The organism is Enterobacter sp. PTB (assembly GCF_051130085.1).
Classification (GTDB): domain Bacteria; phylum Pseudomonadota; class Gammaproteobacteria; order Enterobacterales; family Enterobacteriaceae; genus Enterobacter; species Enterobacter ludwigii.
Map to the genome: position 1 here is coordinate 1 of NZ_JBDKEE010000020.1, position 54,802 is coordinate 54,802.

Genomic DNA, 54,802 nt, shown 5'->3' on the forward strand with positions numbered 1-54,802 from the left:
CCTGCGCCGGCGACAGGACGCTGCCGTCACGACGGGCCAGCGCCAGCGCCACCAGGGCGCACCAGGCCATGTGCCCGGAGAGCATTCCCAGCTTCTGTTTTGCGGCTGCGGCATTTTCCATTGACGTCAGTGTCCTCTTTCTCTGCGGAAACAACAGATTATACAAACGCCGCGCGGAAAAGACATCGCCCCGCCTACGGCGTACCGGTCAGCGACTGCGAGTAATACCCGGTCTGCCCTTTTGCCGCGCACATCGTCCGGTTAAAGGGGACCGTCAGCGTGCCGCCGTCCAGCGCCAGCGACACGAACGCCGGCCGGATACAGTGACCGCCGTCAAACGCATCGCTGGCCACCCAGCGCAGCAGGATCTGCAGCTCCGCGCCGGCGGTCACAATCACTGGCGGCAGCACCGGTCCCGGATGCATGCCCCGGGCGGTACGCCGTTCCGCCGTCACCGGGTGGTGCTCCGCATCGCTGAATACCAGCGTCGGTAACGGCGGCAGCATGCAGGATGTCCTGCCGGCGTTGTGCAGCACCAGTGACGTGCCGCCCTGCGACATGCCGTCGAACAGGCCGTTCCGGTCATCGGAATGCAGGCGGATATCGGCACTCAGGCAGGGGGGGATCTGGGCGCTGTCGGCCAGGGCTGAAGCCACCGGCAGCAGGCTGAGGGAGGTTATCAGCAGCAGGGGAAAATATCGCATGGGTAGCGCTCCGGCAGTGAATGGCGCCGTCCACTGCGAACGGCGACGAAAATAAAAAGCATAACACCCGATGCCCGGGTGTTGCGTGCGAGGCTCGCAACGGGCACGCCGGGAAATCAACGAATAACCTCACAGAATCAGCCGGCATGGCCGGGGGGGCCTGCGCGGGAGCACGTAGCCGCCTGCATACTTATTCAGTGAATGTGATCGCGGTTAATTATTCTCGCTGGATATGTTAAGAATTTTCCTACATTCTGAGCAACGAAATATATTCTTCAGGGGATCGGGAATGAAGAACAGGCTGTATCTGACGATGCACGAAACCGAAAGGATCCTGCGGGCCACGGAGGGCGAACGCCAGGGGCTGCGCGACCGCAGCATGATCCTGACGGGATTTTATCACGGGCTGCGGGTCAGCGAACTGACCGGGCTTAAGGTGCAGGATGTGGATTTTACCGGGTCGCGCATTTATATCCGGCGGCTGAAAAACGGCCTCAGCACCGTGCACCCGCTCCAGCCGGAGGAAAAGCGCCTGCTGGAACGGTGGATGGCGTGCCGCCCGCCGTCAGAGGGAGGCTGGCTGTTTCCGGGAACAAAGGGGCAGCGCCTCAGTCGCCAGCACGTGTACCGGCAGCTGAGGCGCTACGGAGAACTCGCGGGGCTGTCGCTCCGGGTGCATCCGCACATGCTGCGCCACGCCTGTGGCTATGAGCTGGCGGAGCAGGGGATGGACACCCGTCTGATTCAGGACTACCTGGGGCACCGGAATATCCGCCATACCGTGCACTACACGGCGGGCAATGCGGCCCGCTTTTCCCGGGCCTGGGCGACCTGACGGTCAGGTCTGTTTGCCGTCCGGAAGCCGGTACGGAAAGATATGCAGGGCATTGGCCGCAATCGGATACACCCCGAAGCTTTCCGTTCCGGCCCTGCGCTCCTCCGGGGCCAGCGCGGAGGGCTCACGGCCTCCCCAGAGATTAATCCCCTCGGGAATGCCGTTGACCGGGATGTCGTCAGCAATTTCCAGGGTTTTTCCGTTGTTCAGCTCAATCACGACGCCTTTGCCGTCAACGGGCACCAGGTTGCCCGCGGGGTCCAGAATAAATATTTTCATGTCTCACCTCTCATGTCGCCGCTGACGGCGACGCCGGCCAGTCGGTGATCGTCATTGCTGGCTCATTGCCGTTGACCGTTCCGGCGCTGATAACACTGTCGGCCCGGGCCCGGACCAGCATCCCGATACAGTTTAGCACCTTCATCTCCGCCGGCTGACCGGTCAGAAATGGCAGCAGAGTCAGGTGCCCTTCAGGGCACGAAGGCGCCAGCCGTTGCTGATGAGAGCACCAGAGGTCAGTGGCGCCGTGACCCGGCGCAGCCGGTTACGGATTTAACAGGTTCTGCCAATCAATACCTTCGCCCTGCTTAGCCATTACCCGCTAACAGCGCCGCAGGATGTGTTTTGCGCCGTCGGAGTGGGCCCGGCAAGGCGAAGCCGCAGCCCGGGGCGTATCTCCGCGTTAGCGGGCCGCAGGGCCGCTTACGGGCGTGTTATATCAGACTTACAGCCACACTTCCCACAGCAGCATTGTTCTGACCTTCTGAGCAGGAGTGGGGCCCGCCGCTGGCCGGCGGGAGGTACTTTACTGGGTTTCCGAACCGGCGCGGACGTAGTCCGCTGCAAGGGCGGTCATTATCCCCGTTTTCCACAGGAAAGCGGGACTGAATAAGGTTCATTTTTATTGAATTTTAAAAGGATCAAAGGCGCGTCAGCGCTCGTTGGTGAGAAAAACTCCCGGACTGCTAAAAGATTAAGAAAAACTTGCGGGTAGTACTTACAGTCATTGCGGGTAAAATTCTCTCTATATTTGCGGGTAGTTGTGTATAACCGAAGGAACATGGCCAGCTGGCATCATCAGCGGATGTGGCGCAGATCATCGGAGGCGTCGAAGCCGGTTTTTTTGATGGTTTTTCAGCCTGATTTAACGCGCCAGGAAGCACGAAAACCGCCAGCGGCGGTAGAGGTAAAACGTGGAGGGCGTATTGATTTAGTCTGGTGGCTCAGCGTCAAAGTTGAGCTTGATCTGACGCAGGTAATGGTAGACCAGCAGCTCGAAATCATCCGGCGTCATGCCTGAGACTTCCGGCCGCGTGTTGATCAGCCATGCCGCGATCTGAAACTGGCTGTCGTCAAGCTGGGTAGAGCGCGCGATTCTGGACAGCCGTTTCTGTTCTATCGCTTTCTCACGTCGAACCTTCAGGGCCTGTGCCACCTTCTCGTCGGAGAAGCGCTGACGGGCCGCTTTTACAGACATCACTTCGCCAGGGGACAGGATCCCCTCGGACAGCGCCCGCAGGCGTTCATCACGCTCTTTATACAGCAGATCGAGATTGACCTGGAGGAGCTTAAAGAACTGCTCCGTTAACGTGACATGGCGCGGTAAGTAGGATTTTGTGTACGGGTCCAGACGGCGCATGTACGGCTCGATAAGACCGTAATTTTCTAACAGATCGAGTGCGCGGCAAATGCGGGAAGGGGTAACCTCTTCACCGGGTATGACTTCGCCCCGGGAGTCTTTTGGGCTTAACGCCCTGCATATCTGTGAACTGTTGAGGGCGACATTAAACGTGGCAAGATCACAGCCGCTCACCAGCAGAACGGCCAGCGCATCGAGGAGATGCTGGCGTTCCTGACGGAAATCGCGCTCACGGCCGGCATTCGTGCGCATATGCACGAAGTACGGATGCCGCGAGAAACGGCGTTTCTGGGCGCGATGATACCCGTCCCGAAGGACTTTCGGGAGCTGATTAAAGGTCGCAGGTCGAAGATATTTAGGATCCGCACACTTACACGCCGTCGAGTGTGTTCCGCGACGACGGCGAGTACGCCTGGGAGCAACAACAGCAGAATCGCGTGCCTCACGCAGATCCTCGAACGCTGACCAGTCGAAACCGGTAGGATCGGAAAATGTGCCGCTAGTCAAACCCGCCCGCACTTATGGCGGTTAGGTCTTGTGTTATGAGTTGCATGAGTTATAATCTCTCACAGGCCAGCGCCTGCTTTCGACCCCCTGATATCTGTCCTGCCGCCAAGTAGAGCCAGATTTCGGGGGGTTTTTGCATTCAGGGGACAGCCAACAGCTTTCCCCACTCCCTGGACATTTCAGGATATGCCCTATCCACTACATGAAGCAGCACTACAGGCATGCTCACACGTCAAATTCACATAACTCCTCGGGATTCTACCTCATTTTTCATAACAAGCAACTAAAGGATCCAGAAAGGATCTGATTCGTTTACTGATCGCCTAGGGATATAATTTATAATTATGTGAAAAACATCACATTTAAAAGCCCTTATTCCTATGTCAGAATAAGGGCTGAATTCATTTAGCTACTGATATCCACATGCCCCTGTTCAAATTCCCACTGGATTCCGTATGGATCAATGAAGTAGAAAAAACGGATCTCACCGATAACATCACAGACATTATTTTTTTCAGTGTCATTATTCTTGCTTTCGTCAAAAAGATGAAACTCATCTGATGTTATAGGGTCAATTTTAAATGGTTTATATTCATCACTAACATTGACCAATTTAACATCTGATTGTTTTTTGATGAAAGCAAAAACATTATCAATATCATTTACCCTCAAACATATATGACCTACCCCCCCAATATCATTAACCCTTTTATCTCTTACATAATTTTCACTGATAGGGCTATGATACTGCATTAACTCCAGAAAAACTGGAGCGCCCGGTATTTCAAGGAAGCGAATAGAAACATTAACATTTTCTGGCTCATCTAAAAAACCAGCAGACTTAGAAAAGCCCGTATTTTTAAAACAAGGAAAATCCTGCTGTGGTATAGCACTAAAAACTCTAGTGTAGAACTCCGTCGCCACATCAATATCATCAACAACAACATTAATATGTCCTAAACCGCAAAAATTCATACTATGATCCTCTGTCAATATAATTTAAGATAGCTTTAACAATCATCACAGAGGGTATTGAAAAAAAAGCAACAAAAAACAAATTAGAAATAATATTAACAATCACCAACTCACTTATGTGAGATTTATATAAAAAATCAAACGCAAAATAATCCGTTACCGCGGTATAAATCACAACAACAATGAAAGAAGAAGTTATTGATGAGAAAAAGAACAATACCCCCCTTCCTTTATACAAGTAATTAAAAATTAATACATTAATGACAAAACCGACAAGATTACCAAACACATTGGCCCAGTAGAGCCTACCAATCGGTGCAAAAACATTGACATAGCTCAACTCATTAGAAAAATAAGTCGGATGCGGAAGATGTATGACTGTGTGTGTTGTAAATATCATGATAAAATTTGCAACAGACTCCATGATAACCACAAGCCAAATAAATGTATTGGGGTTATATGCAGACATCATATTAAGGATAACAAAACACAGCATGTATGTTAGTGATGATGGAAACACCGAGATCCCAAAAAAGCTAACAAGCCTGTATGCTATAAGGTGCGATGTAATAGAAAGAGAGATAAACAAACACATTAAGACATAGTTAACCCTCGAAGTACGCCTGATAACATCAAAACACTTTCTCATAATCGCATTCCTTTTTAAGATAACTCAAGAAATCCTTTTTGTTATAAACATCATTTTCCTTGAAAAATTTATCATAGACGTCACTGAGAGCCACTACTTTAATAAGCCATTGTTTGTCATATGACGATAAAGCGTCATAAAACTCCATTTCAAAATTTTTTAACGCCTTTTTGTTAACTAATGAAGGTCGCCCAAAAGAGTATAAAACAACGACACCGTCATCCGTAACCTTAAATTCTTTTATTTTTACGGAAGGATTTAACAATCTCTTCTCTTCAAAAAAGTAGTGTACTCGCTCAGATATTCTACTCAACATCGACATTCAGTATTCTCCACTCACATATTTGATAACCATTATCAGGCTTATCGCTTACAACACTAAATGAATCAGGTTTCACAACCAAGTACTCATGTATATATGTATTCTCAATACTAACATCGGGAGAGCTGCATATCGCAATTTTATTTTTTTCTACAAAGAATGCAAATGGATATTTTCCGTAATTTTTATCTATAAAAACATTCTCTGTATCCTCGGAGATCTTAACGCCATGTACATACCCCTCTAAAACAAAATAATTATCAATCACAGGGATCTCTATTAGCTCTACATTTTCTAACTTTCCTTTACCTGAGATCAACCAGTCAGGGTTCAAGTTCAATCCATTAGCAATCTGCACAGCCAGTTTAGAACTATCGAGATTATTCTTGATAATGTAGTTCATCGCCTGTTGTGAGATCCCACAACGCCTAGCCGCCTCACTTTGTGACATATCTCGTTTGTATAAGACATAGCGAAGTCGCTCAGAAAAACTTTGCATGAAAAATCAGCACCTTATAAGTTAATTTTGTTATCTACAAAAAATTTAGTTGATAACATATTTAAAGTTAGATAAATTCTTTTTAGTTTAAGCAAAAACATATGCTTAATCTATTCAACTGTTTGTAGCAGTTGTATTTCACACACAGAAAAAAAACATAACCACCTAAAAAACATAGGTATACGAGTAAACCGCCAAGTTACTCCGTAACCCAACAATGCGTTAGCCCGGACTGACACCTGAGTCCCTCGGGTACAACCCAGGCTAACGAGATAAATTTAACGCCAGAATTTAATGGGTTAAATTCTGGCGGAGCTTTACCAAAATTTTGCAAACACCAGGGATCTTTCTATGGAACAGTGGTATCTCGCCTGCTACAAGCCCGGAAAGGACAACATCTACAAGGCTCAGCTGGCCCTTTCCCGCATCAGCACAACGGATTTTTTTTGCCCACAGCTTCGCACAAAGCGCCCCCGCACCGATCGCCCGGGCCAATTCCGTCAAGTCATCGAGCCGTTGTTTCCGGGCTATCTGTTCGTTGCATTCGACCCCGAGGTGATCCACACCTCACGCATCGAAGCGTGCCCAGGCGTGAACTATCTGGTCCGCTCTGCCGGACAGATAACGCCGATACGCCCCCTCATCATCGATCAGCTTATGTGCCTGCCACTGTGCCGCGATGCCGCATCACGCAAGCCACTGCCGCACGTCAGACGCCGACAGCAGCGGATCGCCCGACAGCTCGATGACTTTATCCGGGATACCGTTCCCGAAGAACGCGGCGCATTGTGTCTGGCGCTGCTGCAGTCTCTGGAGGCCGAATGCGACCAATGACCATACCTGCTGCTGCCGTGGCCCACCGGCTCCCGTTTATTCCCGGTGAGTTGTTTGAAGACGATCTCTACGGCACACCCTGCTACCGCCACGATAACGGTCAGGATTTTCTTCCCTTATACCTCACGCACCTGAAAGAAACCAAAGCCCTTCGCTGCCATAAACGGCGATAAGTTAATCTCCCCCCCTTTGGCTGCCTCCGGGCAGCCTTTTTTTATGTAGGTGAATCATGTCCCGAGCCCCTCAGGGCAGGGCTTATGCCCTGTCCGCCGAACAACATCGCTATCTGACCCAGAAAGCCGTCGCATTAACCCGGACGCTGGAGCAGCCCATATCCTGCCGGTATGTGCTGGATGCACTCCTGACGCTCAGCCTTAATTTTGACGACAAGGTACTGGCTCAGCAGCTCCGTCAGCGTTTCAGCGAACCCCCGCGTTCCCGTAAAACAAGGAGGCGAGAATGAAACGAACCCTGACCGTCTCGCTGACACCCGTACTCCTGACCGCCTGCGCCCATTCAGGCCAGCCCGCCACCGCACCGCCGGCGCAGACACTGGTCACCACGCTGATTAGCGAGCAGGTTCCGCTGATACAGCTGGCGCAGAATGAGCTCGCCGGGGTCAGTCAGGTTCCCTTAACCTCCCGTTCCGCGCCATCATCCGGTCATGCCCCCTCCACCGCCGCCGTACCCGGTGTCCCTTCCCCGGGAAGCCTGACCGCCGGGACACACAGGCTGTCAGCGTCTGCCCAACCGGCATCCATGCGGACCCTCGCGCCGGCCGGTCAGGCGCAGTCGCTGCGTCAGGCGGTCACCCGTATCGCGCCGCCGGACTGGAAGCAGCGTTACGGCACCGGGCTGATGCCCGACAAACGGGAGCCGCTGCGCTGGGAGGGCAACGCGCCGTGGCCACAGACGCTGGAGAAGGTGCTGCAGCCCCTGGGCTACACCGTGGCCACCGACCCGGCTACCCGGCAGGTCTCGGTGTCGCCGGGGGCCGTCGCCGGGAAATCCCAGGCAGGAAGCAGCACGGCACCCCGCTCGCCGTTCGGGGCGGCGTCCGGAAGGACCGCACCGGTGGCCGTCACGCCGCCGCTCAGCTGGAACATCACCGCCGGCACCACCCTGCGCGATGCGCTGTTCAGCTGGGCGGCCACCGCGCACTGTGAGGCCCCGGGCATTCAGAACTGGACCATCGCCTGGAGCACCCCGGTCAACTACCGCGTGGACGCGCCGCTGCACTTCACCGGCAGCTTCCGTGACGCGCTGAACGGCCTGTTCACGCTCTACGGCACGGCGAAGGTGCCGCTCTATGCCGGCGTGCGTCCGGCCCAGTGCGTGGTGGTGGTCGATGACAGGGAGCCACGATGATTTACTGGATATTCGCCGCCTTTCTGGGGTTTCTGGTTTACACCCAGGTCCCGGTCCGTCACCAGGCGGACGTTCAGGAGCACGCTTCCGTCAGTGACACCCGCCTGCAGGCCATCCAGACCGTGCGCTACATGAACGTACTGAACGACTGGCGCTATGACCACCCGGGCCAGCCGGACGGCGTTATCCCCGACGCCACCCTCGGCTGGTCCCCCGTGCCCGGCCTGAACAACCTGATAGCCGGCGGACGCACCTGGGTGTGGCAGCCGGACGCGCCGGGGCTGATGGCCGCCCTGCTGCAGCAGACCCGCCAGTCGGCCCTCACCGGCCGGGTCAGCAACCGCCGCCTGCACGATGCGCAGGGCAACGACATGCAGGTCAGCGTCCCATCAGGGGTGCCCGACGGCAGCCTGGTCTGGCTCAACTGAGCCCGACCTCCCCTTACTTTTCACTTTCCGGAACTCACATGAATAAACACCTTTCCCTGACCGGAACGGCGGCGGCCCTGTGCCTGCTGCTCGCCGGGTGCAGCACCCTGACGAAGGTCGACCAGACCGACCGGCAGATACAGCAGAACGAAGGGCAGGCCAACCGGCACATGGCCACCCTGCAGCAGGGCGGCGTCGTGCGCGACCTCTCCTCCCAGTGGATAAACCCCGTCCCGCTCGGCGGACAGGGCACCACCGCCGAGCCGCTACCGCCCTGCGCGGTGGCCATCAACCGCCCGGGCAGCGTCTCGCTCGCCGACATCGGCGCCTTTATCAGCCAGCGCTGCCACCTGCCGGTGGTGGTCACCCCGGACGCACAGGCCGTGCTGCAGCCCGCCGCCGGGGGCGGCAAAACCGAATCCATGAGCGGCAGCATTCCGCCGCCGGACGCCGGGGGTATGGTGCCGCTGGCCTCGCTCGGTGCCGCCGGGATGGCAGGCGGAGGCGGTCGTGCCGTCAGCGGCGGCGCCAGCCTGCAGGGCGTGCTGTGGCAGGGAGCCCTCAGCGGCCTGCTGGACAACGTCACCACCCGCCTCGGTCTCTCCTGGCGCTATGAGCAGGGGCATATCGCGATATTTTATCTCGATACCCGCACCTTCCCGGTGATGTTCATGGACAGCACCGCCAGCTTCAGCTCAAAAACCCTCAGCGGTACCACCACCTCGGCAGGCAGCAGCGGGGGCGACGCCGGCGGCGGCATCAGCGGAGACAACAACACCTCGCAGACCACCGAGATGTCCATCAAGTCCGGGCTCTATGCCGACGTCTCCGCATCGGTGAAATCGATGCTGACGCCCGGCACCGGGCGCATGAACCTCTCCGCCGGGGTCCTGACCGTCACCGACACGCCGCGCGTGCTCGATGCCATCGGCCGCTATCTCGATGACCGTAATAAGGAGCTCAACCGCCAGGTGGTGCTCAACGTGCAGGTCTACAGCGTCGAAACACGCAGGCAGGACCAGCTCGGTATCGACTGGAACGCGGTGTTCAACAGCGGCAGCATCGGACTGTCTCTGGGTAACAGCTTTACCGCCGCCAGCGGCGATGCGCTGAACGGTGGCCTGACCATACTCGACGGCAAGGGCAAGGGCTCCAGCGCCTTTATTAAGGCACTGGCCGAACAGGCGAACGTCAGCGTGATGACCTCCGCATCCAGCATGACCACCAACCTCTCGGCGGTGCCGATTCAGGTGGCGCTGCAGCAGGACTACGCCGACAACGTCAGCACCGACAACACCGCCAACGTCGGGTCGACGACCAGCATCACCAAGTCGACCATCACCACGGGCTTCAACATGACCGTGCTGCCCTATCTGCTGCCGAAGTCCTCGCAGATGGAGCTCCAGTTCGCCATCAACATGTCGGACGACCCGACGATGCGCGAGTTCAAAAGCGGCGACTCCGCCATCGAGCTCATGAAGACCCGCCTCAAGACCTTCACCCAGCGCGTCATCATGAAGTCCGGCCAGACCCTGGTGCTGAGCGGCTACCAGCAGCTCAGCGACACCGCCGACCATCAGGGGGTGGGCAGCTACACCTTCTTCGGCCTCGGCGGCGGGGCGAACAGCGAGCGCAACAAGACGCAGCTCGTCATCCTCATCACACCGGTCATTCTGGGGTAACGCATGGAGTCACAGGAACAGTACCTTTACCCGGGCCCTCATGCCCGACTGGTTGCCGGCCTGCACTGGCAGTTTCTGCCGGTGGGCGGCAGACGCGGCATGCGCCTGCGCGCCCGGGAAGAGAACGCCAGCCACTGGGTCGCCCTCCCGCTCACCGGCGGCACGCTGCTCGGCACCGTGTCGCTTCCGGGTGTCACGCGCGGTAAGCCGCTGGTCTCGCTCGCCCTGCAGCTACAACCGCTGCTGCCGCCGGACGGCTACGCGGTGTTTGCCCTGCCCGACGGCCGCTACTGGTTTACGGCCGCCCGTGAGGGCAGGCTGTCGATGTTTGCCGACGTGGCCGGCGATGAGGCCGTCGTGCGCGCCGCCGTCGACCGCTTTCTGCAGGCCACGCCGGAGCCGGAGGCCGGCTGGTCCGTTAACGGACCAGCCGGCTTCTTCCCGGGGACGGACGCACAGACGCTCACCCTGGCTGCCCTGGTGGCGGGAAAATCCCTGCGGCACGCCCGCCTGCAGGCGACGGCCAATACCCGGGCCCGTCTGCTGCAGCTCGTGGCGCTCGGGGTGCTCGCCGGGGGCTACGGCCTCTGGCACCTGCATCTGGCTCAGCAGGAGCAGGCCCGCATCGCAGCCGCCCGGGCGGCGCTGCAGGCCGAACAGCAGCAGGAAGCCGTCGGCGCGCAGCAAAAGCCCTGGGCGGGTTCGCGCGCCCTGCCGGTCACCCTCACGCAGTGCGAGACGGCCCTGCGCCAGGTGCCGCTCTCCGTCGCCGGCTGGACCTTCAGCACCGCCGACTGCCAGGAGGACGGCACCCTGAGCCTGCACTATGCCCTGCCGCCGGGCGGGACCGTCAGCGACTTTGCCGCCCGTCTGCCGGAGTATTACGCGAATGCCTCGCCGGTGTTCAACATCCCGGGCAACGCCGACGACGCCTCGTTCACCCTGGAGGTCCCGATGCCGGTGCCGGCCGCCCCGGAAGACATTCCTGACGGTGACACCCAAATCCGACGCCTGACCAGCTACGCCCAGCGGCTGGGGGCGCAGCTGCGGCTCACCGAAGACGGACCGCTGACGCAGGTGGTCGGCGACCAGACCCTCACGCTGCCGTGGCGGCTGTACAGCTTCACCTTTATTACCCCCATACCGCCGGACCGGCTCTTTGCCGGTGCCCGCTTTGACAGTCGCGGCATGCGCCTGACCCACGTCGCCACCGCCCTGCAGAACAGCCGGCTGGTCTATACCCTGGAAGGAAAACTGTATGCGAACCGTTAATCCGGGCCGGCGCCTCGCGCTGTGCCTGCTGTTGCTCTCCCCGGCCGTGATGGCCGCCCCGGTGGCCAGCCTGCCGCTCCCTCCGGCCCCCGGAAACCAGACGCCTGCCCCGCTGCCGCCGGTGCCCAGGCCGGTCACCGTGATGCACGACAGCGCCGGGCAGCCGCTGAACCTCGGCAGCCTGGAGACCATTCAGGCCGAAACCGTGCTGTTTGAAGCGAAGGTCGCCCGCGCCAGGGCGCTCGGCGAGCTGCAGAAAAGCGGCGTGGATGCCGACCCGGCGCCCCTCTTTAACCCGGCGCCGCCGGCGGGCGCCGATACGGACGTGAAAGGGGCCGCCACCGACACCACCCCGCCGCAGGTGGTGGAAATCGCCGGCAGCGGCCATGCCCTCAGCGCCCTGCTGGCGCTCGGTAACGGCAATCAGGTTCGCGTCCAGCCCGGCAGCCGGATACCGGGCACCCGCTATACCGTCAAATCCATCAGCATCAGCGAAGTGGTGGTGTCCGCCCCCGGCTACGCCGCGCTGTCACTCACCTTTGCGGGGTAACCCATGACGCACCAGACACATACTGCAAGCATCACCATTCACGCCGACGTGGCACCGGGGCGCAAAACGCCCCTGCGCCAGCTCATCGAGCGGCTTCCGGGTATGCCCCGCCAGCTGATCACCGTGGAAGACCTGCCGAAAGGCCGCATCCTCTGCGTGCCATTGCCAGAGGAGCCCGACGATGAAAATTGACACCCGGGCCGCGCCCTACCTGCACTGGGAGGCGTCGCCGGAAGGCCCGCCCACCCTGTGGGTCTCCGCCGACCACCGCACCGAGCCGGCCGTCCAGAGCGCGATGAACCACTGCTTTAAGCATCACCGCACCGCCGTGCTGCGCCCGGTGCCGCTGGACGAACTGCGCGAGCGTCAGCAACAGCAGGCCGCACAGACGCCCGCCGACGCCGGCGACGTCTCGGCCCAGCAGGCGAAAGTCATCGACTATTTCCGGGAGGCCGCAAAGCGCCGGGCCTCGGACATCCACTTTCTGATTGGTCTGGAAGGTCTGACGAAGGTGCAGATGCGCATTCACGGCGACCTGGAGACCCTGAGCCCGCTGGAGATGGACGTCGGCATGTCGCTGGCCTCCACCATCGTGCTGTCGATGTGCGACGTGACGGAGAAAAGCTTCAACCCGAAGCGCCAGCAGGACGGCCGCGTGCGCCGGGACTTCCTGCAGGGCCTCGGCCTGTTCGGCGCCCGCTACGCCCATACGCCGACGGAGTTCGGGCTGTACGTGGTGATGCGTATCCTGCCGGACGACGGCGACAACGTCCCCGACCTGACTGCACTGGGCTTTCTGCCGGAACAGCAGGGCCTGATAAACCGCATGCTGGTGACGCCGGAGGGGGTCATCATCATGTCCGGCCCGACCGGCTCCGGCAAGTCCACGTCGCTGCGCACCTTCAGCCAGATTTACCTGGTCCACACCGGGGGCCGCAAACGGCTGCTGACCATTGAGGACCCGCCGGAAGGCCGTATCGCCGGCGCGGTGCAGACGCCCATCATTGCCGACAAGAACGATCCGGAGGCCGTCACCCACGCCTGGGTGCGCGCCATCTCGGCGTCCCTGCGACTCGATCCGGACGCCATCATCGTCGGGGAAATCCGGGAAACCAACTCGGCCAAATCCGCCCTCTCGGCCTCGCGAAGCGGCCACCTGGTGCTGGCCACCCTGCACGCTAACAGCAGCATCGGCATCCTCGATCGCCTGACCGACTCCTTCGATATTCGGCCCGGCGAGGTGGCGGACCCGCAGATGATGATTGGCCTGCTTTCCCAGCGACTGGTCCAGGTGCTGTGCCCGCACTGCAAAATCACCTGGGCACAGAAAAAGGACCTCACCGGTGACCAGCTCGCGCTGCTGACCCGCTTCTGCGACACCGAACGGCTGGCGTTTCGCAACCGGAAGGGCTGCGACCACTGCCACAAGGGCGTGGTCGGCCGGAAGGTCATCGCCGAGGTCATCCGCCCGGACGCCACCTTTATGAATCTGCTGCGCCACGAAGGGAAAATGGCCGCCCGCAGCTACTGGGTGCACACCCTCGGCGGCATCACCCGGGGCATGCACCTGCAGCACTACCTGCGCGACGGCCTGGTCGACCCGCTCGACGCCGACGCCATCAGCCCGCTGGACGAGGACAGCCTGACGCTGCTGCCCGCGCCGGAAAAAGAGGAACCCGCTCATGAACCTGCCTGACTTACGCCAGCGGCTGGGTGCCTGGCGCACCCGGCTGCCCTCCGCTGACGGCCTGAATGAACACGTGGGCCGCTGGCTGGCACAAAAAACCTTTTCCACCGGTGACCGGATGGAGCTCTACGAAGACCTGGCCTTCCAGCTCGACAACAACCTGAAGCTGGATAACGCCATGAACGCCATCATTGGCAGCTATGAGGGAAAAAAGCCCAAGCCGCCGGTCGTGCTCTGTCTGGAAGATGCGCTCCGGGCCCTGCAGGAGGGGAAGTCGCTGGATGCGGGGCTCACCGAATGGATCCCCCGCCAGGAGTCCGCCATTCTCAGCGCCGGCGTCCAGGACGGCCGCCTCGCCGAGGCCCTGCGCCGGGCCATGATGGTGGTGGAGGGCCAGGGAAAAATGAAGGGCACCCTACTTGCCACCCTGTTCAACCCCCTGATGCAAATCATCACCACCATCGCCATGAACTACATGGTGTATTCACACTTTCTGCCCACGCTCAGGATGCTGGCGCCGCCGGAGCGCTGGACCGGCTCCGTCTGGTGGCTGGCGCACATTTCCATCGTTCTGGTGGAGAACGCCTGGCTGCTGGGTGGCCTGCTGGCGGGCGCGGTGGTGGCCATACTCTGGAGCCTGCCGAACCTCACCGGCCCGGTGCGCCGCGTGCTGGACCGCCTCCCGCCGTGGGGGATTTACCGGGACATCAACGGCGTGAGCTTTTTGCTCAACTTCAGCGCCCTGATGCGCGCCCAGGTCAAAACCGAGGATGCGCTGGAGAGCCTCAGCCTGCACGCCACCCCGTGGCTGTACGAGCGCCTCGCCGCCACCCGGCGGCAGGTCAGCGCCGGGCACCATCTGGGACTCGCCCTGCGCCACGCCGGCTACGGCTTTCCCTCCCCGCAGGCCATCAACAAGCTGGCCATGATGACCGGGAACGATAACGCCGAACAGATTATTGAGAATTTTGCCGCCGTCTGGCTGGCAAAGACCGTGGCGCGGATCGAGCGGCTGGCCTCCCGGCTGTCGCTGGCCGCGCTGCTCATCACCGGGGGCTATATGGCCCTCATCATTATGGCGACACAAAGCCTGAACACCCTGGTGGGCAACCACTGAACTTACTCAACAAGGACTTTTCATGATGATTTCCACCCTTCCACACCCGGCAGCCCCCGCTGACATGCCTGCACCGTCCGTTAACCGGGGCGCCATCACCCTGATTGAAGCCGGGGTCTACTTTATTCTGGCCATTCTGGTGATCGCCTTTGCCTTCACCCAGGGCGGCTCGCTGTTTAACCGCAACGACGCCACCACCGAGTACACCAACGCCGGGGAAATTCTCTCCAACGCCCGCTCGATGCTCAAAACCAACGGCATCTACAACTTCAGCAGCGCCACCAACATGACCGGGGCCCTGATTGAATTTGGCGGCGCGCCGGGCGGCATGACCATCGTCGGCACCAAGTCCTCCGGCACCGCCACCCTGGCGAACCTCTGGGGCGGCGCGGTCACCGTGCAGCCGGTGGCCACCGCCGGCGGGCAGAAGTCCAGCTTCTCCCTGACCTACAACGCCGTGCCGCAGGAGGCCTGCATTACCCTTGCCACCAAGCTGAGCGCCGACGCCAACGTGGTCGCCACCAAAGTGAACGGCACCACCACCAACGGCGTGGTGGACACCTCAGCGGTGGGCACCCAGTGCACCGCCGACAGCGGCTCCGCCGGCACCAACGTGCTGACCTTTACCAGCAACACCTGATGTTTCCTCAGCCGGCACGCCCCGTGCCGGCATCCTTTCCGGAGACCTGCAGTGACCTTCATCCGACTGTGCCTGGTCGGCCTGATTCTGGCCGGCTCCCTGTTACCCCAACAGGCATCGGCGTTCTGTTTTGAAGAAGCCGGGGCCCGTTACCATATTGATCCGCTGCTGCTGCGCGCCATGACAAAGGTGGAAAGCGGCTTTAACCCGCAGGCCGTGAACGCCAACCGCAACCGCCACGGCAAGGTGACCAGCACCGACTACGGCCTGATGCAAATCAACTCCTCGCACATCCCGGAGCTGCGCGCGCTGGGCATTATCCGAAGCCGGCAGGACCTGCTGACCAACGCCTGCCTCAACGTGCAGATTGGTGCCTGGATCCTGGCGAAAAGCCTCAGGCGCTGCGGGGTGACATGGCAGTGCCTCGGCAGCTACAACGCCGGCTTTGCGGAAGATAACGGCGCGCGGCGCATGATTTACGCCCGCAAGGTGTATGACAGCTACCGCCGCCTGCGGGGGGTGTGAATGTCATACCTGCTGTTACTGCCCCTGCCGGTCGCCTGCTGGCTGACCGCCCGTCAGCTGACGGGACAGGCCCGGGCGTTTTTACAGGCCCACCAGGGCCCGGCGCTCTCCCGCCCGCTGGCGCGGGGCATCACGCTGCTGTTCACCCTGCTGGTCTGCACCCTGTGGCTGCAGTCCCTCATCGCGGGGACGTCGCCTGCCGGCGCGCTGAGACTCAGCCTGTTGCTGGCCTGGGCCATTCCTCTGGTGACGCTGGACGTGCTGTGCTGCTGGCTGCCGCTGTGTTTTACCACCGGCTTCTGGCTGAGCGGCCTGCTGCTCACGCTGCTGCCCGGCAACCCGGTCACGCCGCTGCTCTCCCTCGCCGGCAGCGCCGGCATGTTCATATCCCTGCGGGGGTTGCGGGTGGTGGCGAACCGCTGCGGCGGTGAGGAGCGCGTCGGGCTCGGCGACGTGCACCTCATAGCCGGCCTGGCCGCGTGGTATGGCTGGGAACGGGCCTGCCTGCTGAGTGCCGTGGCCTTCCTTTTACTCTCGGTATCGGCGCTGGTCTCCCGCCAGCACACGCTGCCGTATGCCCCCTGGCTGTTTGCACTGCTGGCTGGCATTACGGTGGGGTGCCCTCAACTCCTCCAGTTCTGTCACTGTTCCTGAATCGCCATGATTCTGTTATTGATGTATAATATCATCAATAACAGAATCAAAAGGAGGCAGTATTATGCGAACGACCGTCACGATTGATGATGCGCTGTATGCTCAGGCGCTGGAAATGGCCGATCCGGACATGGATAAGGCCGATATTTTCCGTGAAGCGGTGAAAACGTTTGTGCGGGTACAGGCAGCCAAAAGGCTGGCTTCGCTCGGCGGCACCTCACCGGATATGCAGGCAGCCCCCCGCCGCCGGGAGGAGCCATCCGCATCATGACCGTTTTAGTGGATACCTCAGTCTGGGTTGATCATTTCAGAAACCGGAATGACGGATTGATTCAGTTGCTGGAACGGGATCGGGCACTGATTCATCCGATGATACTGGCAGAAATCGCCTGTGGAACCCCGCCGGCACCGAGGTCGCGAACGCTTGGCGATCTGAGCCTGTTGCCACAGAGCCATCAGGCCAGCATGGCCGAAGTCATGGCCTTTATTGAAAACGAAAAACTGTACGGGCTGGGATGTGGTCTGGTTGATCTTACGCTACTGGCATCAACCCTGATAACACCAGGTGCCAGGCTCTGGACGCTGGATAAGCGACTGGATACGCTGGCCAAACGTCTTAATGCAAATTACCAGCCGATTCACTGACCGCCCGTAAACCCCGCTGAAGCCGCCAGTTCTGGCGGCTTACTCTTTTCATCGTGATGACGATCATCACTGCACATCACGACAACTACCCCATCTGACCGGAGACGTTTGATGAACTCAACCGCGCCTGTTATCACGAAGTGTGGAAAAAAATACCGCCCGGCATCAGCCGGGAAGCTGTCTCTTGACGATCTGGATGAGGAGGCCCGCTCTCTCTGGAAAATATATCCCGATGAAGAGGAACAGGTGCTGCGCCTGCGGGTCTTACGGGGGCACGTCGATGCCCTGCCGTTGCCCAGGCCCTCACCATTATTAGAGGCAATCGATACTCTGCTGGCTTCCCACTATGAAGAAATGGGCGATCTGAAGACCCGGCGTGAACTGGAACACATCATACGTCTTGCGCTGAGGGAAAAGGTCAGGGTCCGCCGGGCCGAAGGCAGCGCACAGACACTGGCAACCCTGACCAATACGGTCCGTTACTGCCGTCTGGAACTGGTGGGTGTCCCCCATAATGTTCCGGGCGTCATCCGCAAGGAATTATCCTGGGAATTTTTCTGCCGGGTGGGCCCGTGGCTACTGATGCTCATTTTTATTGCTATGAATGTGGCAGCATTCATTTGGTGAGCAACACTGAGGATCTCATCGCGTCGGGTTTAAATACAATCCGTGAACCATATTTCCGAACTTTAAAGCCATTTCGCTTCATCAGGGAAAACAATCCTTTCAATGGTCGTAAGCCGCCGTATTGAAGGTTTAAACCAAATATTTCTATTAATGGTGTTTCCCTTTGTTCTGCAACGGTAACATTCGCTCCAGATGCGGTCAGTTCATCCACTAATTTCCCTAGACGTTTGTGGTTAATAACATGCGAAGCCATAGTCACGTCTTTAACCCCAGGAGGTAACGCAGGGAGTAGCCGAGCTATAAACGTCCCGATAAACAGCCTCTCAGCCTCATCCTGTTCTTCAGCGGTGAGGGGATTATCCACAGTGTCTTTTTCCGGAAAGAAATCCCCACTGACATGAACAGTTAATGAATTCGAGAGCATGGCGAAATAAATACTCTCCACCCCTGATGGAACATAAAGTCTCATCACGCCAGAAGGAAAAACAAATGACAACACACCAGAAAATATCATGAGCAGAGAAAAGGCCCATATAGCCAGGCCGGTATGATGAAACAAAAAACTGACTTCTGACCACGCTGCCCCAAAAAAGGTTATCACCATCAATAAAAAAAGAAGTCCTGAGCAATAATGTTTCTTAAAAAAAACAGCATCTGACGTAAAGCGCTTTCGGGAGATCCAGGCAAGAGAACAGAATAACGTAATAAAAGCGACAGGGACGATCCCCGAGACATCAGGGATGAATATCGTTGAAGCGTCTGGCCACCACATAATGCCAGACAAACAGGCCAGCACCGTTACCCCCGTCACCAGCACGGCCAGCGCGGTGACACTCCATGAAAAAAACGCCTTATCATCGTCAATATCAACCATCGTTATCACCTTAAACTCATGTAATCAGAAGGAAAGATACCATGAAAGAAAACAAACACCGCGGCAGATACCGCATGCCCAACGCACACGCAGCACCACGAACGACGTCGTGGCCGGTGCATGTCTTTCCACTACTCCGGCCGCAGCAATAACCCTCTGCGCTCAGGCCATGTTCTGAGCCGGCAACACCGCCGGTTTCACCATCTTCAGGTAACTCTTATGACTACTTCTTCCCCCTCTCCCGTTAACCGGGGGATGTCGTTCGCCTCGATGTCCATCGTGCTGGCCATTGTCATGATTGCCGCCCCGCTGGGGTACATGCGCTACGCCGAATACATGAACGAACGCACATGGGACGTGATGGCCCTCCATATGGACACCGTCACCCGGGCCGCACAGCACTACGTCCGCGACAACTACGCCACCCTGCAGTCCCAGGTGAGCGGCGGCAAGGCGGTGACGGTCAGCGGCCAGACCCTGCGCGACAAAGGCTATCTGCCGCCCGGGTTCTCCCTGACCAACTTCAACACCCAGAGCTATCAGGTCGGCATCGCCCGCGACCCGCAAAAAACCAGCCAGCTGGCGGCGTTCGTCATGACCACCGGCGGGCAGGCCATTGAGTTTAAGGGGCTGCGCTACATCGCCCAGAGCGTCAGCGGCATGGGCGGCTATCTGTACCCCGACAACATCGCCAGCGGCGCGGACGGCGGCTGGCAACTGAAGCTCGCCGACTACGGGCTGAGTGGCCAGAGCGGTCACCTGGCCGACTGGCTCTCCGCCGACGTGCTCGGCGGCAGCGATGACGAAAGCGACCGTCTCTACCGCTTTCAGGTCAACGGCCGTCCCGACCTGAACCGGATGCACACCGACATCGACATGGGCAGCAACGCGGTGAATAACGCCAGCACGGTCACCGCCAGCGGCGACATCAAAACCACCGGCGGCTGGATAGTCACCCAGGACAGCAAGGGCTGGATGAACGACACCCACGGCGGCGGCTTCTATATGGATGACGACAGCTGGGTGAAGTCGGTCAACAACAAGGGCATTTCCACCGGCGGGCAGATGAAGGGCGGCACCGTGCGCGCCGACGGCCGCCTCTCCGGCGGGGAGTTCCTGCAGCTCGACAGCGTCGTGGCCACCGGGGCCGCCTGTGAGCACAACGGCCTGCTCGCCTTTGACAGTCTGGGCATTCCGCAGAGCTGTCAGAACCAGCAGTGGCAGCCGGTCGGCAGCGCCGGCAGCATCAGCCGCGCCGCCACCAATAACCTGACGTTCACCAGCCCCGGCGTCTACAGCAGCTTTACCGTCAGCATCGCGTCACTGTTTGACCCGAAGGACGGCGGCCATACCGCGAACGCCCTGTTTAACATTCTGGTGAACGGCCAGCTGCTGGGGCAGGTCAACAACACCATCACCGTGAACAAAGGCGGCTCCAAAGGCCACTACTGGGGATACCAGTCTGAGGCCGTCGCCCAGCGCATGTACAGCCGGCGCCTCGGCCCCGGTGACACCCTGCAGGTCGTCTACGTCGGGGGCTACCTGCACAACCACAGCGATATCGAAGTCAACCTCACCAACTGACCCTTTCAGGAAATACCTCATGAAACGATTACTGACGCTTCTGGCGCCGGTGTGTCTGGCCGCCTGTCAGACGCCCCCGCCCCGGCCGCCGGACCCGACAGCCCTTACCGCCGCCGGGGTTCAGGCCACGCAGGCGCGCCAGCAGCTGCTGGCGCAGTCCGGGGTGCTGAACACGCCGGCACTGGCCATGCCTGACCCCATCGCCGCCAACTCGCAGCGCGTCTGCATCGACTGGGACGGCGACGCCGTGGAGCTCCTGAGCCAGCTTGCTTATCAGCGCGGGCTGAACTTTGCCTACACCGGCGTGCGCCTGCCGCTGCCGGTCAGCGTACACGTCCGGGACATCACCTTTAACGAGCTCCTGCGCCTGCTCGGCCCGCAAATCAACTGGCGGGCCCGCATCGACCAGGAGCCCCTGCGCCTGCGCCTGGACTTTATGCTGCCGCTGTCGGGGGTGCTGGCATGAGAAAACCCGTTCTGGCCCTGACCCTGACGCTTGTCACGGTACGGGCGATGGCCGCGACCGATACCGGGGCCCCGCCGCCGGGCCTCAGCGACTACCTCTCGCCGCCGGTGGTGAGCCACCACGGGCTCAGCGACACCCTGTGGCAGATGCTGAACGACGCCGGGCAGACCACCGGCTTTAGGGGTGGGAAAGCCCAGCGCGCCTGGGAGCTTCGCCAGGCGCTGGAGGCGCAGGATGCGACGCTGAACCGGCTCTACACCTTTGCGCCACTTATCAGCCACCAGGGCTGGCTGCCGCCGGTGATTGTGCAGGCAACCTCGCTGGCGCACATCACCGGGGAGCAGATACGCACGGCGAACCGGGTCTACACCATCCTGGTGCCGGAGCGTTTTGTCAGCAACCCGCCGGGCTGGCGCCAGTACCTGCTGGCCGGCCTGCAGGTTACCCGGGATATTCCCGCCGACATTCGCCCGAAAAACAGCGACGAGATGGCCGTCTGGAAAGCGGCGGTGGAGCGCGGCTGGCAGGAGGGCCGCGACAGCGCGGACGATACGCTTCGCAGCAACTTCAGCCGCCTGACCCGCGACTACACCGGCATGCTGCGTTACTCCACCCTGCTGAAGCAGGGCATGATTGCGCCGCCGGTGGTCAGCGAGCAGCTGCAGACCGTCACCGGCAGGCCGGACAGCATGACGCTCGGCGACCGCGTGCGCGACCTGCGCCAGCACGCCCGCTTCGAGCTCGACAAAAAGCGCTGGAAGCCCGCCGTCCGCACCCGTTAAGAGAGGTTTTTATGCACGACTTACAACACTACCCCTTCAGCGCCGGCCTCACCGCCGACACGCTGCGGGGGTTTCTGGTTCACTGCTACCGCCACGGCGTCTCGGACATTCACCTGCAGAGCGGTGGCCCCGTCGTGGTGGACCATCACGGCCGCAAAATCGTGGCCTGCGCCTTTCCCCTGGAGCACCCCGTGCTGCTCCGCCTGATGGATGAGATTTACTCCCCGGACATCAAGGCCCGGGTGCAGGCCGGCCATGGCGCCGACCGGGCGCTGCAGCTCGAAGGCGACAGCAACGGCCGCTATGGCCTGGCGCGCGGCGAGCGGGTGCGCTTTCGCACCAACTTTATTCAGGCCACCATCGGCACGCTCACCACCGCCATGGCGGTGACGCTGCGCGTCATCCCCTCCGCCATTCCGGACCTCGACGACATGGGGCTTGAGGACGAGCTGTACCACGCCCTGCTGCCGCAGGACGGCATCGGCCTGGTGTGCGGGCCCACCGGCTCCGGCAAGTCCACGCTGCTGGCCTCGACCTACCGGCACTACGGCCTGACCCACCCGGACGGCAAGCTGGTGACGTATGAAGACCCGGTGGAGTATCTGTTCGGTGGCCCCGACTGGGTGCTGCAGCCCCAGCAGTCCGAAATCGGGCGCGACGTCCCGTCCTTTGCCGCCGGCCTGCGCCTCTCCCTGCGTCAGGCTCCGACGCTGACTGGCGTGGGCGAGGTGCGCGACCTCGACACCCTGCAGGCGGCGCTCGCCTGCGCCCAGTCCGGGCACCTGACGCTCAGCACCCTGCACGCCTTCTCGCCCGGGCACGCGTTCTCCCGCTGCGTGCGCATGGCACCGGAAGATTCCCGGGAGCAGACGGCCTTTGACCTGCTCGACGCCCTGCGCTTCGTGGTGGTGCAGCGCCTGCTGCCCACCACCGACGGGCGACGGCAGGCGGTGCGGGAGCACGTGGTGTTTGACGAGACATGGCGCGACGCGCTGGGTGCCCATCACCACGCCCGCTGGCCGGGACTGATTAACGCCCGCCTGCAGGCGGAAGCGCGCCGCATCACCGACCAGACCTGGCGACTGTTCCTCGACGGTCGCATCACGGAGCACACCGCCATTCAGGTGATGGGCTGGCAGGGATTCCATACCCGACGGGAGGCCGCATGAGTCCGCACTACTCCCCCTGGCTGGACGCAGGCCGGCCGGTGAACATCTTCGGCATTCCTGCCCTGGTGTACCTGGTCTTCCTGCTGTGGTTCTTCTGGCCCTGCGTGCCCGTGCTGATGTTTTGTCTGGTGCTGCTTGGCGCGTACAAGCTGCTGGCGATGTGGGGTTACACCATGACCGTCATGCTTCAGCGCGTCCTGCACCTGCTGCGGGGCACCCACGTCAGCGGACGCCCCTGGTGGTACCGCAAATTCTTTGAGGCGCCGTGATGAAAGCAACCGAAAACACCTACCTCGTTATCCCCTACGACCAGCTGGCACAGGCCAAAAAGGTGGCCGGGCGGCTGGAGAACAACCGGCCCGCCCTCGGCTTTGATGAGGAGAAAAAACTCTGGTACGCCCGTCCGGGTGCCGACCTGGAGCGCCTTGGCCGCTGGCGCGTCGATACCGCCCTGGTGACGGAGACCAGCGGCAATCAGCAGCAGGAGTTCAGCGACTTTATCCGCGCCTGCGGCGGCGACCTGAACGGCCTTGCCGTGATGGACGGCAAAACCCACCGCATCCGCATGGACGATGACAAGGCCGGCAGCAAATCCGGCGTCTACGTGGGGCATCTCGACGGCTTTGCCAACGGCTGGTTTGCCGACCACCGGACCGGTGGTGACAGACAGACCTGGTCCTCCCGCTCGGCAAAACCCGACCCGGTGGCGACCGCCCACCGCAAAGCGCAGCTGGCACAGGAGCAGCTGCGCCGCGAGGCCAGCACCCGCAAGAAGCACGACCAGGTGGCGCAGAAGGCGCAGCGGGAATACGCCCCGCTGCCGCCCGCCGGCAGCAATCATCCCTACCTGCAGAAAAAAGGCGTTGACGCCGGAGACGGTCTGCGCCTGACCGCCGGCAACGACCTGCTCATCCCGCTGGTCAACGCCGCCGGCGATATTCGCACCCTGCAGACCATCGCCCCGGACGGCAGCAAGCGACTGATGACCGGCGGCGAGAAGGCCGGCAGCTTTCACGTCACCGGCGGGGAACTGAAAAACGGCGAGCCGCTGGTCTTTGCCGAGGGTTATGCCACCGCCCGGAGCGCGTCGCAGGCGCTGGGATACCCGGTCATCATGACCGTGGACTCCGGCAACCTGGTGACCGTGGCGAAGGCCCTGCACGCCCGCTACCCGGACAGCCCCACGCTGTTTCTCGGCGACGACGACCAGCCCAAACCGAAACGCCCGGGCAACCCCGGAAAGGAGAAGGCCGAAGAAGCCGCGCAGCTCACCGGCGGGCGTTACATTCTGCCGGTATTCACCCCGGAAGAACGAGCCCGGGGGATGACCGACTTTAACGACCTGCACCACGCGCAGGGCATCGATGCGCTGGCCGCGCAAATCCGGCTGGCCTTTGACGCCTTACCCCGTCCCACACTCAGTGAGGAAGTCCAGATGAACGACCACACGCCGGCATCGATACCCGCCCCGGGCGATACCCGCCCGCCGCTTAACGCCGACATCCCGCCGCCGGCAGACCTCGCAGACTACGGTCCGCTGGCCGAACAGGTGTTTGAGCAGGACCGGGAAGAGGCGCCAGTATTACGTACCGCACCGCCGGCAGCCGAAGAGATGCCTCCCGTGGAAGCCGTTCCGGAGCCGGTCACCACGGACAACGCCACCGTCCCGCCGGTGCAGGAGGAGACGCCGGAACCCACAGGGGCAACACCACCTGCAGACGACGAAGCTGCCCCTGAACCACCACCCCGCCCGGCAGAGCCGCCGCCTGCCCCGGGCAGCGCGGCGGAAGATGAACCGTTGACGGATGCAGCGCCACAGGCCGGACCGGAAAGCCCCGCCCGCGCCACGTCCACAGAGGACGGTATTCATATCGACACCGGCGGCGATGCCCGCAGGGCCACGCCAGTTGACCTCGATGCGCTGATGCAGAACATCACCCACGAGATGATGCCGGACGGCCGGGCGGTGAGATACCTGTACGCCGGTGAGCCGGCCTTTGTGGATCATGGCCACCGCATTGCCATGGCCGGACCGCAGGCAAGCCAGAACGACGCCATGATCCTGGCGGCGCTGATGGTCGCCCGCGAGTGCTACCGGGGGCGTATCGAGCTCACCGGCAGCCCGGCCTTCCAGGAGCGCGCCATCGGGCTGATTGCCGCCTACAGCCTGGACATCACCATGAAGCATCCGCACCAGCAGCTGATGCTGGACGAGGCCCGTAAGGCGCAGGGCAGCGAGCCGGCCCCGGGGGAGACGCCGGTGCCGGCCGGCACCCCGGTCTCCGCCATCGTGCCGGAGCGGGCAGCGACCACCGCAGCCGCTTCTGACCTGCCGCCGGAGCTGCGCCCCACCGTCGCCCCGCAGGAAGCCCCGAAGCACGCCAGCCGCCAGGAGACCGAAAAAGGCCTGACCGGCACCCTGCTCGACTACGGCCCGGCCCCTTACCAGTTCGACAGGACGCAGAGCCCCAGCTACTACGTGCACCTGCGCACGGAGCACGGTGAACGCGTTATCTGGGGCAAGGAGCTCGCCACGGCGGTCGGTGATAGCGGCCTGAAAAAGGGCGACGTCACCACCCTGACCTGGCTGGGCAACAGGGAGGTCGGGGTCACCACGAAGGTGCGCGACGAGAACGGGAAGGTCATGGTGGACGACAACGGCGTGGAGAAAACGGAGGTCATCACCGCGAAGCGCAACCAGTGGGAGATGAAGCCGGCCATTGATCATGCGGTACTGGTGAGCACCGCGCAGCAGAGCGCGCCACCGGCCAGCCTCCTGGCGTATGAGATGCGCCACTACGCGGCCCTGCACACGCAGGTCAGCGCGCTTGCCGCACAGGCGGGCGTCACCCTGCCGCCCTTGTCCCCGTCTTCAGACCTGGTGTGGCTTAAACCCAACGGCGAAGGCACGACGCCGCCGGCCACCCGTCCGGCACAACTGAACGTCCCGACGGACACCGCCGGCGCCGGCACGGTGCTGATGCAGGCGATGACCGCCGACAGCCAGCTGAAGATGCTGCTGGTCAAGGGGTCGGGAGAGTTTGTGCAGGGGGTGGTGCTGCATGAGGGGGCTTATCAGCCGGTGCTCGGCACGCTCTGCACCCGCGACAACGGCAGCCGCTATCTGACGCTCAACGCGCTGACCCCCGAGGGGCCGCAGGTCATCGGCTACGGCAACCCCGTCAACCACGAGGCCGGCGCGTATAACGCCTTCGTCTTTCGCCTGAAGGGAGAGAAGGAGCGACTGTACGCCCCGCTGACCGAACCGGAAAAGTGTCCCCCGGGGCTGCATAAACAACTCGGGTTCACGCACGACTACGTGCCACCGGCGTCAGCCCCGCAGCCCCGGGACACTGAGCGCGTGGAGCCGGCCGTCAGACCTGCCCCGCCGCCCCGGCCGGGAATGTAAGGAGTTCACCATGCCCCTGCGTTACTTTCTGCTGGCCACCCTGGTGGCCGGCAACGTCCTGCTGCCGTTCACGGCCCACGCGACGGCCAGCTGCCGGGCCGCCATCGCCGCTCAGCAGGGCGCCGAAGCGGGTTACAACCGGGACAAGCAGGCCGCCCAGTCCTGGGCCGACAGCGAAAACCAGGTCTCAAACGGCGCCCAGCAGTGTCTGGGGGACATCAGCACCACGCTGACCGTCCCGGTATTTCCGGACCTCAACGCCCTGCTGAACCAGGTGATCAACAAGGTCCGTAACACCGCCCGCGACAAGATACACCAGTACATCCCGAACAATATCGACCCCTGGGGAAATATCCCCACACAGCCCATCAACGTGAGCACCGCGCCGTCCCCGGCGCAGATGCCGGTACGGCGACCGATGGCGTATGCACCACCGCCCGTCCCCGGGAACGTCCCGGCGCCCTCCCCGGTGCCGGCGTCCGGCGACGGCACCGGGGAATACCTGTTCTCACCGTAACGCTAACCTCCGCTGACCAATCCGGTCAGCCTGACTGACGGAATCATCCTGTGACCACACCTTCTGCACCGCCCGCCCGCGTGGCGGCCGACCCGTATGCCGCCGCCCGCGCGCGACATCAGGCCAGCCAGCTGAACGTCGCCTTTACCCGCAAACTGCTCGCCACAGTGATGTGGCAGAGCGTCGTCTGCGTGATGTGCCTGGTCATCATAGCCCTCCTTGCCTGGGCCGTGATGCACCCGCCGGTGAAGTATTTCGCCACCCAGGACGGCCGGGTTATCCCGATTGTGCCGACCGACGAGCCCGCGTACAGCGACGCCGACGTTACCGACTTCGGCAACCGCATGCTGCGCCGGGCCTTCACCCTGGACTTCGACCACTACAACGAGCAGGTCAACGCCATGCTCGGCCCGTTCTCTGACGAGGGGTATCGCAGCTACTACGCCGCGCTGACCCAGTCCAACGTGCTGAAAACGGTGAAGGAGAAAAAGATGAACCTCTCCGTCATGACCTCGGCGGGTGTGGTGGCCAGCAAGGGCCAGCTGGAAAACGGCGTCTTCGCCTGGAAGACCCAGTATCCGGTGGTCCTCAGGCTGAGCGGCCAGACGAACTCCCTTCCCGAGCAGCGCTTCGTGGTGACCCTGCTGATTCAGCGCGTCGACCCGCGCCTGAAGCATGACGGCCTCGACATCGCCCAGCTCATCACCACACCGGTATCGTAATCATGAAAACAGTCACCTCCGGCCTGCTGATGCTGGCCACCCTGTCCGTCCCGGCGCTGGCCGCCACCACCGCCCTGCCGCCTGCCCCCGCGCCGGTGGCCTGGCAGTCCGCACAGACCCTGACGCCACAGACCCCTGCGGCACAACCGGCCCCAGTGAACAACACCCCGGCAGGTGCCCCCGGCCCGGCACCGGGTACGCCCCTGCCGCTGCCCTCGCCGGCCATGGACTACGCGCAGGGCCAGGTCACGCCGCTCTCACCGGCGGAAACCGGCGAGCTGCACCGCTCGCTGGACGAACTGCAGCGCAACGAAGGCCGCCCGGTGGTCAGCGCCGTGCCGCGTATCAGTTCGCTCACGGTCAACCTGTCCCCCGGTGCCTCGCTGCCGCTCCTGCGGGTGCTGCCGGACTTTCCGGGCACCGTGGCCTTCACCGATGAGACCGGGGCGCCGTGGAACATCGCCGCCCCGCCGGTGAACGGCAACGGCGACGGCTTTGCCGTGCACTATATCCCCGACAGCCCCAGCATGGTGGTGGAAGCCCGCCGCCCGTATGACACCGGCACCGTCACGGTGTACCTGCAGGGGCTGGCGGTCCCCGTCGTGCTGAGCCTCGCCAGCGGCGAGCCGGACAACCGGGTCAAGTCGCAGCTCACCGACAGCCGCCTCGACCTGCGTATCCCGCAGCGCGGGCCGGCCGCCCGGGCGCTGCCGCAGGGGCGGGAGAAGGTGGGGCTCTACAACGCCGACCTGCAGGCGTTCCTCGACGGCGTGCCGCCGGACAGCGCCCGCCGCATCACCACCGGCGGCGACGTCCCGATGACCACCGTCTGGCAGCAGGGCGATGACCTCTATATCCGCTCGCGCAGCGAGCTGCGGGACAGCTTCGAGCAGACCCTGTCGTCCGCCGACGGCACCCACGTCTGGAAGCTGCCCGTCACCCCGGAAGTGGCCTTCTCCGTCATGGGGAAGACCACCACCCTGACCCTGAACCTGGAGTAAACCATGGCCATCGAACAGGACGCCGCCCGTGACGGCAAAAAAACGGGCCTGGTCATCATGCTGGGCCTCGCGGCCGTGGCGGCGGTGATTTACCTCATTGCCGGCTGGCTGAACCGGGCGCCGCCGGCGGACTCCGCCTACGACATCGAACGGGTGGCGAGCAACGCCGCCGTCGACTCCCCGGAGACCGCCCGCTACCGCAAGCAGATGCACGACGCCGACCGCCACCAGGCGACGCAGGCCGAACAGCGCGGCGGCAGCTACATCGCCTCCATCAGCGAGGCGCCGGTCGCCACGCCGGAGGTGGCGCTGGCTCCGCAGCCGGTCAGCCTCGACACCACGCCCGCCGGCCCCGTGACGCCGGTCAGCGACGTCAGCGACGAGCGGAAAGAAGCCCTCAAAGGCTACCTGAAGACGCTGGGCGGCCGCTGGCGCCCGGGCGGCGTGCAGCTGGCAGACAGCTTTGGCCAGTCAGACGCCCGGGGCAGCAGTAACGGTAACGGCAGCAGCGGCGGGGGTACGCAGGACAGCGCCTTCGCCGGCTGGAGCCAGAGCCTGCCGGGGCACGCGCCGGTCGTGCAGACGGTCGCCGCCACGACGGCCGGAACGGCAGACAGCGCGCCGGCGCAGGTGATTGTGGCGCCGGGTTCACGCCCGGGCGCGGTCATCGACAGCGCCGTCGACTCTGACAACCTGAACGCGATTGTGCTGGCGCACATTCCGGCCGGCCCCCTGGCCGGCGCCACCCTCACCGCCCGGGGCATCCAGCTCGCCGGCGACGGGGTCACCGTTCACTTCACGCAGATGACGCTCAACGGCACCGGCTACAACACCGACGCCTGGGCGCTCACCGATGACACCCTGCAGTCGTCGGTGGCCACCGACGTCAGCCACCGCTACTTCAGCCGTATCATCCTGCCTGCCGTCGCCCAGGGGATTGGCGGCGTGGGGCAGCTCTATAAGGACCAGAACACCCAAATCCTGTCCACCAACGCGGGCACCATCACCGGCGGCACCGGCTCCGTCAAGGGCTCCGCCGTCGCCGGCACCATCGTTGGCGGTATCGGCGCCTCCGCCGGGCAGGTCATGGCCAGTGACGCCGCCCGCCTGCCGGCCACCCAGGTGCGGATAAGCCAGAACCAGGTGATTGCCGTGCTCTTTATGAAAGCCGTGACCGACCGTGACCGGACGGAGAAAGACCCGGCCATTCCCCCATTAACCACCGGAGCACACTGATGTCGCATTTTGATATGGACGACCCCGAACTTCCGCCGGCGCTGCACGTGGACGAGCCGCCCGCTCACCCGCTGCCGGCGCCGTCAGAAAAAAAGATGATACAGCTGCCCCTGCTCGGCAACGTCACGATGCTGCAGCTGGGACTGATGGCCGCCGGCCTTATCGCTATCGTGCTGTTCGCCGCCCTGCGGGGCGGTCCGGCTCATCCGGCCACGGCACCGACGTTCGCCACGCAGGTGGCCACGCCGCCGCCGGCGATGGAGAGCCCGCCGGACGCAGCGGATATGAACGCCCCGCTGCCGGCCCCCGCACCGTCCGAACCGGCAGAGGCACCCGTACCGGCACCGGCTGAAAACCCGGACGTCACGGCGCTCAGCCAGACGGTCGACGGGCAGCGCGGGGAGATCACCCACAACCGTACCGACATTGATGCCCTGACCCGCCGCGTCGACGCGCTGGAGAAAGCCCGGCCGCTCACCGCAACCGCAGGCCACACGTCAGCCGGTGTAAAAACCACGCGACACCGGACCGCCGGTACGCACCGCCGGCAGACCACGCCTCGCGCACGCCCGGGCAGTTCGCCGTCAGTCGTCACTGCATACCGCGCGCCGCCGGCCACGCTCTGGCGCCAGGCGCATATCGAGAGCCTCTATCCGGACCTGGCCTGGGTGAAATACCGGGACAGCACCTGGGCGCTGCGCCCGGGAGACACGCTGGATAACGTCACGGTGCTGAAAATCGACACGCTGCACCGGACGGTGGTCACCACCGCCGGCACCCTGCATTAAGGAAGGAACGTGGATCTTATCCAGATGCTGGCCAGTGCGGCCAACAACATCGCCAGCGCCGGCACGGACCTGGTGCTGACGCTCGGCGGCGTCGGCGGGCTGGCGCTGCTGGTCTTTTACTTCAGCAACCTCGCCTCACAGGCCCGTCGCGGGCAGGTGAAGGACGGGGCCGGCAAGTTCGTCGCCGTCATCCTGATGTGCTGCTGCCTTATCACCCTGCACAGCGTGATGAACGCCACCTCGCACCAGATGGCGCTCGGGGAAGTCACCTTCGGTGCCATCACCTACCTCTCCGAGGGGAAATACGGCCCGGCGGCAGTCGCCGTCAACGCCTGCCTGACCCTGCTGCAGGCGCTCGGCGCCTGCTTTGCGCTGTCGGGACTCGGTCGCCTTCGCCGGTCACTGAAGGACGGCCATACCGGCCTGTCCGCCGGCGAGGACATCTCCGGCGGGGTGAAACGCCTGATTTGCGGCGTGATGCTCGCCTGTAATCCGCAGCTGCTGGATGCACTGCAAAACACCTTAAACATTCACTGGTAAATCAAAGAGGAAGTTATGAATAAAGTCACCCACCTGCCCCTGCTGCTCTGCGTTCGTCTGTCAATGCTGCTCGATGCCTGCCGGCGCCACCAGGTCCGCCTGCTGACGTTCCTGGCCGGACTCCTCACCACCTCGGCCGCCCGGGCCGATGACGACATCGCCGGCATGTTCATCTCGGTGGCCAACGGGATCAAGTCGCTGAAGCAGCCGCTGATTGACTCGTCCCTGGTGATTGGGGTCGCGGCAGTGTTTATCGCCCTGTGCATGCTGGCCGGGAAGAAAAACAACCCGCACATCAAGGGCTGGCACATCATTCTGGCCTTCGTGGTGGGCTTCTGCTTTATCGCCCTGGATCAGATAACCACGCGCGGTCAGAAACAGCTGGGCCTGAACCCGGTCTCGGTAGGGTAAGTCCAGATGCTCCGCCCTTCAGGGTGGAGCATTAAATCAATACAAATAACACTTAAAATCAATAAGATGAAAAAAATCATGGCGTCTTATGCATTGACGTATCCTGCACCCGTGATGATATCTGTCGGTACCGAAAAGTCGGTACCTTATCCCAATACATCATGAAATACAGAGAGGTTGTTATGGCTGGTTTTGAGTGGAACCCGGATGCAAAACAGGAGTACGCTTCATTGTTTGGAGTTACTGTACTGACTGAAACAGGGGCCCATTTTGCAAAAAAATGTGAAACTGATTTCACCATGAACGCTCCCGGCCGTGCGCTGACACTGGAGGTTACCGATGGTACAGATATTTTGTGGCCACAACTGGAAGACGGGGATGCTGATAAAAAACTAAACATGGTTTTTGAAAATGGAGATTTCAACATCCAGTCCAATGGTGACATATATATCGGGTTAAGCCCCAAAAAACACCAGGATGAAGAAAATTCCAGTATTTTTCTGGATGCTTCTGCAGGTTACATAAAAATCAGGTCTCCGGAGGGAAGCATCTTCCTTGGCGGGAAGAAAAAGTCCTTCCTGCAGGCCCGGGAAAATGGAGATCTGCTTTTTGAAGCTGAGCAAATCTCATTCCCCTCGGGCAATATTCGCTGTGAAGGTGAAGGCAGTATGACACTGTCAGCAGGAAGGATCACCCTTGAGGGTTCAGACAAGGACACAGGAAATGAACCCCCGAGATTCGATCTTATAGCCGATAGCCATGACTTTGAATATCGCCCACGAATCGAGTTCTGGCACCCTACTGACCTGAGAAAAAACCCATGGGTATTCTCCAAAGACAACAATCACCACGGGGTTTTCAATTTCGATACAAACGGCAACAGCGAAAATAAAAAGGGGATATTCATCTTTAACGGCCAGACAGAAGAAAGCCTTTCCGCATTAATGGAGGGAGGGTATCTGGCAATTAATAATACACCTGTTATCGGAAAAGACGCTGTCAGTAAAGCGTTTAATTTTAATAAAGACGGGAATTCAGGCCGCTACTTAGTCTCCCTTAAATAACACTCATTAAATACTCCGCCCAAAAAAGGCGGAGTCTTTTTCATCTCTCGTCGCATTGACGACAGAAACCTCCCATCTCCAGAGTCTGGCACTGACACTTCAGTTTTATTACGTTGATTAAAGGTCAGATAATATGAAATCGAACAAGAAGATACTGGCGTTGGCACTGATAACCAGTTTTTCAGCGCAGGCGGCGGAAGTGATGCATCTGGACGGCACAGTGCCGGATAACATGACCGCCACCACGCTGCAGAATTATCCATGGCTGGGTGAGGGAAATACGTTTTCTTCGGTCGTTAGTCTGCCGACCCGTCATCAGACGAGCAGCGTAAAACTAGTGCAGTACTACCACAACATCCCCGTTTACGGGCATCATCTCACCATTGAAGAGGACAAAAATCATAAGGTCGTTCACGCTTATGGCGATCTTGTCTCTAAGCTGACTGAGGACGCTATACCGGACAAACCGGTGCTGAGCGAACAGGATGCGCTATCCGCGACCCGGAAAGCTTTTCATCTGGAAGGAACACATTCCGTACCTGACTCGCTGACCATCAAAAAATACATTTATATCGATAAAGACCAGAAAGGTCTGCTGGTTTATAAAGTCGATTTTCTGTCTGACAACAGACTGCGCCCTGTGGCCTTTATCGACGCAACGTCCGGTACCATACTTGAAAAATATAATGGCGTCAGAAATGTCACCATGCACGGCCCCGGTGGAAACGAAAAGACCGGAAGGCAGGATCTGAAGTTTGATGCCGACAAAATAGCCGCGCCAAACACACCGACACGCTGTTATTCCCGAGACGACAAAAAAAAGGTATTTATCTATAAACAAACAAATGAGTCTGATGCCGGAGCGCTAACGTCGTTTGACTGCCTCATCGCTCCGGAAGATCCATATAATGGCGGATTTTCGCCGGTGAATGATGCCCTAAGTTATGTTGAGGGGACCATTGACATGTATATTTCCTATCTGGGAGTTCCCCCCAGAGATGGAAACATAAATACTTACGTTCAGTATAGTGAAGGTGAAGGATCCTCCTGGGTAGGTCGAGTAATTCTTGCTGGCGGAGATAAGGATTTCTATCCTTACACCACGCCCGATGTTATCGCACATGAAGTTGGGCATGCCTTCACAGAAAAAAACGACGCCTTACAGCCAGGCGGCGAACAGACAGGAGCCATCAATGAGTCTTTTTCTGATATGTCCGGTGAAACCTTTAAGTATTACCTGAATGGCTCCAATAATTTTTTGATGGGGGAAAATGTAGTCAAACCCGGTGTTATGCAGGATAACGGGCAACCTATGCTTTCTGTTCGGTATTTGTGTGACCCATCTCAAGATGGTAAATCCATTGATAATCAAAAAGATTATCAGCCAACAATGGAGGAGCATTATACATCCGGAATTTATAATAAGGCGTTCTGCCTGCTGGCCAAAAGTGACGGCTGGAATACCCGCAAAGCATTTGGCTTGTTTGCCAGAGCCAATACGCTTTACTGGACAAACTTTACCAGCTTTAATTCCGGTGCCTGCGACGTTCTTCAGGCCGCTCGTGATGAAGGTGATTCAGAAAGCGATGTCATTAATGCCTTTACCCAGGTTGGTGTAACCTGCCAGAACACCTTACCTAAAAAGCTTACGGTTATGCAAAGTAACTCTTCAGGGAAGGTATGGTGGGAGTGGGCTGGCGGCACAGGTTATCCGGCAACCGGGTATGATGGTGCACAATTTGCTCTGCGTCTGGATAATGCCGTAGCCACAGAATGGAGCAGCTCTGCGCCTGATGTAGCTTCAGTGAACGACAAAGGAACAATCACCATACATCGTAAAGGCACCGCAGTCATTACAGCAAAATACGACAGTGGCTCACTGGATTATCCCGTGAATATAAAATACTGGTTTACCAGCCCTCCATCGCAGACCGGAAACCCGAGAAATCCTATCACATGGACCAGTGCTGATGCTGAGTGCCGTTCTCTGGGGAAAATGTTGCCAGAGATTAATTTTATCTCTCTAACACAACCTCCTGTGGTAGGTAACTACGCGGATGAATGGAGTAATGCGTTTAATAAAATAAATGGTTTATACATCTGGTCTTCCACACCATCGTCGCAAGAGAATGGATATTACCTGGCAGCAAAAGCATTATCCAGCCAGCAGATATCACTGCAAAAAGATTCAGCAAACATGACCGGTTCGATATGTATGGATTAAGCGTTTTAGAAACCCAACAGCCAGATCTTACCCCGGTACAATCAGAGTAACCTAACGCCCGCCCTTTATGGGCGGGAAATTTCAAATCGAAAATTAAAACACCTTATCACAAACGACTTAATACATTGAGATTTAAATTCACCAATAAAGTTTGACACATTATAACTGCCATTGACAGGCTTATGAAAAATCTCATTTCCTGTCACCCTAATCGCGAGGTTTATTATGGCTAAAGAATTTATCTGGGACGAAAGTAGCGTTCAGATTTACACGAAAGACTACGGCACCCAAAAACTCACCCCTTACCAGCATGATTCACTCGGCCCTTTCTGGAAAGATCCGGGAGCTGATTTCACCATGGATGCTGAAGGTGAAACGCTGACTCTGGTTGTGGCTGGGGTTGATGGGGACGAGAACAACATCTGGTGGCCGTCCGAGGGGATGACTGGCAGCCCACTTAACATGAACATTATTAATGGAAATTTAGTTCTCTACTACGAGAAAAACAACACACTGAGAAACTCCGGTATTTATTTTGGCAACAATACAACACCTCTTTACTTAACGCTAAACAACTCAGCCAGGTTAGATATAATATCTTGCCCTTTTGTTTTCTTTTCAAAATTTGGTGGTTTTAAATTAGCCATGTCTGGTTCCTCTCACTTTAACATTGAAAGCTCCACCACCCAGGAGGCTGGGATGCTGAATATCATAAGCGGAGCATTTAACCTGACAGACAGCGCCTCTTTCTCATACGAGTTTCCTGATGAACACGCCGGATACAAAGCAGCCCTTTTGAGTTTCCTTGCCACCGTGAGTGGCAATGCAAAAATGACATTTACAGATAACACCGCTACCACATCAAAACTGGAGTTCGCCAGTGGTGACGAAAATGGCGCAAAATTCAATATTAATGGCGACAATGCAAGACTGGCATTCATGGCTAAAGGTCATCCGCTGTTTGGTGAGAAAGAAATTGCAGGCATGAACAAAGGCACCTTTAATTTCATCACAAAGGGCATTGTGAATAACAGCGAAATCGTCCTGCAGAACGCAGGAAAAGATGAAATGAACGCCTTCTGGAAAACAGGTGCTATCGCCATTGACGACCAACCTCAGTATGACGATAAAAACCTGAACTTCGACTACGACGATGCACTCCCGGGACTCAGGATATCGGTGAAACACTAACCCGGCACGTTATCATGATGCCATTATGGGAGTGGCGGATGGTAACAACCGACTGAACATCTGACGTATTACGTGGATATTGACATAATGCGTCAGATAAAAGCTGAGCGTTATTTCTTTAGCTTATGACTGATTTAATAATTAATGTTCGCCAGCACCCCACCCATTGACACAACGCGCTTAGTAAAGTCGGCGATAAAAGCAATTTTATCCGATTTTTTTTCATTTCAGGAAAAACGCTTGTCTTCACATTGAAATATAACCAACCGGTCATGAGATAAGTCAGGCAAGTACCAGGAACAGGTCGTTTTTTCGTACTCTGGTGAAGATGAATGGCTATTCAGCAATAACATATCCGCTAATAGAAAAATACACGATAAGCTTTGACACATCCAAACAGCCATTGTCAGCATCATGAGAAATCTGATTTTTCCATCACTGCAATAACGAGGTTACACCATGACTCAAGAGTTCATCTGGGATAAAAATAGCGCTCAGACTTATACAAAAGATTACGGCACCCAAAAAATCACAGACTCAAGAAGTCACTTCTGGAAAAACCCGGGAGCAGATTTCACAATGGATGCTGAAGGTGAGACCCTCACTTTGGCTATAGTCGGTGCTTATGATGAAGAAAGCATGGTCTGGTGGCCCTCCTCAGGTTCTGTCATGAGTGGCGGAAATCTTAACATGAACATTATGAATGGGAATTTAGTTCTCGATTACGATAAAAACAACAGAGTAACAAACTCAGGGCTCTACCTTGCTAATCGCCAGGGAAATACAGCCCCGCTTTCCTTAACATTAAATAACTCATCTCAATTAAACGTGACAAACTGTCCTTTTATCGTTTTCGGTAGTAAAGATGAATTTACGTTGAACATGTCTGACTCCTCCCGGTTCAATATTGATATTTCCGTTTCCGAGGGGTCAACCCTACGAAACAAAATAGGTGGAACTTTTAACCTGAACGACAACGCTTCTTTTTTATGCAATTTCTCCAACAAAGTACCAAAACATGAAGCGATATTTTTTAGTTTTTTCGCTACACTCAAAAACAGCGCACAAATAACATTCACAGACAGCACGCTGACATCATCAAAATTAACATTCTCCAGTAATGATGGTGTTGGGTTCGATATTAACGGAGAAAATTCACGCCTGATGTTTATGGCTAAAAACCACCCATTACTTGGCACTGAAGAAATTTCAGAAATGAATAAAGGCACCTTTAATTTCATCACAAAGGGCATTGTGAATAACAGCGAAATCGTCCTGCAGAACGCAGGAAAAGATGAAATAAATGCCTTCTGGAAAACAGGGGCTATCGCCATTGACGACCAACCTCAGTATGACGATAAAAACCTGAACTTCGACTACGACGATGCACTCCCGGGACTCAGGATATCGGTGAAACACTGATCCAGTACGTCATCATTATGCCGTTGGGGTAGTAGCGACTGGTGATAACCAACTGAATATCTGACGCATTACGTGGATATTGGCGTAATGCGTCAGACAAAAGCTGAGCATTCTTTCCTTGGCTGCTGACTGATACAGTCATAATATCAATGCGTTAACTCCTGCAACAATCGCGTATTGATATACAGTTTCTCACGCCCGGCACTCATCTCTTCCAGAACGCCGGCCTCAACCAGCTGCTTCAGATAAACCGATGCGGTTTGCCGCTTTGCCACTCCCCGCTCCACGAGGTTTTCAATACGGCAGTACGGCTGTGCAAACAGCGACTGAATCAGCTCGTGGGAATAAATTTTCGGCAGCCGCTCACGAACATCTCTGGCCGTCTCCGCCATCAGCGCCCGGATAAGGGCGATTTTCTTCGTGGTCCAGTGCGCCGTGTTCTCCACCGCCTCCAGCATAAAGAGGATCCATGACTCCCAGTCCCCTTCGGCGGTCACGCCGCGCAGCAGGGTGTAATAATCACTTCGCCGCTCAAGGATGAAGCGGGACAGATAGAGGATCGGCAGCGACAGCAACCCGGTCTCAATAAGATACAGGATATTCAGAATACGCCCGGTGCGCCCGTTTCCATCAGGGAAGGGGTGAATACATTCAAACTGGTAGTGCGCAATCGCCATTTTTACCAGCGGATCGATGTCATCCTCACCGTGGATAAAGCGCTCCCAGTTAGCCAGCAAATCACGGATAGCCGCCTCGCCTTCCGGCGGGGTGTACACCACCTGGTGATGCTGATCGCGCAGAACGGTTCCCGGGACCTTACGAATATCGGTCTGTACCGCCCGCAGCCGGGTGCAGATGACAATGGCTGTGTTTGTACACAACGGTGAGTTTTCCAGCTGGCTGAAGCCCTCAAACAGCGCGGTGCGGTAACGCAGCGCCTCTTTGGTGGCCGCATCCGCCCCCTCGGCACGATCCGCATACTGAAACAACTGGTCGCTGGTTGTCACGATGTTCTCAATACGGGAGGAATCCTTCGCCTCCAGCATCGGAAGCAGATTGACCAGCAGCCCCTGATCGGGGATGAGTTCACCGGCCGTTTTCAGCTCTGCCAGCGCCGCACGGGCGCCAATACACGCCTTGAGTACGCGGCGGGTTTCCGTTTGTGCCGGCGGCAGTAACGGTAAAGCGTTGTAAGGGATCTCCGGCAACCAGGTCATATGTTTAAAAAACTCACTTTTATCGACATATCGTCATGATATGTCGATGCCATCAACCTGTCACTGCGTTATGTTTAAAAAAATCGATTTTATCGACATATAGCCCGAACGTGTCGATGCCGTGCCCCGTATACAGCCGGCACGCCTGCCGCTGGATGCCTCTTTTTTCTTCCATATGAGAACTTTCCCTATGTTAATTTTTTCCGTTTCCCGGCCCGTGGCCGGCGACGCGCTGACGCCTGCGCGTCTTGAGGCACTCAGCCGGCGCGCCCGTCAGGACGGTCAGACCTGCGAGTGCTGCGGGTATGACTCCCCCCACAACTCCGTCCTGTTCCGCGACGGCGATCCGCGCCACACCGCCGACGAGAACCTCACGGTCGCCGACCCGTACTGTCAGGCCTGGCTGGCGCTGGACCAGACCGGTGCCGACCGGGGCGTGATGGTCAGCCTGCCACTCCTCTCCCCGGAGGACGTCAACCACCTGCAGCGCACCATCGCGCAGGCGCTGGCGGTTGGCGACGAACAGTATCAGCAGGACGCTCGCGCCCTGCTCGACTGGCTGACCTCCCACGATAACACCGTCATTCAGCACTGGGGCACCGCCCACCCGCAGGCCTTTGCGGAGGTGCTGAACCGCACGCCGCCGGCGCAGCGGGGCGAGGTCACCGCCCGCTGGCGGCATCTGGCCCTCATTCTCAACCCCCGCCGCCTTCGCGGCCGCCTGGCGGACGCTCCGCCGGAGAACGCCACCACCTGGTGGCACCGCTTTTATCTGGACTACCGCGCACGAGGCTGAGCATGATTATCGACAAGATTGAGGACGCCCTCGCGTCCCTGTCCCGCTACACGCTGGGACGCAGCTTTCCCGACTACTGCGACCTGCGCACCGTCATTGGCCTCACGCCGGACGACAGGGTTCGCCACCCGCAGCTCGACGCCCCCTACATTCACAGCACGGTCACCAACGACTACGCCAGCTGCTTCGAGGTGCAGGGGGCGTTTCGCGAGTTCAGCGACGCGCCGGTGGCCCCCGGGCAGGTGGCACCGGACGACAGCCTGCAGCGCTTCATCCGCCGTCTCGCGGACGGCCTGACCGGCGATTTCAAGGCCGCCGGGCACAAACTCAGCATGGTGTTCGAGCGCGACCCCACGCGCGGGGAGGAAGAAATCACCCGCCTGATGGCCCCGCAGCGGGACGCCTGCCGCCGTCTCGGCCTGCAGATAGACGACATCATCGACGAGCGCATTGAGAAGCTCACGCCCTGGCTGGCGCGCGAGCGCGTCTGGCTGGTTGTGTACACCGCCATTGAGTCCCTGCCGGCCGCCGAGCGTAAGGAGGAGAGCGACCTGCAGACGAAGCGCTTCGGTAACCTGCCGGAGTCCCGCTTTGGCCAGAACCCGGTGTTCGCCGAGTTTGAGGGGCTGAAGATGCGCCACGACGCCTTTATCGACAAGCTCGCCAGCGACCTCGCCGACGGCAACGACGGGGTGATGGTGCGCCTCATGGACGCCCATGAGACCGGGCAGATTATCCGCGACGAGATTGAGCGCAGCAGCACCAGTGAGGCGTGGCAGCCGCTGCTCCCGGGCGACCGCTGCCTGCCCCACGGAGTGATGCGCGGGGACGATATCAGCGCCTGCCTGGCACCGCACCTCAACTTCCAGTACTGCGACAGCGAGGTCACGCCCCGGGGCAACCTGGTGGAGGTAGACGGCCTCTTTCACGGCCAGCTGGCGATGACGCTGGCCCCGCAGCGCCCGGAGTCCTTTGCGCAGCTGTTCAAAAAGGTCCCGCGCCAGCTGCCCTGGCGCCTGCGCATCGACCTGATGCCCGGCGGCGCGGCGGTGCTGGGCAAAAAGCAGGGGCTGCTGACCTTCCTCGCGGTTATCCCGTCCCTGCGCCAGATTTACAACTCGGTGGAGTACCTGCTGGCCCGGGACCGCGAGGACCCGGTCTGCGTGATGACGGTCACCGCCAGCACCTGGGATGCGGACAGGTCGCGCCTGAAGCGCAACATGACCCTGCTGCAGAAATCGCTGCAGTCCTGGGGCGTGTGCAGCGTCACCCGCACCTTCGGCGACCCGATACGGGCCTGGATTAACACCCTGCCGCTGGTCTCCCGCTACAGCGCCCCGACGCTGCTGTTTCCGCCGCTCTCCGAAGGACTCGGCATGATGCCCTGGCAGCGCCCGGCGAGCCCCTGGGGCAACACCGGCAACACAGTTTTCCAGACCACCGACGGCAAGCCCTACGCCGTGCAGCTGGCCAGTCCCCTGCAGGAGAAGCACACCGAGCTGATTGCCGGCTCCCCGGGCTCCGGTAAATCCCTGCTCGCCAACCGCCTGCACGTGGACGCGCTCTCCGGCGGCAACATGGACCTGCCCTTCTACGCGCTGATAGACAAGGGCTTCACCGCCCAGGGGCTGTATGACCTGATATTCGACAGCCTGCCGGCCGGGATGAAGGACCGGGTCATCAGCATCGTGCTGCACAACGACGCGGCCCACTGCCGCAACCCGTTCGATATCCAGCTGGGGCTCAAACGCCCGCTCAGCATCGAGCGCGAATACCTGCTCCGGCTGTTAAGCAGCCTGTGCATCGACCCGCAGACCGGGCTGCCGCCGGATGCCGCCTCCTGCCGGCAGATACTGACCCGCGCCGTTGACATGGTGTACCGCCACAGCAGCGACACCTCGCCCCTGCGCTACGGCCCGACCCTGGTGCCGGCCGTCGACACCGCGCTGCAGGAAAGCGGCTGCCTCGCGGAGCACGACGCCGCCTGGTGGGCGCTGGCCACCTGGTACGAGGTCCGCGACATGCTGTTTGATAAGGGGTACGTCCAGGAGGCCTCGCTGGCGCAGGCGCAGGCCGTGCCGGAGCTCAACGACCTGCAGGGGGCGCTCAACAGCGACGAGATGCGCGAGGCGTTTGCCGACGTCAACCGCCCGGGCTCGGACGAGAAGCTGCTGCACTACGTCTCGCGCTGCCTGACCCAGGCGCTGTCGGACTACCCGCTGATTGCCGGGCGCACCCGCCTGACGGTCAGCCCCGCCACCCGCATCCGGGTGGTCGACGTCAACAACGTCGCCGGCAACGACTCCCCGGAGGGCAAAATCCGCACCGGCATCATGTACCAGTTTGCCCGCAACCTGGCCGGGGCGAACGACTTCTACCTGCCGCAGTATCAGGACGAACTGTTCGGGCGGCTCGACCCGCGCTACCGCCCCCTGCACGAGAAGCGCATCGGGCAACTGGACCAGGAGGTGAAGCTCATCTTCATGGACGAACTGCACAACATCAAGGGTATCGACACCCTCTGGGCCGCCCTGCAGACCGAAGACCGCGAGCAGCGCAAGTTCGGCGTGCGCACGGTGTTTGCCTCCCAGTATCTGGACGACTTCCCGCAGGCGCTGCTGGAGTCCGCCAACTCGCTCTACCTGATGCGGGTGCGCGCCGGCGACTGGGAGCTGCTGAAAAACAACTTCCACGTGCCGCGCACCACCTTTAACCAGCTGCTCAGCACCGCGCGCGGCGCCGCCCCGGACGGCAGCGGCACCACCTTCCTGGCGGTCTACCAGACCACCAACGGCAATGTGGCACAGCTGCTGAAAAACACCGTCGGACCGCGCGAGCTGTGGGCGCTCAACTCCACCCCGGTGAACCGCGCCCTGCGCAACATGCTCTATGACGCCCTCGACGGCAAAAGCGCCCGCAACCTGCTGGCGAAGACCTTCCCGGGCGGCTCGGCGGAGAAACACATCAATATGCTGAAAAAGAAAAGCCGGCTCGACGACAACGACAGCGCCGTGCGCCAGCTGGCAGACGAACTGCTGGCCGGCGTCGGTTACCTGCAGCATTAATGACAAGGAGAACCTTATGCTCACTGCCCTGAAAACCCACGCCCTGCGCGCCCTGTACCGCCGCCCGGTGCTGTTTATGCTCCTGGCGCTCGCCGCGTTCTGGAGCAGCGCCGGCGCCCTGTTATGGAAGGCCTTCGTATGACCAGCCCCGTATTCAGACAGACCGCCCTGACCCGCACGCTCTGCGTCCTCCTGCTGCCCCTCTCCATGACCGTCCGGGCCATGCCGGTTGAGGTGACCAGCAGCCTCCCCGTGGAGCGCCAGATTGTGCCGCAGATGCACATCATGAACGACACCCTGGGCCAGCTCGGGGCGGCGGTCAACGAGAACGGCGGCAAGACCGCCACCGAAATCGCCCAGGCCGCCCAGGCCCAGCGCGACCAGGACACCTTCGGGCGCCAGACCGACCGCCTGGAGCAGTCCCGCCGCGCCTTTGCCGTACCGGAGACCATCTGTACCGAATCCGGCTCCGGTATGGCCGCCGAGGTGCACAGCGGGTCCCGCGCCCGCCAGGGGGCACTGGCCGCAGGTCAGGGCATCAGCAACAGCCGTATCCGCCAGGGCGTGACCGCGCCCACCCCGCCGCCGGAGCAGGTGCAGTACCAGGGCGCGGCCATTCACGCGGACTACTGCGACGCCACCGACAACGCCGTCTGGGGCGGGACCGCGCTCTGCAAGGGGGTATCGCAGATGCCCGGCGCCGACAAGCGCCTCGCCAGCCTGTTTGACGGCGCCGGCGAGGACGGCAAGGCCCCGGACCTGACCTTCACCCAGGCGCAGACCGATGCCGCCATGGCCTACGTGCTGAACAGCGCCCCGTCCATCGCCGGCAAGCAGCCGGGCAAGGGCGAGGTCACCACCGCCTCCGGGCGCCAGTACGTCGGCCTGCAGACCGAATACAGCGCCATCAACGACGCCGCCCGTGAGCCGATGCGCGCCCTGATTGCCGCCAGCCAGCCGGAGGCGGCCACGAAGGACGCGCTGAAGGACGCCCTGCAGATACCCTCGGCTGCCGCGTACTTTAACCGCACGGCGTCTGACGAGGCGAAGCGTACCGGCACCATGTCCGAGCGGGAGTTCGAGGCCTTCGACGTCGGCCGGCGCTACGCCAACACCGACTACCAGGCCGACCTGCAGGGCATGGAGAGCGACAACCTGCAGCGCGAGGCCATCCGCGTGCAGGCCCAGCAGAACTGGCTGCTGCTCGGCATCAAGCAGCAGCTGCAGAAGAGCAACGTCCTGCTGGGGCAGCAGCTGTCCCTGTCCGCCACCGATAACTACCGCCCGCTGCTGCAGGCGCAACTGCGCGACGTCGCCGCCGGAGATGCCCGATGACTGAAGATACCCGTAAACCCTCCCTGCTCAGACGCGCCGGCAAAGGTGCCTGGTCCGGCCTGAACCTGCTGCTGCCGCTGTCCGAAACCCGCCGGGTGACCACCATCGCGGGCACCTCCGTGCTGAACCACCTGAAGCGGGCCGGCAGGCCCGCCCCCGCGAACGCCCCGGACGACGACGCCCCGGAACAGCTGAGCTTTGTGGAGGCGGTGGCCGCCAGCGGCCAGACCCGGGATGCGCTGCAGACGCGCTTTTACCGCCGCAAGTGCCTGAGCCTGGCGCTCACCGCCCTGCCGGTGATGACGGTCACCGCCCTGCTGACCCTCACGGTGCTCAGCGGCTGGCAGTCGCCCTGGCTGCTGCTGCGCGTCGGCGTCATCAGCCTGGCCCTGCTGGCGCTGACCGGCCTGCTGTTTGTGAAGACGCTGGTCTGCACCTGGCGGCTGTGGCAGCTGCGGGAAGGCCGACTGTCACCGGCCGAGCGCGGCGGCTTTACCGACTTTGTGCATGAGCGGGGCTGGTTCATCAGCACCCTGACGCCCGAACGCTGAATCCCCTCCGGCACCTGCCGGACCTTTTCCTGATTTCCGGATACCCACTATGACCCTGTTGCGAAAATGCTTCGCCACGGCCCTGCTGTGCCTGCTGACCGCGAGCGCCCGGGCCGACGGCTTCTCGTTTGAAACCATCGAGCAGGCCGCGACGCGCCCCACCGACCTCTCCCGCCAGATACTGGTGATGATTTTCGGTGACGTTGTCACGAACCCGCTCTCCACCGACGCCAGCCTGGTCGGGCAAATCTTCTTCATCTTTAACGGCTTCGTGGCCTGCGTCGCCTGCTTCTGGTTTATGGGCCTGACCCTGAAGCACGTCGTGAAGGCCGGGCAGGCCGGCAAGGTGTTCAGCGGCGGCGCCAGCATGATAGGCCCGGTCTCCACCCTGGCCGGTTTTCTCTCCCTGGTGCCCACCGTCTCCGGCTGGTCGCTCTCCCAGCTGACCTTCCTGTGGGCCGCCTCCATCATGGGCGTCGGCGGGGCCAACGTGGTCACCGACGGCATCGTCGACATGATGGCCAAAGGCTACTCGCTCGTCGTGCAGCCGGTGACGCCGCAGACGGTGAGCACCGCCCGCGCCATCTACGAGATGAACCTGTGCATGTACAGCCTCAACACCGACCTCGCCACCCTGTACGGCCGCTACGGCCAGGGCAGCACGCCGATGATGGCCATCAAATCCCTGCCGGACGGCTTTGAAATCGGCAACGGCAACGCCCTGTGCGGCGCCGCCCGCCTGCCGCAGTCCCTGCCGGACCCGTCGCTCAACTGGGCGTTCCCGGCGCCGGTCAACGTCGACCCGATACTGAGCGCCCAGCGCAGCGCGATGAACGAGATGCAGAACACGCTCTCGCAGTCCGCCTCCCGCTTTGTCAGCGCCCTGGTCAACCGCCAGGACTCCGGCAGCGGCACCCTGCCGGATGCGGAAACCGACATCCAGAACGCCGCCCGGGCCTATGAGGATCGCATCAACCAGACGCTGAAGGCGCAGGGCCAGGACAGCCAGCTGGTCGCCGTGCTCTCCGCCCAGCTGAAGAAATACGGCTGGCTCTCGCTGGGCTCGTGGTATCAGACCTTCGCCACGGCCAACAACAAGGTCAATGACGCCGTCAAGCTCAAGCCGGCGGTAACCGGGATGAGCGGCCTGGGCGATCTGGGCACGCAGGATCTGTACGCCAGCGTGATAACAGCGTACCAGGCCCAGCTGCAGAACAGTAAATACACACCGCCGCTGGGAACAGAGAGCACCCAGGATATACAGCAAACCAAAGATGGTTCTGAGCCAGACGCTGTGTTTGTAGGGGTCTTTCATTCCCGAATGCAGCAAATAACCAATGGAATTGCCACAATGCAAATTGGCAATAATAATAAAAATGACCAGATGAACCCGCTGTTAAAGATGAAGGCGATTGGCGACTACACCTTAGACGGTGCTGAAGGAGCTCTGGCCATATTCACAGCGGCAAAAGTAATAGCTGAAACAACAACCCAAGGTGTGTGGGGTAAAATAGCCGCTGCATTCTCCTTTAATGCTACCGAGGGGATGCGAGCCGTACTGGACGCCTTCACCCCCATTATCTATTTTGTTCTGCTGTTATTATTCACCACCGGCTTTACCTTATCGATATTCCTGCCACTCATTCCGTTTATTTACTGGATGGCGGGCGCTGCCAACTGGATAGTCAGCGTATTAGTCGGCGTAACCGGTGGAACGTTATTTTCAGCGACACATATTGGTACAGAAAACGAGCCAGGACATCGCTCTGCTTATGGCTATATATTCCTGATTGATGTTATGATTAGACCTATGTTAATGGTGCTCGGATTTATATTTTCAAGTCTGACGATTGTCGCAATCGGCACACTTTTAGATTTACTTTTTGGACCTGCCATTGCTAATGTTCAGGCATCATCAATAACAGGTGTGGTATCTATGGTGGGGTTATTACTGGCATATGCCAGATTATGCACCTCCACGGTATCACGGGTATTCAGTCTGCAGGTCACCATGCCGGATTACGTCATATCCTGGCTGGGTGGCAGAGAGGCAGCAAACATACTGGGTAACGTGGTGGACTCGACGAAGAGCATCTTCGCAGGCTTCTCTCACGGCGTGCAGCATGCACCGGGGCTGAAAACGAATGCGCCCGCATCCAACAACCACTCACCGGAAGGGGATGGAATAAAATGACAAAATATAAAAATTTATTTGCTCAGATCTACATTTTTCCCGCTATCCTAGTAGGGGTATCAATGGCATTTTTTACGGTAGTGATGTTCATAACAAACGATCCGCGAGACCCATGGATTTGGAACTTTTTATTCCTGTTAGCGACCATTGCAATATTTTACTCCATTCGCATGGTTAACAAAAAATCCGTAAAAGTAAACAACTCGACCTTCCAGCGCTTCTTTTGTGAAAACTTCAGACCGAACCCGAGTTATGAGGCCATAGGTTATTTAAATGGCAACTATATTGGCGTCGACACCACACATGGCACACTGTTAATGGCTTCCGCACATAAAAATATCTTTAAAGGTAAAAACATTAAAGAGCTCGCCGGATATGAATGCCGTGGTGAAATACTGACATTAAAATTTAATGATATTGATTTTCCGGTATTCAGAATGTCTTTTGGTAAGGAATCAGCATGCATGGCCTTCGGTCATAAGCTCGACGTTCTGCTGTCACCGTCGTATCAGCCGGCGGTCAATGTGGGTAGTGCCTTTAATGATTACGTCCGGCAAAAAGCAATGGCGTAATTCACTCCCCGCACTGACAGATCACCAGAGAGCGCATCACGCGCTCTTTCTTTTTACTGGTGTAATAGTCAGTAGTTGCTGAAGATGTCCTGGTGCGTTCCCGTCCTGGCCAGCCTCAGTTCATTACCGTCGATTTTATAAATGAGCAGCCAGTCCCCCTCAATATGAGCATCACGATAGCCCCGCCAGTTGCCTGATAAAGGGTGATCGACATATTGGGCAGGAACAGGCTGTTGATTAACAAGCAAATCAATAAGCGTTTTTAGTAAGGACATATCCTTGCCGCGCCGCACCTGTCGCTTCACATCAGATTTGAAAGCACTCGTTCGTACTGGTGTAAGCATCAGATCCCTAAATCATCAAAAAGGGCATCCGTGGACGAAAAGCGTTTACCTTTTCCTTCATCCAGCTCAGACATCGCCGCTTGTGTTTGCTTATTTGGCGTTTTGACTTCAAACGGGAGTCGCCCCTCATCAGCAACACGCATGAACACAAGACGGATCACATCAGAAGTATTAAGCCCCATTTTTTCAAGGGCTGATACTGCGCGATCTTTCACGTCCTGCGGAATTCTGGCTTTAACGGTGGTATTGGCAATCATGGCATCACCTCAGGGGTATTATTGTACATGATTACATTGTGTTCCAGTTGTGGACACAAATCAAGGTTGCATTATTGGTGATGCCATCTCAACGGGCTTTAGCATCCCAAGAAAAACCACCAATACTGGCATTCAGCATTTTGATTTCATCTCTGTCTATTTGATCCAGTAACTCACTTACCGTCCAGGCTCCCCGGGGGTTGCACTGCCGCTCCCTGAACATCACCACATCCCGGACGCGCTCAACAATCAAGGTAGTACCTACGTCCCAGTTAAGTACTGACGCCATATCGCCGGGAATATCCACTACCAGATCATCGCCATGAGCGCGGATGGTCACTGTTTTCATTCATAGCCCCCTGTCTGTTGCTCTCCGCAATATGCAGCGTGGCTGTTGTATAGCACTAACTCAACGGAGTTTCCATGCAAGCACGTCCACAGCCCCATCACCCGGGTAATGAACGCATGTTTATGTTTCTGGCCATCATCATCCTGCTGGCCGTTCTGCTCTGGATTTACCGTCCTCCGGTCATCTATGGCAGCTGTACCCTGCTCTACACCCTCTGGTCCTGGTGTGACTTTCCCCGGATACACCCCTTCGTCGCACAGCGCATCAATCTGCTGTCCTGGGCGGGCAATCATGCCAATACCCTCGACTGGAGCCAGTTCATCACCGTGATGAACCGCACCGCCGGCATTCTGCTGGCGCCGCTGGCCATCGTGGTCGTCTGGGGCGGTATCGCGGTACGCAATCACCCGATGAACCACACCCGCCGCCCCATCAGCATTCACACCCTGCCGCACATCATGGCCCGCTTCTCGCCGTCCATCATTCCGGCACTGTGCTATGGCGACCCGAAAACGCAGCTGCTCAACTGTGACCCGCCGGAGCACCGCAGCGCGCAGGCGCCGGAGGAGTTTGCCCTGGAGCATCAGCTGATTGTCGGCCAGCGTCTCGACCGCGAACGGGCCCGCGAGGTGTTCACCCGCCAGCTGGGGACGCCGCTGTCCGGCATGGACAGCTTCAGTCCGGCCGAGAAGGCGATGTTTGCGGTCTTCGGCCTGCAGGTGTTCCTGAACGACCGTAAGGCAGCGGAGGCCCTGCTCGACAGCCTTAACCGCTCCTGCCTGCTCAGAAGCCGCCGGGACGGCGGTAAATTCGGTTACCCGGTTCTGGGTATCGCGGCCCGGGCGTTCACCCGCGTCAGCCAGACGCCGGAGGCCCGCCAGTGGATAACCCGCCACAGCACCACCCGCACCGCCCTCTCGGCCCTGCACGCGCAGCAGCTGCGTCTGCCGGGCGCCCGTTTTCGCTGGCTGAAGGGCATCGACCGCACCCTGTGGTACGCCCTGACCTCGTCAGACCGCAGCAAGGTGTTTGTCGAAGGCGCCGGCGTGATTGCCGTTGCCCAGTGGGAGACCCTGGAGGCCACCGTCGCCACGCGCCTGAATACCCGGGTCACGCCAACGCCGCACCAGGTCGACAGCGCCGTCGACGGTCTGGAGGAGGAGCTTCGGGGGCTGGGCATGGTACTCGATGACCGCTCGCCGGCGGACAGCATGCCCTTCACGGAGGAGGATGAAGAAGACGACGATGACGGCGTGGTCATCCTGCATGCCCCGGAGCGGCCGGTAACGCCGCCTCCGGAAGCATCCGCCGCCTCACAGACAGAACCCTCAACGGCCAAACCTTTTTCGCGCCCACGGGCACAGCGTCCAAAATAAACGGAGTCTCCACAATGAAAACCTTCTCAGTCACCCTGAAGGGTGGCCTGCTGACCGCATACGACCAGCAGCGCTGCCTGTTCATCGTTCACCCGGGCAAGGCGCCCCGCTTCTTTGTGCAGAAAGCCATTCTGTTTCACCAGACTGCCAACCAGCGCGCCGTGGCGTTGTATCAGGCCGACAGCCCCAAAGTGGCCCGCCGGCTGCTCGCGGCCGTGGGCCTGGCGCTGGAGAATCACACGTCCACACGCCGGCTGAAGCTGGCAGGCCTGCTGGCCGGGGTCATCATAGTGGGCATAGCGATAAGCCACGACGTCAGTGCACTGCCGGATAGCACACCACGACCGGCGACAGCGAGTGCACCTGTGGCGCCTGAACAGGCCGCCGTCGTTGCCGCGTCGGTCGTCCCGACACCGCCGGCGAATACTGCCCCGGAGGAGGCCTACCGGGCCGTGGCGCAGAAGCTGAAGGCGGCCGCCGCCAGCGGGCGCTACACCGTCAGCCTGTCCGCCGGCCACGCGCGCACCCTCTACGTCTTCGCCGACCCGCTCTGTCCGCACTGCCGGGAAATCGAGCCGGTACTGGAGGCGCTGGGACGCGACTACAACGTGGAGGTCTTCCCCGTCACCCTGATTGGTCAGCAGGACACCGTGAATCTGGTCAGCCCGGTGCTCTGTACACAACCGGCGGCGCGCAGGGCCCGCTGGCAGCAGCTGTTCACCGGCGATGCGGGTATGGCCCCGGGCGACACCGCCCCGCCGGCCGCCTGCGAGGCGGGCACCCGGGCCATCTCCCGCAACGATGACGCTTACCACGCCTGGCATCTCCCGGGCACGCCGACGCTGCTCGCCGATAACGGTCACCAGATACCCTTCAGCGCGCTCAAAAGCGACGACGCCCTGGCGCAGTTCATGGCGCAGAACGCCGGAGGTGTGCAATGACGAGACCGCAACAGGTTGACGCGCAGCGGGTCCGCCGCGCGGTCAGCCATACCGTCTTCACCGACGCGCTGTTCTCGCCCTTCAGCCTGCAGGCGCAGCTGCTGTTCAGCTTCATCCTGGGCTGCATCTGGCCCGCCACCCTGCTGCTCAGCGTTATCGGCATGATGGTGATGCTGACACTCTTTGGCGACCAGCGCTTCCGGATGCCCCTGCGTATGCCGCAGGACGTCGGCGGCACTGACCTGACCACCGAGCGCGAGGGCTTTCACGCGTACCGGGGTATCGCCGGGTTCTTCGGCTTCATCGGCCGCCGGCTGGTTTACCAGAAAGCGGCCGGCATCATGTGCCTCGGCTACGCCCGGGGGCGTTTCCTGGGCCGCGAGCTCTGGCTCACCCTCGATGACACCCTGCGCCATATGCTGTTGCTGGCCACCACCGGCTCGGGCAAAACCGAAGCCCTGCTCTCCCTGCAGCTGAACGCCCTGTGCATGGGCCGGGGTATCTGCTACTCCGATGGCAAGGGCCAGAACTCGCTGGCGCTGGCCATGTGGTCCCTCGCCCGCCGCTTCGGCCGGGAAGACGACGTCTACACGCTCAACTTCATGACCGGCGGCATGGACAAGTTCGACGCGCTGCTGCGCAACGACAAAAAGCGCCTGCCGTCCAACACCATCAACCTGTTCGGCACCGCCAACACCACCTTCATCATCCAGCTGATGGAGTCCCTGCTGCCCGCCGCCGGCAGCGGCGACGCGGGCTGGCAGGACAAGGCCAAATCGATGCTCTCCGCGCTGATTTATGCCGTCTACTACAAGTGCAGACGCGAGCAGCGCCGCATCTCGCAGACCGTCATTCAGGAATACCTGCCCCTGAAGAAGTTTGCCGCGCTGTACCAGGAGGCCAGACAGGACCACTGGCACGTGGAGGCGTACGCGCCGCTGGAGAACTATCTCAACACCCTGGCCGGCTTTCGCATGGAGCTGATAGGCCGCCCGTCAGAATGGGACCAGGGCGTGCTGGACCAGCACGGCTACCTTATCCAGCAGTTCAACCGCATGCTGACCATGTTCAACGACATCTACGGCCACGTCTTTGCCCGCGATGCCGGCGACGTCGACATCGATGACGTGCTGCACAACGACCGTATCCTCACCACGCTTATCCCGGCGCTGGAGCTGTCCAAGGGGGAGGCGTCCAACATCGGTAAGCTGTACATCTCCGCCATCCGCATGACCATCGCCCGCGACCTCGGCTGCGAGCTGGAAGGAGCCATTAATGACATCCTGATTGTCAAAAAGTACAAGGGGAAGTTTCCCTTCCCCATCGCCATGGACGAGCTCGGCGCCTACTTCGGCCCGGGGCTGGACAACCTGGCCAGCCAGCTGCGCAGCCTCGGCTACATGCTGATTGTCTCCGCCCAGGATATTCAGCGCTTTATCGCCGAACACCGGGGCGAGTACATGACCGTCAACGCCAACCTGCTGACCAAATGGTTTATGGCCCTGCAGGATGAGAAGGACACCTACGAGCTGGCCCGCATCACCGGCGGCCGGGGGTACTACTCCGAACTGGGGGCCGTCGAGCAGACGCCCGGGCTGGTGACGCCCGGCTATGAGGATGCGCAGACCACCTACATCCGCGAGAAGGACCGGCTGGACCTGGCCGAGCTGAAGGACCTCGCCCCCGGCGAGGGCGTCATCTCCTTTAAAAGCGCGCTGGTCCCCAGCAACGCCATCTACATCCCCGATGAGGAGAAACTCAGCACGCTGCCGGTGCGCATCAACCGTTTTGTGGAGGTCCGTCGCCCCACCGAGGCGCAGCTGTTTGAGCACCACCCGGCACTGAAACGTCGTCTGCCGCCGACGCCGCAGGAGGTGGACGGCATTCTGCAGCGCCTCGCCGCGCCGGCGCCACGCACCACCGGCCGCATTCAGGACCCGGTCCTGCAGCGGGTGGTCACCGTGGCCATGGACCTGAACAACCGCAGCGACATCAGCTACACCCCGACCCAGCGCGGCATCCTGCTGTTTGAGGCTGCGCGGGAAGCCCTGCACCAGAGCAAGCGCCGGTGGCGCACCCTTCCCCCGCCACCCGGGCCCATCCGCGTCTCACGAGAAATCGCGCAGTCACTGGCTCAGGCCGGCGCAACACATCACAGTGAACACAGAGAGGAAAACCAGTGAACCACACCACCATCAGACATCTCACCCTGGCACTTTGCCTGACCGTGCCGGTCATAACGCAGGCCGCGCCGGCGGAGCCTGCCTTCAGCGTCGGATTTTCGCCGTCGCATACGGCGCTGGCCGCCGTGCTCGACGTAGTGAACCACGCCACCCGGACCATCGACGTCGAGGCCTACAGCTTCACCAGCAAGGAGATTTCGCTGGCCCTGGCTGCCGCACAAAAACGGGGTGTCCGCGTGCGCCTGGTCGCCGACAAAAAAGCCAACAGCCACTACAGTGCCGTGACGTTCCTCGCCAATCAGGGCGTCCCGGTACGGCTGGACGACCGCTACGCCATCATGCACGACAAGGTCATGCTGGTTGATGGCCAGACGCTGGAAACGGGAAGCTTTAACTTCACGGCCAGCGCCGATAAGCGTAACGCGGAGAACGTGCTGGTCGTGCGCCATCAGCCGCAGCTGGTCGCGGTCTATCAGCAGGAGTTTGAGAGGCTGTGGCAGGAAAGTCAGCCGTTAGCGCCCGCGTACTGAAGACATTTCAATCGCTTAAAGCGTTTGGCGCAGGGAAGGTGATTCCGGTATGATTTGCCCGCTTCCGGGAAACCGGCAGCAGGTGCAGCGTGCGGGGAGGACTCTTTCCGCGCGGCAACCTTGCGTCAGAAAGAGAAAACCCCCGCACGTTGCGATGTTTAGCAGGCAACCAGCGGGGGTGTTCCATGTACCTAGACCATACAAGGATAGCCGCCAGCGTTTGCCATTTCAAGCAGGACGGCGGAATGGATTTTCTGAAGGCCGTGTTACTGGCGATCCTGATCCACATCCTCGCACCTCTTGTGGTGCATTATGTGGAGACGAATCTGACTATTAGCAGCGCTTACGAAGCGCAGAACGGCAGAGGAGAGACCGGCGACGTCCGACGCCTGAAGGGGTGACGTTGCACCTGAAGAAGGCCCCGCATTCGTGCGGGGCTTTTTTTTTCATTTGTGGCCAAAAATCTGCTGCGTCATTTTACTCTCGCGCTTGTCCGGCGTGTGCGGGGAATTGTCGGACTTATAACACTGCATTTCCTGGGTATCGCAGTGCACGCCGTTGCTGAACGTATATTCCGTCAGGTTCACGTCATCACCCAGCGTTGTCTGCAGCTTGTCCTCTGCCGCCTTCCCCAGATACAGCTCCGTCAGCCCCATGGCAATCCCCTGATTATCCACGCAGAACCCCGCCTTTTTATCGCACACCACGCCACGGCTCGGTGACGTGATATCCGCCGCCAGGGTGCCGGCCGATACGCCCAGTAATGCCACCATCACGATCAGCTTTTTCATCCATTATCTCCTTCAACTGAATACAGGCCGTCGATACCGGCCATCTGACGCGATCGTTATCACGGGAGCCGGGCGACCACAATTTCTGCGTCACAGCCGACATAAACCACCCGCTGCGCTTTACAGCCCCGTACTGCCGTCCCGATGAATAATAAGGTTATTCATTCGAGGTTATCGCCATGTCCCGACATCGTCGTTCACTGCTGCTGTTGCTGATGCTGGGTTACCAGACCTCCGCCCTGGCGTCACCGGCCCATTACACCAGGCACCCGCCCGTCCCGGCGCACCACCGCAAAACAAAATCTGTCCGGCGAACTGCCAGGCCGCACCGCATCCCGGCCCCCTCTCCCCGCACGCGTGTCGTAAATACACTCATGGCACAACTGGGTAAACCCTACCGCTGGGGAGGTACCTCTCCGGAAACCGGATTCGACTGCAGCGGACTGGTCTGGTACGCCTGGCAGAAGGATTTTAACGTCAGGCTCCCGCGAACCGCTGAGGGCATGTACGCCATGTCGCAGGCGCATCCTGTGCAGTTTCAGCACCTGGAGCCCGGCGATATGGTTTTCTTCTCGATGGAGGGGGAAAAGGTCGATCACGTCGGCGTGTATGTCGGCAACGGGCACTTCATTGAAGCGCCGCATTCGGGGGAGAATGTCAAGATTGTCAGTCTTGAGAAGGATAACTACCGCAGGCACTACCAGGGGGCCCGGCGACTGCTGACGCCCGAACAAATCAGCAG

At 59.9% G+C, this 54,802-nt stretch carries 63 protein-coding genes and 1 pseudogene (1 of these 64 cut by a window edge); 48 read left to right on the top strand and 16 right to left on the bottom strand.

Going from position 1 to position 54,802, the window contains the following annotated elements; translation table 11 throughout:
* Together AAIR21_RS20485 and AAIR21_RS20490 are read right to left on the bottom strand one after the other, a co-directional pair.
* Positions 1-85 (bottom strand): annotated as a pseudogene (locus tag AAIR21_RS20485) (DUF2913 family protein); the annotation flags it as partial.
* 109 nt (positions 86-194) lie between these two features.
* Positions 195-704, bottom strand: a complete 510-nt coding sequence (locus AAIR21_RS20490; RefSeq protein ID WP_046899126.1) for a DUF4232 domain-containing protein — start codon at positions 702-704, stop codon at positions 195-197.
* A 289-nt stretch (positions 705-993) separates the two neighbouring features.
* Between AAIR21_RS20490 and AAIR21_RS20495 the strand changes: the two genes are divergently transcribed.
* Positions 994-1,539, top strand: a complete 546-nt coding sequence (locus AAIR21_RS20495; RefSeq protein WP_046899127.1) for a tyrosine-type recombinase/integrase — start codon at positions 994-996, stop codon at positions 1,537-1,539.
* 3 nt (positions 1,540-1,542) lie between these two features.
* Here AAIR21_RS20495 and AAIR21_RS20500 read toward each other — a convergent pair whose 3' ends face one another.
* The 7 genes from AAIR21_RS20500 to AAIR21_RS20530 form a co-directional block, all read right to left on the bottom strand.
* On the bottom strand, positions 1,543-1,818 hold the full coding sequence (locus tag AAIR21_RS20500) for a hypothetical protein (protein ID WP_422712963.1): 276 nt from the start codon (positions 1,816-1,818) through the stop codon (positions 1,543-1,545).
* Between the two features lie 10 nt (positions 1,819-1,828).
* Positions 1,829-1,957, bottom strand: coding sequence for a hypothetical protein (locus AAIR21_RS20505; protein WP_422712964.1), 129 nt, complete (start codon positions 1,955-1,957; stop codon positions 1,829-1,831).
* A 792-nt stretch (positions 1,958-2,749) separates the two neighbouring features.
* On the bottom strand, positions 2,750-3,685 hold the full coding sequence (repA, locus tag AAIR21_RS20510; protein WP_434682114.1) for a plasmid replication initiator RepA: 936 nt from the start codon (positions 3,683-3,685) through the stop codon (positions 2,750-2,752).
* 405 nt (positions 3,686-4,090) lie between these two features.
* Positions 4,091-4,660, bottom strand: a complete 570-nt coding sequence (locus tag AAIR21_RS20515; RefSeq protein ID WP_422712966.1) for a VOC family protein — start codon at positions 4,658-4,660, stop codon at positions 4,091-4,093.
* Position 4,661: 1 nt separating this feature from the next.
* Positions 4,662-5,084, bottom strand: coding sequence for a hypothetical protein (locus AAIR21_RS20520; protein ID WP_422712967.1), 423 nt, complete (start codon positions 5,082-5,084; stop codon positions 4,662-4,664).
* A 208-nt stretch (positions 5,085-5,292) separates the two neighbouring features.
* The gene (locus tag AAIR21_RS20525) at positions 5,293-5,631 is read right to left on the bottom strand and encodes a hypothetical protein (RefSeq protein WP_422712968.1); all 339 of its coding nucleotides are present in this window, start codon (positions 5,629-5,631) and stop codon (positions 5,293-5,295) included.
* The gene (locus AAIR21_RS20530) at positions 5,615-6,130 is read right to left on the bottom strand and encodes a helix-turn-helix domain-containing protein (protein WP_422712969.1); all 516 of its coding nucleotides are present in this window, start codon (positions 6,128-6,130) and stop codon (positions 5,615-5,617) included. Before AAIR21_RS20530 ends, AAIR21_RS20525 begins: the two co-directional genes overlap by 17 nt.
* A gap of 351 nt (positions 6,131-6,481) precedes the next feature.
* On the opposite strand from AAIR21_RS20530, the gene AAIR21_RS20535 reads away from it, so the two are divergent.
* From AAIR21_RS20535 to AAIR21_RS20615, 17 genes are all read left to right on the top strand, one after another.
* The gene (locus AAIR21_RS20535; RefSeq protein WP_422712970.1) at positions 6,482-6,964 is read left to right on the top strand and encodes a transcription termination/antitermination NusG family protein; all 483 of its coding nucleotides are present in this window, start codon (positions 6,482-6,484) and stop codon (positions 6,962-6,964) included.
* Positions 6,952-7,137 (top strand): hypothetical protein, encoded by a 186-nt coding sequence (locus tag AAIR21_RS20540; protein WP_422712971.1) that lies wholly within the window; start codon positions 6,952-6,954, stop codon positions 7,135-7,137. The genes AAIR21_RS20535 and AAIR21_RS20540 overlap by 13 nt, the downstream gene beginning before the upstream one ends.
* A gap of 56 nt (positions 7,138-7,193) precedes the next feature.
* Positions 7,194-7,427: a hypothetical protein gene (locus tag AAIR21_RS20545; RefSeq protein ID WP_422712972.1), complete on the top strand. Its 234-nt coding sequence runs from the start codon at positions 7,194-7,196 to the stop codon at positions 7,425-7,427.
* Positions 7,424-8,332 carry a TcpQ domain-containing protein gene (locus AAIR21_RS20550; RefSeq protein ID WP_422712973.1) on the top strand — a complete coding sequence of 303 codons (909 nt, stop codon included), beginning with the start codon at positions 7,424-7,426 and terminating at the stop codon, positions 8,330-8,332. The genes AAIR21_RS20545 and AAIR21_RS20550 overlap by 4 nt, the downstream gene beginning before the upstream one ends.
* Positions 8,329-8,760 (top strand): type IV pilus biogenesis protein PilM, encoded by a 432-nt coding sequence (gene pilM / locus AAIR21_RS20555; RefSeq protein WP_422712974.1) that lies wholly within the window; start codon positions 8,329-8,331, stop codon positions 8,758-8,760. Before AAIR21_RS20550 ends, pilM begins: the two co-directional genes overlap by 4 nt.
* 38 nt (positions 8,761-8,798) lie before the next feature.
* On the top strand, positions 8,799-10,442 hold the full coding sequence (locus tag AAIR21_RS20560; protein ID WP_422712975.1) for a PilN family type IVB pilus formation outer membrane protein: 1,644 nt from the start codon (positions 8,799-8,801) through the stop codon (positions 10,440-10,442).
* 3 nt (positions 10,443-10,445) lie between these two features.
* Entirely contained in the window at positions 10,446-11,714 is a 1,269-nt protein-coding gene (pilO2, locus tag AAIR21_RS20565; RefSeq protein ID WP_434682115.1) for a type 4b pilus protein PilO2, read from the top strand.
* The gene (pilP, locus tag AAIR21_RS20570; protein WP_422712977.1) at positions 11,701-12,264 is read left to right on the top strand and encodes a type IV pilus biogenesis protein PilP; all 564 of its coding nucleotides are present in this window, start codon (positions 11,701-11,703) and stop codon (positions 12,262-12,264) included. The genes pilO2 and pilP overlap by 14 nt, the downstream gene beginning before the upstream one ends.
* Positions 12,265-12,267: 3 nt before the next feature.
* Positions 12,268-12,456 carry a hypothetical protein gene (locus AAIR21_RS20575; RefSeq protein WP_422712978.1) on the top strand — a complete coding sequence of 63 codons (189 nt, stop codon included), beginning with the start codon at positions 12,268-12,270 and terminating at the stop codon, positions 12,454-12,456.
* Positions 12,446-13,960: a GspE/PulE family protein gene (locus AAIR21_RS20580; protein ID WP_422712979.1), complete on the top strand. Its 1,515-nt coding sequence runs from the start codon at positions 12,446-12,448 to the stop codon at positions 13,958-13,960. The genes AAIR21_RS20575 and AAIR21_RS20580 overlap by 11 nt, the downstream gene beginning before the upstream one ends.
* Positions 13,947-15,068, top strand: coding sequence for a type II secretion system F family protein (locus AAIR21_RS20585; RefSeq protein WP_422712980.1), 1,122 nt, complete (start codon positions 13,947-13,949; stop codon positions 15,066-15,068). The genes AAIR21_RS20580 and AAIR21_RS20585 overlap by 14 nt, the downstream gene beginning before the upstream one ends.
* Before the next feature lie 22 nt (positions 15,069-15,090).
* Positions 15,091-15,708, top strand: coding sequence for a type 4 pilus major pilin (locus AAIR21_RS20590; RefSeq protein WP_072056105.1), 618 nt, complete (start codon positions 15,091-15,093; stop codon positions 15,706-15,708).
* A 60-nt stretch (positions 15,709-15,768) separates the two neighbouring features.
* Positions 15,769-16,233: a lytic transglycosylase domain-containing protein gene (locus tag AAIR21_RS20595; RefSeq protein WP_422713022.1), complete on the top strand. Its 465-nt coding sequence runs from the start codon at positions 15,769-15,771 to the stop codon at positions 16,231-16,233.
* Positions 16,234-16,887: a prepilin peptidase gene (locus AAIR21_RS20600; RefSeq protein WP_052759978.1), complete on the top strand. Its 654-nt coding sequence runs from the start codon at positions 16,234-16,236 to the stop codon at positions 16,885-16,887.
* A gap of 64 nt (positions 16,888-16,951) precedes the next feature.
* Positions 16,952-17,158: a type II toxin-antitoxin system VapB family antitoxin gene (locus AAIR21_RS20605; RefSeq protein WP_046899138.1), complete on the top strand. Its 207-nt coding sequence runs from the start codon at positions 16,952-16,954 to the stop codon at positions 17,156-17,158.
* Positions 17,155-17,532 (top strand): type II toxin-antitoxin system VapC family toxin, encoded by a 378-nt coding sequence (locus AAIR21_RS20610; RefSeq protein ID WP_046899139.1) that lies wholly within the window; start codon positions 17,155-17,157, stop codon positions 17,530-17,532. Before AAIR21_RS20605 ends, AAIR21_RS20610 begins: the two co-directional genes overlap by 4 nt.
* 111 nt (positions 17,533-17,643) lie before the next feature.
* Positions 17,644-18,159 (top strand): hypothetical protein, encoded by a 516-nt coding sequence (locus tag AAIR21_RS20615; RefSeq protein ID WP_422712981.1) that lies wholly within the window; start codon positions 17,644-17,646, stop codon positions 18,157-18,159.
* On the opposite strand, the gene AAIR21_RS20620 is transcribed toward AAIR21_RS20615, so the two are convergent.
* Positions 18,149-19,033, bottom strand: coding sequence for a hypothetical protein (locus tag AAIR21_RS20620; RefSeq protein ID WP_422712982.1), 885 nt, complete (start codon positions 19,031-19,033; stop codon positions 18,149-18,151). The two genes, AAIR21_RS20615 and AAIR21_RS20620, sit on opposite strands and share 11 nt — an antisense overlap.
* A gap of 219 nt (positions 19,034-19,252) precedes the next feature.
* Here AAIR21_RS20620 and pilV point away from each other — a divergent pair, with 219 nt between their 5' ends.
* The 10 genes from pilV to traO are packed head-to-tail and all read left to right on the top strand — an operon-like array spanning position 19,253 to position 29,919.
* The gene (gene pilV, locus AAIR21_RS20625) at positions 19,253-20,617 is read left to right on the top strand and encodes a shufflon system plasmid conjugative transfer pilus tip adhesin PilV (RefSeq protein WP_422712983.1); all 1,365 of its coding nucleotides are present in this window, start codon (positions 19,253-19,255) and stop codon (positions 20,615-20,617) included.
* Between the two features lie 19 nt (positions 20,618-20,636).
* Entirely contained in the window at positions 20,637-21,083 is a 447-nt protein-coding gene (locus AAIR21_RS20630; protein WP_422712984.1) for a DotD/TraH family lipoprotein, read from the top strand.
* Positions 21,080-21,865 carry a type IV secretory system conjugative DNA transfer family protein gene (locus AAIR21_RS20635; protein WP_434682118.1) on the top strand — a complete coding sequence of 262 codons (786 nt, stop codon included), beginning with the start codon at positions 21,080-21,082 and terminating at the stop codon, positions 21,863-21,865. Before AAIR21_RS20630 ends, AAIR21_RS20635 begins: the two co-directional genes overlap by 4 nt.
* An 11-nt stretch (positions 21,866-21,876) precedes the next feature.
* Positions 21,877-23,034 carry a plasmid transfer ATPase TraJ gene (gene traJ, locus AAIR21_RS20640; protein WP_422712986.1) on the top strand — a complete coding sequence of 386 codons (1,158 nt, stop codon included), beginning with the start codon at positions 21,877-21,879 and terminating at the stop codon, positions 23,032-23,034.
* The gene (gene icmT, locus AAIR21_RS20645) at positions 23,031-23,303 is read left to right on the top strand and encodes an IcmT/TraK family protein (protein WP_422712987.1); all 273 of its coding nucleotides are present in this window, start codon (positions 23,031-23,033) and stop codon (positions 23,301-23,303) included. The genes traJ and icmT overlap by 4 nt, the downstream gene beginning before the upstream one ends.
* Positions 23,303-26,443 carry an LPD7 domain-containing protein gene (locus AAIR21_RS20650; RefSeq protein WP_422712988.1) on the top strand — a complete coding sequence of 1,047 codons (3,141 nt, stop codon included), beginning with the start codon at positions 23,303-23,305 and terminating at the stop codon, positions 26,441-26,443. The genes icmT and AAIR21_RS20650 overlap by 1 nt, the downstream gene beginning before the upstream one ends.
* A gap of 10 nt (positions 26,444-26,453) precedes the next feature.
* Positions 26,454-26,960: a hypothetical protein gene (locus tag AAIR21_RS20655; RefSeq protein WP_434682119.1), complete on the top strand. Its 507-nt coding sequence runs from the start codon at positions 26,454-26,456 to the stop codon at positions 26,958-26,960.
* 50 nt (positions 26,961-27,010) lie between these two features.
* Positions 27,011-27,682, top strand: coding sequence for a DotI/IcmL/TraM family protein (locus tag AAIR21_RS20660; protein ID WP_422712990.1), 672 nt, complete (start codon positions 27,011-27,013; stop codon positions 27,680-27,682).
* Between the two features lie 2 nt (positions 27,683-27,684).
* Positions 27,685-28,683: a DotH/IcmK family type IV secretion protein gene (locus AAIR21_RS20665; RefSeq protein WP_422712991.1), complete on the top strand. Its 999-nt coding sequence runs from the start codon at positions 27,685-27,687 to the stop codon at positions 28,681-28,683.
* A 3-nt stretch (positions 28,684-28,686) separates the two neighbouring features.
* Positions 28,687-29,919, top strand: coding sequence for a conjugal transfer protein TraO (gene traO, locus AAIR21_RS20670; RefSeq protein WP_422712992.1), 1,233 nt, complete (start codon positions 28,687-28,689; stop codon positions 29,917-29,919).
* Positions 29,920-30,002: 83 nt separating this feature from the next.
* Here the strand turns inward: traO and AAIR21_RS20675 are convergent, their stop codons facing one another.
* On the bottom strand, positions 30,003-30,125 hold the full coding sequence (locus AAIR21_RS20675) for a hypothetical protein (RefSeq protein ID WP_422712993.1): 123 nt from the start codon (positions 30,123-30,125) through the stop codon (positions 30,003-30,005).
* 51 nt (positions 30,126-30,176) lie between these two features.
* Between AAIR21_RS20675 and AAIR21_RS20680 the strand changes: the two genes are divergently transcribed.
* From AAIR21_RS20680 to AAIR21_RS20710, 7 genes are all read left to right on the top strand, one after another.
* Positions 30,177-30,707 (top strand): hypothetical protein, encoded by a 531-nt coding sequence (locus AAIR21_RS20680; RefSeq protein WP_422712994.1) that lies wholly within the window; start codon positions 30,177-30,179, stop codon positions 30,705-30,707.
* Between the two features lie 9 nt (positions 30,708-30,716).
* Positions 30,717-31,247, top strand: coding sequence for a conjugal transfer protein TraQ (gene traQ / locus AAIR21_RS20685; RefSeq protein ID WP_422712995.1), 531 nt, complete (start codon positions 30,717-30,719; stop codon positions 31,245-31,247).
* A 15-nt stretch (positions 31,248-31,262) separates the two neighbouring features.
* Complete coding sequence (locus AAIR21_RS20690; protein ID WP_052759979.1) at positions 31,263-31,658, top strand: DUF6750 family protein; 396 nt, start codon at positions 31,263-31,265, stop codon at positions 31,656-31,658.
* Between the two features lie 182 nt (positions 31,659-31,840).
* On the top strand, positions 31,841-32,722 hold the full coding sequence (locus AAIR21_RS20695) for a hypothetical protein (RefSeq protein ID WP_422712996.1): 882 nt from the start codon (positions 31,841-31,843) through the stop codon (positions 32,720-32,722).
* A 133-nt stretch (positions 32,723-32,855) separates the two neighbouring features.
* A complete protein-coding gene (locus AAIR21_RS20700) occupies positions 32,856-34,946 on the top strand; it encodes a M4 family metallopeptidase (RefSeq protein WP_434682122.1) in 2,091 nt (696 codons plus the stop codon).
* Positions 34,947-35,171: 225 nt separating this feature from the next.
* Positions 35,172-36,137: a hypothetical protein gene (locus tag AAIR21_RS20705; RefSeq protein ID WP_434682124.1), complete on the top strand. Its 966-nt coding sequence runs from the start codon at positions 35,172-35,174 to the stop codon at positions 36,135-36,137.
* Between the two features lie 459 nt (positions 36,138-36,596).
* Positions 36,597-37,559: a hypothetical protein gene (locus tag AAIR21_RS20710; RefSeq protein ID WP_046899155.1), complete on the top strand. Its 963-nt coding sequence runs from the start codon at positions 36,597-36,599 to the stop codon at positions 37,557-37,559.
* Between the two features lie 146 nt (positions 37,560-37,705).
* Here AAIR21_RS20710 and fic read toward each other — a convergent pair whose 3' ends face one another.
* Positions 37,706-38,776: a protein adenylyltransferase Fic gene (gene fic, locus AAIR21_RS20715; RefSeq protein ID WP_046899156.1), complete on the bottom strand. Its 1,071-nt coding sequence runs from the start codon at positions 38,774-38,776 to the stop codon at positions 37,706-37,708.
* A gap of 190 nt (positions 38,777-38,966) precedes the next feature.
* Here fic and AAIR21_RS20720 point away from each other — a divergent pair, with 190 nt between their 5' ends.
* From AAIR21_RS20720 to AAIR21_RS20750, 7 genes are read left to right on the top strand one after another with little or no spacing between them, the layout of a single operon-like run.
* Positions 38,967-39,572, top strand: coding sequence for a hypothetical protein (locus AAIR21_RS20720; protein ID WP_434682126.1), 606 nt, complete (start codon positions 38,967-38,969; stop codon positions 39,570-39,572).
* 2 nt (positions 39,573-39,574) lie between these two features.
* A complete protein-coding gene (locus tag AAIR21_RS20725; protein WP_422713004.1) occupies positions 39,575-42,637 on the top strand; it encodes an ATP-binding protein in 3,063 nt (1,020 codons plus the stop codon).
* A gap of 16 nt (positions 42,638-42,653) precedes the next feature.
* Complete coding sequence (locus AAIR21_RS20730) at positions 42,654-42,779, top strand: hypothetical protein (protein ID WP_422713005.1); 126 nt, start codon at positions 42,654-42,656, stop codon at positions 42,777-42,779.
* A complete protein-coding gene (traW, locus tag AAIR21_RS20735) occupies positions 42,776-43,972 on the top strand; it encodes a conjugal transfer protein TraW (RefSeq protein ID WP_434682129.1) in 1,197 nt (398 codons plus the stop codon). Before AAIR21_RS20730 ends, traW begins: the two co-directional genes overlap by 4 nt.
* Positions 43,969-44,523, top strand: coding sequence for a conjugal transfer protein TraX (gene traX, locus AAIR21_RS20740; RefSeq protein ID WP_434682131.1), 555 nt, complete (start codon positions 43,969-43,971; stop codon positions 44,521-44,523). Before traW ends, traX begins: the two co-directional genes overlap by 4 nt.
* A gap of 49 nt (positions 44,524-44,572) precedes the next feature.
* Complete coding sequence (locus AAIR21_RS20745; protein ID WP_434682133.1) at positions 44,573-46,717, top strand: DotA/TraY family protein; 2,145 nt, start codon at positions 44,573-44,575, stop codon at positions 46,715-46,717.
* Positions 46,714-47,289 carry a hypothetical protein gene (locus AAIR21_RS20750; protein ID WP_434682135.1) on the top strand — a complete coding sequence of 192 codons (576 nt, stop codon included), beginning with the start codon at positions 46,714-46,716 and terminating at the stop codon, positions 47,287-47,289. Before AAIR21_RS20745 ends, AAIR21_RS20750 begins: the two co-directional genes overlap by 4 nt.
* 68 nt (positions 47,290-47,357) lie before the next feature.
* Here AAIR21_RS20750 and AAIR21_RS20755 read toward each other — a convergent pair whose 3' ends face one another.
* The 3 genes from AAIR21_RS20755 to AAIR21_RS20765 form a co-directional block, all read right to left on the bottom strand.
* The gene (locus tag AAIR21_RS20755) at positions 47,358-47,633 is read right to left on the bottom strand and encodes a type II toxin-antitoxin system YafQ family toxin (protein ID WP_046899160.1); all 276 of its coding nucleotides are present in this window, start codon (positions 47,631-47,633) and stop codon (positions 47,358-47,360) included.
* The gene (locus tag AAIR21_RS20760) at positions 47,633-47,890 is read right to left on the bottom strand and encodes a type II toxin-antitoxin system RelB/DinJ family antitoxin (RefSeq protein WP_046899161.1); all 258 of its coding nucleotides are present in this window, start codon (positions 47,888-47,890) and stop codon (positions 47,633-47,635) included. Before AAIR21_RS20760 ends, AAIR21_RS20755 begins: the two co-directional genes overlap by 1 nt.
* Positions 47,891-47,978: 88 nt before the next feature.
* A complete protein-coding gene (locus tag AAIR21_RS20765) occupies positions 47,979-48,239 on the bottom strand; it encodes an antitoxin (protein ID WP_434682139.1) in 261 nt (86 codons plus the stop codon).
* Between the two features lie 74 nt (positions 48,240-48,313).
* Here AAIR21_RS20765 and AAIR21_RS20770 point away from each other — a divergent pair, with 74 nt between their 5' ends.
* From AAIR21_RS20770 to AAIR21_RS20790, 5 genes are all read left to right on the top strand, one after another.
* A complete protein-coding gene (locus AAIR21_RS20770) occupies positions 48,314-49,615 on the top strand; it encodes a secretion/conjugation apparatus DotM-related subunit (RefSeq protein ID WP_434682141.1) in 1,302 nt (433 codons plus the stop codon).
* A gap of 14 nt (positions 49,616-49,629) precedes the next feature.
* Positions 49,630-50,556 carry a hypothetical protein gene (locus AAIR21_RS20775; RefSeq protein ID WP_434682143.1) on the top strand — a complete coding sequence of 309 codons (927 nt, stop codon included), beginning with the start codon at positions 49,630-49,632 and terminating at the stop codon, positions 50,554-50,556.
* Entirely contained in the window at positions 50,553-52,739 is a 2,187-nt protein-coding gene (trbC, locus tag AAIR21_RS20780) for an F-type conjugative transfer protein TrbC (RefSeq protein ID WP_434682145.1), read from the top strand. Before AAIR21_RS20775 ends, trbC begins: the two co-directional genes overlap by 4 nt.
* Positions 52,736-53,269 (top strand): phospholipase D family protein, encoded by a 534-nt coding sequence (locus AAIR21_RS20785; RefSeq protein ID WP_152665272.1) that lies wholly within the window; start codon positions 52,736-52,738, stop codon positions 53,267-53,269. Before trbC ends, AAIR21_RS20785 begins: the two co-directional genes overlap by 4 nt.
* A 185-nt stretch (positions 53,270-53,454) precedes the next feature.
* Entirely contained in the window at positions 53,455-53,670 is a 216-nt protein-coding gene (locus AAIR21_RS20790) for a hypothetical protein (protein WP_434682147.1), read from the top strand.
* Between the two features lie 45 nt (positions 53,671-53,715).
* Here the strand turns inward: AAIR21_RS20790 and AAIR21_RS20795 are convergent, their stop codons facing one another.
* A complete protein-coding gene (locus AAIR21_RS20795) occupies positions 53,716-54,060 on the bottom strand; it encodes a YcgJ family protein (protein WP_434682150.1) in 345 nt (114 codons plus the stop codon).
* 179 nt (positions 54,061-54,239) lie between these two features.
* Here AAIR21_RS20795 and AAIR21_RS20800 point away from each other — a divergent pair, with 179 nt between their 5' ends.
* A protein-coding gene (locus AAIR21_RS20800) for a C40 family peptidase (RefSeq protein ID WP_434682152.1) crosses the window boundary here: on the top strand, positions 54,240-54,802 show its 5' portion. The gene runs 4 nt beyond the window's last position; 563 of the gene's 567 nt are visible here — the first part of the coding sequence; the start codon lies at positions 54,240-54,242; its stop codon lies off the right edge, out of view.

Bases quoted from the DNA above. Each gene is read 5' to 3' on its own strand.
- AAIR21_RS20490 (WP_046899126.1), bottom strand. From the start codon at position 704: ATGCGATATTTTCCCCTGCTGCTGATAACCTCCCTCAGCCTGCTGCCG.
- AAIR21_RS20495 (WP_046899127.1), top strand. From the start codon at position 994: ATGAAGAACAGGCTGTATCTGACGATGCACGAAACCGAAAGGATCCTG.
- AAIR21_RS20500 (WP_422712963.1), bottom strand. From the start codon at position 1,818: ATGAAAATATTTATTCTGGACCCCGCGGGCAACCTGGTGCCCGTTGAC.
- AAIR21_RS20515 (WP_422712966.1), bottom strand. From the start codon at position 4,660: ATGAATTTTTGCGGTTTAGGACATATTAATGTTGTTGTTGATGATATT.
- AAIR21_RS20520 (WP_422712967.1), bottom strand. From the start codon at position 5,084: ATGGAGTCTGTTGCAAATTTTATCATGATATTTACAACACACACAGTC.
- AAIR21_RS20525 (WP_422712968.1), bottom strand. From the start codon at position 5,631: ATGTCGATGTTGAGTAGAATATCTGAGCGAGTACACTACTTTTTTGAA.
- AAIR21_RS20530 (WP_422712969.1), bottom strand. From the start codon at position 6,130: ATGCAAAGTTTTTCTGAGCGACTTCGCTATGTCTTATACAAACGAGAT.
- AAIR21_RS20535 (WP_422712970.1), top strand. From the start codon at position 6,482: ATGGAACAGTGGTATCTCGCCTGCTACAAGCCCGGAAAGGACAACATC.
- AAIR21_RS20540 (WP_422712971.1), top strand. From the start codon at position 6,952: ATGCGACCAATGACCATACCTGCTGCTGCCGTGGCCCACCGGCTCCCG.
- AAIR21_RS20545 (WP_422712972.1), top strand. From the start codon at position 7,194: ATGTCCCGAGCCCCTCAGGGCAGGGCTTATGCCCTGTCCGCCGAACAA.
- AAIR21_RS20550 (WP_422712973.1), top strand. From the start codon at position 7,424: ATGAAACGAACCCTGACCGTCTCGCTGACACCCGTACTCCTGACCGCC.
- pilM (WP_422712974.1), top strand. From the start codon at position 8,329: ATGATTTACTGGATATTCGCCGCCTTTCTGGGGTTTCTGGTTTACACC.
- AAIR21_RS20560 (WP_422712975.1), top strand. From the start codon at position 8,799: ATGAATAAACACCTTTCCCTGACCGGAACGGCGGCGGCCCTGTGCCTG.
- pilO2 (WP_434682115.1), top strand. From the start codon at position 10,446: ATGGAGTCACAGGAACAGTACCTTTACCCGGGCCCTCATGCCCGACTG.
- pilP (WP_422712977.1), top strand. From the start codon at position 11,701: ATGCGAACCGTTAATCCGGGCCGGCGCCTCGCGCTGTGCCTGCTGTTG.
- AAIR21_RS20575 (WP_422712978.1), top strand. From the start codon at position 12,268: ATGACGCACCAGACACATACTGCAAGCATCACCATTCACGCCGACGTG.
- AAIR21_RS20580 (WP_422712979.1), top strand. From the start codon at position 12,446: ATGAAAATTGACACCCGGGCCGCGCCCTACCTGCACTGGGAGGCGTCG.
- AAIR21_RS20585 (WP_422712980.1), top strand. From the start codon at position 13,947: ATGAACCTGCCTGACTTACGCCAGCGGCTGGGTGCCTGGCGCACCCGG.
- AAIR21_RS20590 (WP_072056105.1), top strand. From the start codon at position 15,091: ATGATGATTTCCACCCTTCCACACCCGGCAGCCCCCGCTGACATGCCT.
- AAIR21_RS20600 (WP_052759978.1), top strand. From the start codon at position 16,234: ATGTCATACCTGCTGTTACTGCCCCTGCCGGTCGCCTGCTGGCTGACC.
- AAIR21_RS20605 (WP_046899138.1), top strand. From the start codon at position 16,952: ATGCGAACGACCGTCACGATTGATGATGCGCTGTATGCTCAGGCGCTG.
- AAIR21_RS20610 (WP_046899139.1), top strand. From the start codon at position 17,155: ATGACCGTTTTAGTGGATACCTCAGTCTGGGTTGATCATTTCAGAAAC.
- AAIR21_RS20615 (WP_422712981.1), top strand. From the start codon at position 17,644: ATGAACTCAACCGCGCCTGTTATCACGAAGTGTGGAAAAAAATACCGC.
- AAIR21_RS20620 (WP_422712982.1), bottom strand. From the start codon at position 19,033: ATGGTTGATATTGACGATGATAAGGCGTTTTTTTCATGGAGTGTCACC.
- pilV (WP_422712983.1), top strand. From the start codon at position 19,253: ATGACTACTTCTTCCCCCTCTCCCGTTAACCGGGGGATGTCGTTCGCC.
- AAIR21_RS20630 (WP_422712984.1), top strand. From the start codon at position 20,637: ATGAAACGATTACTGACGCTTCTGGCGCCGGTGTGTCTGGCCGCCTGT.
- AAIR21_RS20635 (WP_434682118.1), top strand. From the start codon at position 21,080: ATGAGAAAACCCGTTCTGGCCCTGACCCTGACGCTTGTCACGGTACGG.
- traJ (WP_422712986.1), top strand. From the start codon at position 21,877: ATGCACGACTTACAACACTACCCCTTCAGCGCCGGCCTCACCGCCGAC.
- icmT (WP_422712987.1), top strand. From the start codon at position 23,031: ATGAGTCCGCACTACTCCCCCTGGCTGGACGCAGGCCGGCCGGTGAAC.
- AAIR21_RS20650 (WP_422712988.1), top strand. From the start codon at position 23,303: ATGAAAGCAACCGAAAACACCTACCTCGTTATCCCCTACGACCAGCTG.
- AAIR21_RS20655 (WP_434682119.1), top strand. From the start codon at position 26,454: ATGCCCCTGCGTTACTTTCTGCTGGCCACCCTGGTGGCCGGCAACGTC.
- AAIR21_RS20665 (WP_422712991.1), top strand. From the start codon at position 27,685: ATGAAAACAGTCACCTCCGGCCTGCTGATGCTGGCCACCCTGTCCGTC.
- traO (WP_422712992.1), top strand. From the start codon at position 28,687: ATGGCCATCGAACAGGACGCCGCCCGTGACGGCAAAAAAACGGGCCTG.
- AAIR21_RS20675 (WP_422712993.1), bottom strand. From the start codon at position 30,125: ATGAGCCGGACCGCCCCGCAGGGCGGCGAACAGCACGATAGCGATAAG.
- AAIR21_RS20680 (WP_422712994.1), top strand. From the start codon at position 30,177: ATGGAGAGCCCGCCGGACGCAGCGGATATGAACGCCCCGCTGCCGGCC.
- AAIR21_RS20690 (WP_052759979.1), top strand. From the start codon at position 31,263: ATGAATAAAGTCACCCACCTGCCCCTGCTGCTCTGCGTTCGTCTGTCA.
- AAIR21_RS20695 (WP_422712996.1), top strand. From the start codon at position 31,841: ATGGCTGGTTTTGAGTGGAACCCGGATGCAAAACAGGAGTACGCTTCA.
- AAIR21_RS20700 (WP_434682122.1), top strand. From the start codon at position 32,856: ATGAAATCGAACAAGAAGATACTGGCGTTGGCACTGATAACCAGTTTT.
- AAIR21_RS20705 (WP_434682124.1), top strand. From the start codon at position 35,172: ATGGCTAAAGAATTTATCTGGGACGAAAGTAGCGTTCAGATTTACACG.
- AAIR21_RS20710 (WP_046899155.1), top strand. From the start codon at position 36,597: ATGACTCAAGAGTTCATCTGGGATAAAAATAGCGCTCAGACTTATACA.
- fic (WP_046899156.1), bottom strand. From the start codon at position 38,776: ATGACCTGGTTGCCGGAGATCCCTTACAACGCTTTACCGTTACTGCCG.
- AAIR21_RS20720 (WP_434682126.1), top strand. From the start codon at position 38,967: ATGTTAATTTTTTCCGTTTCCCGGCCCGTGGCCGGCGACGCGCTGACG.
- AAIR21_RS20725 (WP_422713004.1), top strand. From the start codon at position 39,575: ATGATTATCGACAAGATTGAGGACGCCCTCGCGTCCCTGTCCCGCTAC.
- AAIR21_RS20730 (WP_422713005.1), top strand. From the start codon at position 42,654: ATGCTCACTGCCCTGAAAACCCACGCCCTGCGCGCCCTGTACCGCCGC.
- traW (WP_434682129.1), top strand. From the start codon at position 42,776: ATGACCAGCCCCGTATTCAGACAGACCGCCCTGACCCGCACGCTCTGC.
- traX (WP_434682131.1), top strand. From the start codon at position 43,969: ATGACTGAAGATACCCGTAAACCCTCCCTGCTCAGACGCGCCGGCAAA.
- AAIR21_RS20745 (WP_434682133.1), top strand. From the start codon at position 44,573: ATGACCCTGTTGCGAAAATGCTTCGCCACGGCCCTGCTGTGCCTGCTG.
- AAIR21_RS20750 (WP_434682135.1), top strand. From the start codon at position 46,714: ATGACAAAATATAAAAATTTATTTGCTCAGATCTACATTTTTCCCGCT.
- AAIR21_RS20755 (WP_046899160.1), bottom strand. From the start codon at position 47,633: ATGCTTACACCAGTACGAACGAGTGCTTTCAAATCTGATGTGAAGCGA.
- AAIR21_RS20760 (WP_046899161.1), bottom strand. From the start codon at position 47,890: ATGATTGCCAATACCACCGTTAAAGCCAGAATTCCGCAGGACGTGAAA.
- AAIR21_RS20765 (WP_434682139.1), bottom strand. From the start codon at position 48,239: ATGAAAACAGTGACCATCCGCGCTCATGGCGATGATCTGGTAGTGGAT.
- AAIR21_RS20770 (WP_434682141.1), top strand. From the start codon at position 48,314: ATGCAAGCACGTCCACAGCCCCATCACCCGGGTAATGAACGCATGTTT.
- AAIR21_RS20775 (WP_434682143.1), top strand. From the start codon at position 49,630: ATGAAAACCTTCTCAGTCACCCTGAAGGGTGGCCTGCTGACCGCATAC.
- trbC (WP_434682145.1), top strand. From the start codon at position 50,553: ATGACGAGACCGCAACAGGTTGACGCGCAGCGGGTCCGCCGCGCGGTC.
- AAIR21_RS20790 (WP_434682147.1), top strand. From the start codon at position 53,455: ATGTACCTAGACCATACAAGGATAGCCGCCAGCGTTTGCCATTTCAAG.
- AAIR21_RS20795 (WP_434682150.1), bottom strand. From the start codon at position 54,060: ATGAAAAAGCTGATCGTGATGGTGGCATTACTGGGCGTATCGGCCGGC.